At 41.4% G+C, this 57,671-nt stretch carries 40 protein-coding genes; 14 read left to right on the top strand and 26 right to left on the bottom strand.

Annotated elements, in window-relative coordinates; all coding sequences use genetic code 11:
- Positions 1-59 precede the first annotated feature (59 nt).
- The 10 genes from QTN47_RS25465 to QTN47_RS25420 all read right to left on the bottom strand — a co-directional run bounded on the left by QTN47_RS25465 (position 60) and on the right by QTN47_RS25420 (position 15,607).
- Positions 60-938, bottom strand: coding sequence for a ChaN family lipoprotein (locus QTN47_RS25465; protein WP_369332274.1), 879 nt, complete (start codon positions 936-938; stop codon positions 60-62).
- 338 nt (positions 939-1,276) lie between these two features.
- The gene (locus QTN47_RS25460) at positions 1,277-2,365 is read right to left on the bottom strand and encodes a sialidase family protein (protein ID WP_369332273.1); all 1,089 of its coding nucleotides are present in this window, start codon (positions 2,363-2,365) and stop codon (positions 1,277-1,279) included.
- Positions 2,366-3,084: 719 nt separating this feature from the next.
- Positions 3,085-4,017 (bottom strand): dihydrodipicolinate synthase family protein, encoded by a 933-nt coding sequence (locus QTN47_RS25455; protein ID WP_369332272.1) that lies wholly within the window; start codon positions 4,015-4,017, stop codon positions 3,085-3,087.
- A 772-nt stretch (positions 4,018-4,789) separates the two neighbouring features.
- Positions 4,790-6,361 carry a sodium:solute symporter family protein gene (locus tag QTN47_RS25450; protein WP_369332271.1) on the bottom strand — a complete coding sequence of 524 codons (1,572 nt, stop codon included), beginning with the start codon at positions 6,359-6,361 and terminating at the stop codon, positions 4,790-4,792.
- 152 nt (positions 6,362-6,513) lie between these two features.
- Positions 6,514-7,398 carry an AraC family transcriptional regulator gene (locus QTN47_RS25445; protein ID WP_369332270.1) on the bottom strand — a complete coding sequence of 295 codons (885 nt, stop codon included), beginning with the start codon at positions 7,396-7,398 and terminating at the stop codon, positions 6,514-6,516.
- A 735-nt stretch (positions 7,399-8,133) separates the two neighbouring features.
- Positions 8,134-8,571 carry a VOC family protein gene (locus QTN47_RS25440; protein ID WP_369332269.1) on the bottom strand — a complete coding sequence of 146 codons (438 nt, stop codon included), beginning with the start codon at positions 8,569-8,571 and terminating at the stop codon, positions 8,134-8,136.
- Positions 8,572-8,756: 185 nt separating this feature from the next.
- The gene (locus tag QTN47_RS25435) at positions 8,757-9,965 is read right to left on the bottom strand and encodes a TolB family protein (RefSeq protein ID WP_369332268.1); all 1,209 of its coding nucleotides are present in this window, start codon (positions 9,963-9,965) and stop codon (positions 8,757-8,759) included.
- 192 nt (positions 9,966-10,157) lie between these two features.
- Entirely contained in the window at positions 10,158-11,240 is a 1,083-nt protein-coding gene (locus QTN47_RS25430) for a YncE family protein (protein ID WP_369332267.1), read from the bottom strand.
- Between the two features lie 307 nt (positions 11,241-11,547).
- Positions 11,548-13,938 (bottom strand): ABC transporter permease, encoded by a 2,391-nt coding sequence (locus QTN47_RS25425; protein WP_369332266.1) that lies wholly within the window; start codon positions 13,936-13,938, stop codon positions 11,548-11,550.
- Positions 13,939-14,329: 391 nt separating this feature from the next.
- Positions 14,330-15,607 (bottom strand): M20 metallopeptidase family protein, encoded by a 1,278-nt coding sequence (locus tag QTN47_RS25420; protein ID WP_369332265.1) that lies wholly within the window; start codon positions 15,605-15,607, stop codon positions 14,330-14,332.
- Positions 15,608-16,398: 791 nt separating this feature from the next.
- Here QTN47_RS25420 and QTN47_RS25415 point away from each other — a divergent pair.
- Complete coding sequence (locus QTN47_RS25415) at positions 16,399-16,671, top strand: hypothetical protein (protein ID WP_369332264.1); 273 nt, start codon at positions 16,399-16,401, stop codon at positions 16,669-16,671.
- A 143-nt stretch (positions 16,672-16,814) separates the two neighbouring features.
- On the opposite strand, the gene QTN47_RS25410 is transcribed toward QTN47_RS25415, so the two are convergent.
- Positions 16,815-17,711 carry an NmrA family NAD(P)-binding protein gene (locus tag QTN47_RS25410; RefSeq protein ID WP_369332263.1) on the bottom strand — a complete coding sequence of 299 codons (897 nt, stop codon included), beginning with the start codon at positions 17,709-17,711 and terminating at the stop codon, positions 16,815-16,817.
- Positions 17,712-17,792: 81 nt separating this feature from the next.
- Here QTN47_RS25410 and QTN47_RS25405 point away from each other — a divergent pair, with 81 nt between their 5' ends.
- Entirely contained in the window at positions 17,793-18,191 is a 399-nt protein-coding gene (locus QTN47_RS25405; protein ID WP_369332262.1) for a winged helix-turn-helix transcriptional regulator, read from the top strand.
- A gap of 78 nt (positions 18,192-18,269) precedes the next feature.
- On the opposite strand, the gene QTN47_RS25400 is transcribed toward QTN47_RS25405, so the two are convergent.
- Entirely contained in the window at positions 18,270-19,289 is a 1,020-nt protein-coding gene (locus QTN47_RS25400) for an amidohydrolase family protein (RefSeq protein WP_369332261.1), read from the bottom strand.
- Between the two features lie 124 nt (positions 19,290-19,413).
- Between QTN47_RS25400 and QTN47_RS25395 the strand changes: the two genes are divergently transcribed.
- Positions 19,414-19,935 (top strand): GNAT family N-acetyltransferase, encoded by a 522-nt coding sequence (locus QTN47_RS25395; protein ID WP_369332260.1) that lies wholly within the window; start codon positions 19,414-19,416, stop codon positions 19,933-19,935.
- Positions 19,936-20,053: 118 nt separating this feature from the next.
- Here the strand turns inward: QTN47_RS25395 and QTN47_RS25390 are convergent, their stop codons facing one another.
- The 4 genes from QTN47_RS25390 to ppsA all read right to left on the bottom strand — a co-directional run bounded on the left by QTN47_RS25390 (position 20,054) and on the right by ppsA (position 28,325).
- Positions 20,054-21,238, bottom strand: a complete 1,185-nt coding sequence (locus QTN47_RS25390) for an MFS transporter (protein ID WP_369332259.1) — start codon at positions 21,236-21,238, stop codon at positions 20,054-20,056.
- 171 nt (positions 21,239-21,409) lie between these two features.
- The gene (locus QTN47_RS25385) at positions 21,410-23,890 is read right to left on the bottom strand and encodes a heavy metal translocating P-type ATPase (protein ID WP_369332258.1); all 2,481 of its coding nucleotides are present in this window, start codon (positions 23,888-23,890) and stop codon (positions 21,410-21,412) included.
- Positions 23,891-24,735: 845 nt separating this feature from the next.
- Positions 24,736-25,086, bottom strand: a complete 351-nt coding sequence (locus QTN47_RS25380) for a hypothetical protein (RefSeq protein WP_369332257.1) — start codon at positions 25,084-25,086, stop codon at positions 24,736-24,738.
- A 605-nt stretch (positions 25,087-25,691) separates the two neighbouring features.
- Complete coding sequence (ppsA, locus tag QTN47_RS25375) at positions 25,692-28,325, bottom strand: phosphoenolpyruvate synthase (RefSeq protein ID WP_369332256.1); 2,634 nt, start codon at positions 28,323-28,325, stop codon at positions 25,692-25,694.
- Positions 28,326-28,793: 468 nt separating this feature from the next.
- Here ppsA and QTN47_RS25370 point away from each other — a divergent pair, with 468 nt between their 5' ends.
- Positions 28,794-29,978, top strand: a complete 1,185-nt coding sequence (locus QTN47_RS25370) for a lactate 2-monooxygenase (RefSeq protein ID WP_369332255.1) — start codon at positions 28,794-28,796, stop codon at positions 29,976-29,978.
- Positions 29,979-30,339: 361 nt separating this feature from the next.
- On the opposite strand, the gene QTN47_RS25365 is transcribed toward QTN47_RS25370, so the two are convergent.
- Positions 30,340-31,125, bottom strand: a complete 786-nt coding sequence (locus tag QTN47_RS25365) for an AraC family transcriptional regulator (protein ID WP_369332254.1) — start codon at positions 31,123-31,125, stop codon at positions 30,340-30,342.
- Positions 31,126-31,280: 155 nt separating this feature from the next.
- Between QTN47_RS25365 and QTN47_RS25360 the strand changes: the two genes are divergently transcribed.
- The 4 genes from QTN47_RS25360 to QTN47_RS25345 all read left to right on the top strand — a co-directional run bounded on the left by QTN47_RS25360 (position 31,281) and on the right by QTN47_RS25345 (position 36,593).
- A complete protein-coding gene (locus QTN47_RS25360; RefSeq protein ID WP_369332253.1) occupies positions 31,281-32,621 on the top strand; it encodes a TolC family protein in 1,341 nt (446 codons plus the stop codon).
- Entirely contained in the window at positions 32,618-33,682 is a 1,065-nt protein-coding gene (locus QTN47_RS25355) for an HlyD family secretion protein (protein WP_369332252.1), read from the top strand. The genes QTN47_RS25360 and QTN47_RS25355 overlap by 4 nt, the downstream gene beginning before the upstream one ends.
- Entirely contained in the window at positions 33,675-35,264 is a 1,590-nt protein-coding gene (locus tag QTN47_RS25350) for an efflux MFS transporter permease (RefSeq protein WP_369332251.1), read from the top strand. The genes QTN47_RS25355 and QTN47_RS25350 overlap by 8 nt, the downstream gene beginning before the upstream one ends.
- A 105-nt stretch (positions 35,265-35,369) precedes the next feature.
- Positions 35,370-36,593, top strand: a complete 1,224-nt coding sequence (locus QTN47_RS25345; RefSeq protein WP_369332250.1) for a trans-sulfuration enzyme family protein — start codon at positions 35,370-35,372, stop codon at positions 36,591-36,593.
- Positions 36,594-36,754: 161 nt separating this feature from the next.
- Here QTN47_RS25345 and QTN47_RS25340 read toward each other — a convergent pair whose 3' ends face one another.
- The 9 genes from QTN47_RS25340 to QTN47_RS25300 all read right to left on the bottom strand — a co-directional run bounded on the left by QTN47_RS25340 (position 36,755) and on the right by QTN47_RS25300 (position 45,032).
- The gene (locus QTN47_RS25340; protein ID WP_369332249.1) at positions 36,755-37,723 is read right to left on the bottom strand and encodes an STING domain-containing protein; all 969 of its coding nucleotides are present in this window, start codon (positions 37,721-37,723) and stop codon (positions 36,755-36,757) included.
- A gap of 53 nt (positions 37,724-37,776) precedes the next feature.
- Positions 37,777-38,256: a hypothetical protein gene (locus tag QTN47_RS25335; RefSeq protein ID WP_369332248.1), complete on the bottom strand. Its 480-nt coding sequence runs from the start codon at positions 38,254-38,256 to the stop codon at positions 37,777-37,779.
- A gap of 104 nt (positions 38,257-38,360) precedes the next feature.
- A complete protein-coding gene (locus tag QTN47_RS25330) occupies positions 38,361-39,680 on the bottom strand; it encodes a serine hydrolase domain-containing protein (RefSeq protein ID WP_369332247.1) in 1,320 nt (439 codons plus the stop codon).
- A 64-nt stretch (positions 39,681-39,744) separates the two neighbouring features.
- On the bottom strand, positions 39,745-40,197 hold the full coding sequence (locus tag QTN47_RS25325; protein WP_369332246.1) for a nuclear transport factor 2 family protein: 453 nt from the start codon (positions 40,195-40,197) through the stop codon (positions 39,745-39,747).
- Positions 40,198-40,237: 40 nt separating this feature from the next.
- Positions 40,238-41,923, bottom strand: coding sequence for a tetratricopeptide repeat protein (locus QTN47_RS25320; protein ID WP_369332245.1), 1,686 nt, complete (start codon positions 41,921-41,923; stop codon positions 40,238-40,240).
- Between the two features lie 814 nt (positions 41,924-42,737).
- Positions 42,738-43,121, bottom strand: a complete 384-nt coding sequence (locus QTN47_RS25315) for a VOC family protein (RefSeq protein WP_369332244.1) — start codon at positions 43,119-43,121, stop codon at positions 42,738-42,740.
- A gap of 161 nt (positions 43,122-43,282) precedes the next feature.
- Complete coding sequence (locus QTN47_RS25310; protein WP_369332243.1) at positions 43,283-43,825, bottom strand: hypothetical protein; 543 nt, start codon at positions 43,823-43,825, stop codon at positions 43,283-43,285.
- A 58-nt stretch (positions 43,826-43,883) separates the two neighbouring features.
- Entirely contained in the window at positions 43,884-44,441 is a 558-nt protein-coding gene (locus tag QTN47_RS25305; protein ID WP_369332242.1) for a hypothetical protein, read from the bottom strand.
- Between the two features lie 39 nt (positions 44,442-44,480).
- The gene (locus QTN47_RS25300; protein WP_369332241.1) at positions 44,481-45,032 is read right to left on the bottom strand and encodes a dihydrofolate reductase family protein; all 552 of its coding nucleotides are present in this window, start codon (positions 45,030-45,032) and stop codon (positions 44,481-44,483) included.
- A gap of 1,500 nt (positions 45,033-46,532) precedes the next feature.
- Here QTN47_RS25300 and QTN47_RS25295 point away from each other — a divergent pair.
- The 6 genes from QTN47_RS25295 to QTN47_RS25270 all read left to right on the top strand — a co-directional run bounded on the left by QTN47_RS25295 (position 46,533) and on the right by QTN47_RS25270 (position 57,408).
- Positions 46,533-48,920 (top strand): ABC transporter permease, encoded by a 2,388-nt coding sequence (locus tag QTN47_RS25295; protein WP_369332240.1) that lies wholly within the window; start codon positions 46,533-46,535, stop codon positions 48,918-48,920.
- Between the two features lie 468 nt (positions 48,921-49,388).
- Positions 49,389-50,117: a DUF4386 domain-containing protein gene (locus QTN47_RS25290; RefSeq protein ID WP_369332239.1), complete on the top strand. Its 729-nt coding sequence runs from the start codon at positions 49,389-49,391 to the stop codon at positions 50,115-50,117.
- Positions 50,118-50,675: 558 nt separating this feature from the next.
- Positions 50,676-51,857 (top strand): hypothetical protein, encoded by a 1,182-nt coding sequence (locus QTN47_RS25285; protein ID WP_369332238.1) that lies wholly within the window; start codon positions 50,676-50,678, stop codon positions 51,855-51,857.
- A gap of 334 nt (positions 51,858-52,191) precedes the next feature.
- Positions 52,192-53,235 (top strand): SMP-30/gluconolactonase/LRE family protein, encoded by a 1,044-nt coding sequence (locus QTN47_RS25280; RefSeq protein WP_369332237.1) that lies wholly within the window; start codon positions 52,192-52,194, stop codon positions 53,233-53,235.
- A 147-nt stretch (positions 53,236-53,382) separates the two neighbouring features.
- Positions 53,383-54,834, top strand: a complete 1,452-nt coding sequence (locus tag QTN47_RS25275; RefSeq protein ID WP_369332236.1) for a PQQ-dependent sugar dehydrogenase — start codon at positions 53,383-53,385, stop codon at positions 54,832-54,834.
- A 984-nt stretch (positions 54,835-55,818) separates the two neighbouring features.
- Complete coding sequence (locus QTN47_RS25270; protein WP_369332235.1) at positions 55,819-57,408, top strand: Na+/H+ antiporter; 1,590 nt, start codon at positions 55,819-55,821, stop codon at positions 57,406-57,408.
- Positions 57,409-57,671 lie beyond the last annotated feature (263 nt).

Here is a 57,671-nt window from a genome sequence, read left to right as displayed (position 1 = left end):
CCGGCATGTGCTGCGCTAACATGTGCCCAGCATACATTTTACTTCGACAATTAATTGATTTAAAAAGTTCTTTTAAGAGTTCGATCAGTAACTATTATAAAGTCAGCCAGGTTTTTATACTCGTTCCAGTTCGGTTTTTTAAAAGTATCATCATAAAGGCAACTAATAGTCAAAAATTTTATGTTTCCCAGCCTTTTGATTTGCTCAATAGTTCCCATTCTCTCATCCACATGAAAACTACCAATGATTTGAAAAATCTTGTAAGTTGGATGACTTTTCCAGAATTTATAAATGTTGTACGCAATTGTTGCATCATAAAGGCAATGAGACTGGAAAAGACTGTCAGACATATAAACATGAAATTTCATTGCCTCGGCAAATTTTTCATAATATTTTCCTTTCGATATATAATAAGGTAATGGTGGAAGAAATGATTTTGCTTCTACATCAAGGCTATCCAAAACTTCCATACCTCTCTCGCTAACGAGGCTCACATAGCGTTTTGGCACATTTGCTGCAATAACAGGCAACTTATGTAGTTTGGAAATTTTTATTAATGGTTTATAGCTATGATAATACGGCATCCAAACATTTGCAAGCCTTTCGAAATCTTGCTCCGATAAAAAGTCTTCCAAATACTCATTTAAAATTGTTTGGTAATCATCAGAAAGAGCCTCAAGTGACAAAACGATATTTTTATATGCTTTTATTAACCTGTCGAGCAAAGCAGCTTCTAAAATATGAGCAACGCTGTCATTATGTATTTCTCCAAAAAATAAAACATCTGCACTGTTCATTTTACCGGCAATCTCATTGATAGTAATTTCTTTGCTGTTTTTGGTATCGTATATTTTGAAATAATTATCAGTACTTTGACTTCTTGCCTGATTAAACGACAGCATCAAAGAAAATAAGAATAAATAGTTGAAAAACTTCATAGTCTAACTTTTCAATTGTGATTCTCTGGCATACAATTTCCATATTTAATTTAATTAAAGCAATTCTTAGAAAGTGTTCAACGCGGCATTATCGCCTGAGGCTACTTAGCAAAGCCCGCTATGAACGGGTTTGCTATTGATTGGCAGGTTTAAAATCCTTTCTTATCTCCAGATCGGACAAGCAGTGCTCTAACATGTCGCCGAGCATGGTATACAGAAAAGAAAAAGCCCGCAAACGATTGGTTTACGAGCTCTTCTATTTTGCTTCTGTATCAAGTGGTATCAAAAAAATTAGGAGAAAAGCTATGAGACTTTTGAGGATTCAAATTCTCTCATTATTAGCTTTCCCGCAAGATCACATACTTGATGTTTTTTCTATCATACGTATACGTGATGTGAATGCGTCCGTCAGCCGATTGGATCACCGCAGGATAGCTAAATTCTTCTTTTGTTCCATTTTCTAACTCAGCGATATCCTGCCAGTCGGTGCCGTTAGAAGATATTGCTACACGGAGTTTTGCCCTGCCATTAAACCACTCCTTACCCGGTTTAGTGGGGTTATAGACGATCAATTGTCTGCCATCCTTTAATGTAACGGCATCTGTGCCTGAGTTTGGATTTAACAGAGCGGTTCTGGATAACTTAGACCATGTCTTTCCGTTGTCGGAAGACCAGGATTGTATTACATTGCCTTGCTTACTTCTGCAAAGTATTTGTAATTTATTCCCGCCGTAAGAAACAATGCTGGGTTGAATTACATCAAATGAAGCACTTGTGTCAACAGGAACAGATGTCCACTCACTTAACTTTTTGTCAGTCTTTTCAATAAATACCTTCCATCGTCCGTCGGCCTGCTCAAAACTTGAAGGGCACAGGATAAAACTATTATCAAACATTACCGGTTTATTTTTTATAGGTCCAAGTATTCCCTTAGGAAGATGAACCGGGCCGGACCAGGTGTTCCCATTGTCCTTCGACGTTTTATACATTCCCCACCACTCACGCGGATTAGGTCCCACTTTGTAAAACAACACCAGTTCGCCGTCTTGTTTGTTAAACAGCACCGGATTCCAACAGGGGTACCTTGTAGTATCATTTAAGATGCCGTTAGCTACTTCTATTGGTACAACTTTTTTATCGGTTCCAATCTTGCCATAATAAATCGATACATCTTTTTCGCCTTCGTCTGTGCCGCCAAAACAGGCTACAGAAAATTGGCCATCTGTTCCCTCCACAATGGTTGAAGCATGACAGCTTCTAAATGGGGGATTTGAAAATAAAATTTCCGCATGCTCTTTTTTCCAGGTCTTTTGTCCAAAAGACATAGCAGTCATCATTATTGAGGAAAGTAGCAGGATGCTTTTTTTAATTAACGGTAAACGCTTTTTCAATGTCCGGAAATAAAAGGGAAATAATTGCTTTTCCATTCTCGTGTTCTTTATAACTATAGAAAATTAATTTGCTCTTGAATCGTTTATTTATTAAATCAATTTTTGCAAGCTACACCAACATCGCCTCGACTATTAGATCTGGTTAACCACAATCAAAAATAACATGAAAGATAGATTCAAACTGCCGGAGGCCATTGATTTTAATTCATTGCCGTCTGCTTCAGCTGACGGATAGTAATTGATCTTTTAATAAGGGCTTTAGCCCCAGGCGCAATTTGTGGCTAAAGCCATACTCATAGATTTTGAACCTACCGTTCGCTAAAGCGGAACGGCAATGAAAAAAACACTATTATCTTTAAATCGCTCATCGGCACAACAGGAAAGGTTTCTCGAATATAAACCCGCTGAATGTTGAGAGATGCCTCCAGTCGTTCCAATGACAGATTTCATCGCAGTAACAACTTTTCCCGTAGGGAATTAAGCTTAATAGAAATGTGCGAATTGAGGACATATTAGTCCGTTAGGACTTTAACCAAAAAGGGTTAATGTCCTAACGGACAATAAGGACCTTACATATTAGGACTTCTATTGAACTTAAAGTCCTACGGACTATCGATGAAAAGTATTACCGTCATCTCTGTTTAATCGTGGTTAACCAAATTCCCAATCGAAATGACGATTCTAACTCATCAACATAACCAAGTCAAACGCAAAAGCGAGAGCTCCGCCTTATTAGATTTATTATGCAATGTTTATTATACAACAGCACACAGCATAAGTTCTTCTTCCAATTTGTAATACGCCGCTAACAAATTAGCTAATTTGTTACGGTCCTCTGCTGTCATCGGATTGGCCTGAATGCGTGAAAACGAACTTATATTTAAACCGCGCTGACGAAGAACCTCTTTCGCAGTTGTCGGATAAAATCTGTGCATAATATCCATATGGTCCCTAAAAAAGGCTTGAACATTCTCAACCTTTTCGCGCAGATCCGGATTGTCGTAGTTGGCGCACAACCATACAATAAGCTCGGGAAAATAATTTCCCTGTATGCACGAGAGGCCGGCAGATCCTGCAGACAGGGATTCTACCGCGTGTACCATGTATGCGTCAAACAATCCAAAATTATAAGATGCACCAACCTTCAATTTTTCACGAACTAAATTTATATCCAATGAGGTGTCCTTAAAGTAACTTACCCTGTTGGAACTCAGCAAATGCTTAAGCAGATCAGCAGAAACGACACGTTTATAAGGCACCGGACATTCATAAAACCCAAAAGTTATATCATCCGTTTTATTCAAAATAGTTTCAAATCTTTGTTGAAACACGTCATCACCTTCGCTTTCATCTGCAAGCATACAGCTTGACAATATCACACTCTTTATACCCGTATCGTAAATCGTTTTTATGAATTCACTCATTTGTGAGATATCCCTGTCGAAACTACCGGTAGCTACCACCGGTACCCTTCCATTTGCAATCCTGACTACATGTTTTGTAATGGCAATACGTTCCGCAGGAGTTAACATATACATTTCACTGGATAAGCAGTTTGCAAACAGTCCCCTGGCCCCTGCTGCGATATAATATTCGGTCAGGTTAGTCAAACCATCAAAATCAATATTTCCCGCTTCATCATACGGGGTGATCATCACTGGCACAAATTTTTTTTCTGCGTTTATCATGGTTTCGTCGTGGTTTTGGTTCAATACAAACTTAATTTGTTCTCTTATGCTTCTGTTCCAAAAAGCTTTCCATGTTTTGTATAATATTATCCTGTAAGAAGAATTTAAATTGGCAGCGTTTATGAGTGAATAGTCAATAGTCAATAGTGAAGGATTTCAGGCAGCGCGCTTGTTAATTTCACTTATTAAAATATTTAAAAATTGTGATTTTCCAGGCTTGATGAATAGCCACCAGTGAAGGATTTTTGGCGACATGCTATTTGAATACCAGGTTATTAAAATATTCAAAAATTGTGTTTCTCTAAACACTGTGAATAGTCAAGCATTATTTTCCGGCTGAAAATTTGCAAAAGCATTTTATTAGACGTAGTCGTGTCAACCCGGCTTAGTTTTATTGAGAAGATCAGGCAGTATTTATATAATCCCTTCGGGCAATGTCATTAAGTTAAGAACTGTCATATCAAACGCTCGTCAAATATCACCATCAGCTCTATATTCGGGGGACCTCTCCTGTCGTCGAGGGGACGATGCAGTTGCAAACCTGCTCATTATCATATACTAGTTATCGATGCTGTTGATTACTTTTTCTGATAAGCCAGGATCGTCATATCGACGAGGGAATTTGGTTAACCACAATTAAAAAGAGATGGCGATGTACCTTTCTTTAATAGTTCGTAGGACTTTAAGCTCAATAGAAAACTAAACAAACAAGACCTTCTTTGTCCGTAGGACATTAACAAAAACAATTTTTGTGAATCAGTTATGATCAGTATTACGCTGTTTGTTTTTTAAGAGACTTCTGCCTGAATTGTGTAATTAATACGCCACTTAGGAAAATGGACAGTGTGCCCACAACAATGATCATATTCTTGTGAAACGGACTTCGTAAAAATTCAAATTTATCAGGGATTAAAGACGGGAAGGTCATCCAGATTATGACACATATCCCTATGATAGTAGCAGTTATAGCTTCTGTATTTTTACTCGCTTTAGATATCATCCCCAGCAGGAACAGACCTAACATGCCGCCTGCAAAAATTCCCGACAACTCCCACCAGATATCGAGGATGCTTTTGACTCCGATCATTGCAAGGCCTGTCGTCATTCCTAATAAACCAAAAGCAACTGTTGCAATATAAAGTAAACGCATACTCTTTGCATCTGTAATTTTATTATTGTAGTAGCGCTTGTATATATCCTCTACAAATATTGTGGCAGTTGAATTCATGCTCGAACTGATTGTGCTCATCGCCGCTGATAGTATAGCGGAAATAATAAGACCCAACACGCCTGTCGGGATCTCCCTTACCATGAAATGAGGCATGATCTTATCACCATAATCGGCGGGCGTCAACGATTGTGCTACCTGGTTAACAGCGCCATGCGCGGAACCACTTGTTATCCGTTCAAGAGCAACACTATTCGTAACTTCATTGAGCATTTGCGGATGAACCTGATAATAGGCGTATAAAGAAGTACCGATAAAAAAGAAGAGCAGTGAAGCAGGAACATATATGTATACACATAGCCAGATTGACTTTGCTGCACTTTTATCAGAAGGTGCCGCATGATATCTCTGCACATAATTCTGGTCCATCCCAAAATTGTTCAGGTTAATGAAAAAACCATAGAGCAGTACCACCCAGAAACTGGATTCAGTAAAGTTGACATGAAAACTTCCAAGTGAAAATTTATTGTCCGCTGTCCCTACCCTCACAACATCTTTCAGGCCATGTGGCAAATTACTAATGATAAGATATAAGATGATGACAGCTCCTACTGTCTTTATAATACCTTGTACAACTTCTGTCCATATTACTGCTTCAATTCCTCCCAGCACAGTATAAATGATGATACATATTCCAGTGACAATCATTATTGTTGGCATCGGAAAATGTGTGAGGGCCTGTAGGCTGATGGCAATACCAAAGAAAACGGAACCCATACGGGCCAGCTGAGTAAGTAAAAAGCAGGCAACCGCGTAGGTTCTTGCCCATAATCCAAACCGCTGTTCCAGGTTTGTATAAGCACTAATAGCGCCGTTGTTGCGATAATATCGTACAAAATATTTTGAGGCCACCCAGGCGGCAAAGGGCATTGAAAGACTAAACATAAAAGCGTTCCAATTGGATGCAAAGGCTTTTCCCGGCACGCCCAAAAATGTATTACTGCTTAGAAAAGTTGCATAAATTGAAAGACCAAGCGCCCATCCAGGAATTTTACCTGATGCTTTGGTAAATTGAGAGGCTGTTTTGTTCTTTTTTGAAAAATAAAATCCGACCGCCACCATTATGAATAAGTAGGCAATAATGATAACTATGTCTGTCAAACGAAGATTTCCCACTGCAGTTTATTATTTTTTAAGTTTACCTATGAATCAAACTTATTTCAATTTAGAAGAAAATAGTTATTTGTTCTTAGCGTGGTTTTATAGGATATTATCAGATAGATTTGCGTTTCTGTGCTTTCCTTAATTTCAAGTTCGCCTGATAGTTGTTACCTGCTAAGCTTTTCCTTGTGATAGCTCTTTTTGAATTCGGCAGGGGTCATATTCTTTATTCTGACAAAAAACCGGTAAAAATTAGAGACGTTTCCAAATCCACATTCAAAACATATACCTTTTATTGACATACGGTCCTCAATCAGCAACCGGCATGCATTGCTAATTCTGACTTCCATGAGAAATTCATGAAATGATTTGTTTGTCATCATTTTAAAATACCTGCAGAAAGAAGTTACGCTCAGGTTGGCAACCTTAGCCATTTGACCCAGGTTTATCGGCTCCCTGAAATTAGCCATTGTATAGGCGTAAATCTGGTTCAACCGTACGAGCTGAGCTTCGTCAGATTTATAAAAATCTGTAACCGATGAGATATATGACAGATCTTTACTTTGACTTAATTCAGTCAAAATTTCCAACAATGTGATTAGACGTTTCATGCCGCCTGCATTAATTGCCTTCAGCATCAGCTTATGTACAACCGACTTTGTTTTGCCATTGATCAGCAGCCCTTTTTTCGCTTTTTCAAAAAGTGTTTTAATGGCGACCGCCTCAGGAATGGAGAGAAACTGATGCCCCAGGAAGCCGGGTAAAAATTGTATAACAATAGCGGCAGTATTATCCTTTTTACCCTCTTCAAAGTCAGGATGTTCCTTGCAGCGCCAGGTATGCGGCAGGTTTTCACCAAGTAATACCATCTCCGTTTCTTCAAAATTGCTGATGTTATCCCCAATAAATCTCACACCGTTACCCTTAATAATGTAATGTAACTCCAACTCAGGATGGTAGTGCAGGGCCCAGCCAAAATCGGGTTGAATTCTTAAGCTGGCACTAAATGAGCTTTCGTCGTCCGCAGTTATCTTGTAAAAATGAGGCTTCATAATGGTCTCCCGGAAATTGAGTCAATCGTTACAGTAATTAAAATAAAGCAGCAATAATAGCAATATAATTAAGTTATACAAAATTGCCCCAAAGGAGTGATTGTTCTCTTAATTTACACGTTGTTGATTGTGATAAGATTGTATAATACCCGGGCAAAAAGTAATAATTCAAATTCACTTTATCCGTAGTTTTGTTGGTAAGACCGGCAGGTTTATCACAATCAATGTTAAACACATAGGAATTGATTTTATTTGAGAGTCAGCTCTGATACAGGAACGCATTAGTGGCTGGATAAAGGGACTTTATAATTGCTTTTTCTCCAAATCATCAATATAACACCTTGTTGCCCGGTTTCCCGTTCTGGCACAGCGTGATCTCTATTAATTGCACGAGTACCGGATTGGTCTTTCATGGATCTGGTATTCCAGTCCACTGGGGAATCCTCCGAAAGAGCCCTTGCAAAACCGGGAGGATAATTGCCATCGGTCTTCTCCGGCCATCCGCCAGCATTAAAGTCACTGAAGAGCTGTGAGGCGTTTTTACTATAATCCCTGCCAACGAACATCCAAACCCAGTTCAGCGAACGGGGTGTTTTACTGCCCAACGTGTACTGGGCAAAACAAATCCTACACACTGGTAGTGCGTCAGCAGGATTAAAATCCTTCTTATCTCCTGCTTAATATACGCAGCACTAACGTGACGAACAGCGTGAAAGACGATCATTTTTATTTCTGCTATTGCGGCCTTTTCATAACGTTGAACATCCAGCGAATACCGAACCTGTCCTTACAGGTGCCCCAGTAGCCCCAGAATTCATTGTGCGGAGCCACACTGTCCGTTCCACCTTCCGATAGTCCCTTAAATAATTTATCCGCTTCCTCTGTAGTATCCGGGTTCAAACTTATAGTAACATTATTACCTTCAATAAGCTTGTGGCCCATACTTTCCAACACATCCGTGGCCATTATTTCCAACCCGCCTAATATAGGTAATGCCACATGCATTACTTTGTTTTGTTCCTCTTCTGGTAGCGGTGGTACGCCCTCTCTTGGAGGAGCATCCTTCATACGCATTAGCGGATTAGAGAATTCAGTTCCGAAAACCTTCTTATAGTGGTTGAATGCTTCTTCAGCATTACCTGCGAAGTTTAAATAAATAGATACATTTCCCATTGTTCTTGTTTTTATAGGTATGCTTTCAAAGATGTAAAATATCAAAAAAAGAATTTAAAAGCAATATAGACACGGTGATTCTCCACCCATACCGCAAGGCCCTTTCCCATCATCACTGCGCAATATTATGGTGGTCTGCCCTAATCATTTATATGCTGACTAAATTTCTAAATGCTAAATCGCCATTATCTAATGCGCAACATTTTTTTAACTACCATTCCATCGGGTGTTTTAAGTTGACATAAGTAAATTCCGCTCGCAAGATTTTGGCCTTGTTTTGTTCTACCATCCCATTGTAACTGGTAAGAGCCTGCTTTGTATTCAGCATCTGTAAGCGTATTTATTTTTTGTCCTGTTAAACTGTAAATATTTATTGTTACGTGTGAAGGCTGAGCAACCGTAAAACTAATAGTAGTTTCGTCGGCAAAAGGATTAGGATAATTCTGCACTAACAATGATTTACTTTGAAGCGAAAGTTTTGTTGTAGCGGCTTCCCTGGAAGATTCATTTAATAAAGAAGCGGGATCAGTATAACTTGACCATGCTATATACTGGCCGTCATTGGAGTACGTGGGATCATAATCGCCTTTATCAAAACCACCGATCCTTCCTGCAATCTTTTTTGCAACACCACCTGTGACCGGAATTGAATAAAGATTGGGATCGCCATCAGGCCAGTCTATAAACACCAGCTCTTTGCTATTGTTTTTCCATGTTGGTCCATAACCTGAAGTAGTTAATTGTATTGGTGCTGCAACAGGATTACCGGCAGTGTCTATTTTAACGATCCATACACCACCTCCTGCCCATCCCCAGCCATCGAACGCAATATATTGACCATTGGGGGACCATGCGGGACGATCACCGTAATAGGTTACAAAAGTTTCTTGTCCGGTGTTGACATCTTTCGATCCTATGTAACCATAGTTGTCATCAAATGCTATTTTTGTGCCTTGCGGATTCCAGCTTGCGTGATGACTATTATAACGCAAAAGTGTTCTTGAACCTCCGCTCGCAGGAACAGAATAAATATTTCGCGGATACTCGCTATAGTCATCAAATGCAATTACTTTCCCATCAGGTGACCATGCAGCATCATTGCCACCTTCTGCCCCCGCCAGGGGAACACTCACACCGGTTTCTACGTCCGTTACAAAAATTGATTGAACATACGGAGAAGCAATTGGTCCTACCACATCATGTGCAATCTTTTTTCCGTTGTTGCTCCAGGTAACATTATATTCACCTGCGCCGGGAATTTTCGTTAGCTGTTTTGTTGTACCGGTTTTTACGTTAAATACATAAATGTCGTAGTTGGATTGTGCTTTTATTCTATTTACTGCGATCAATAAAAAAATAGCCGTCATGCAAATGCCGGGTAATGATTGTTTCATAAAGCCTCCTTTACTTAGGTTAAAAAATTTTCAGACCATTTCAGAAAGAAAACAACTCTTTCGCAGCAAGGAGAAAGAAAATGAAGCCACATAATTCCCTTATTTTCCAGAATAAGGACACATAATATTTTTTGCATTTGTTGGCATGCAGAAAGGGATGTCACTAGACTATGACCGTTTCACATCTCTCCATCAGTTACTCAACCACTTTAAAATAGAGATCGTTTCCGGATTGAATGACCATTTTTTTATTATCATCTGACAGTACAAAACGTCAAATGGCAAACCTCCACCTTCTCCGAAAGGGAGCTCTGCTATTGTTTTTTCCGCGTTGGTATCAATGTCATACAATAAGATGTTTAGTGCGTTTCCGTTTAAAACACCACCGCTGTAATAAAGCTTCGTTCCATCTGATGAAACGCGGAAGTCATCCAACCCAACATAATTTGTCTGATATTGCCGGAGGACCTGACCGGTATTAAAATTTTTAATTGTGATGTTACCGGTTACATCTACCGCAAAAGAGTTCAAGACATCGCTATTGTAAAACAATCCCGAAAAAAAAGAAGATGTATTATTCAGGTCCGATGAATCAATAATAGTTCTGCTGGCAATATCAAATACATACATCCGGCTTTCCAGCTGGCTGAATAAAATCGCCCTGGAACCGTCCGTTGAAAAAAGCCCAAACTGTTTGTTTTCCAGATCAGTTCTTTCTCGTGTCTGCTTGTCTAAATGGTAAAATATTGCAGGCACAGAAGGCCCGGGCAACGGCCAACAAAAACCATTACAGGGAGGATTGGGTGGAGAAACCGGAGACAGGTAATAAAAAATATCATTACCTGCAATATTTATACGTGTGCCCTGGTTATTTGGAACTTCAATTATTTTTTCGGTGCTGTTGCTACTGAAATTAAACAGATAATACCCACGTTGGCTATTTATTGTTCCTAAAAATATGATCGCGCTATTTTCATTTGTTTTGCCCGTAACCAGGCCAACGGATTTTTCAACTGCGTCAATCCTTTTAGCAGCAATATCTATCTGCAGAATTTCAGTGGATGCCGTAATAAAAAGTTCGTCTGAATTTCTGCCCCAAAACGGTGTGGACCTGCTGTGTCCATGATCGCCGAGATAAATCAGTTTGCCGAGTTGCAGGCTCAATGGGCCATCTTGCAGCAGTGGCTGTTCAGCTGTGGAAGTAGTGGGATTATCTTTTTTGCAGGAGGCCAGGGCAAATACAATGAAGGCAGACAAAATAATTTTCATCTTCATAAAATAATTTTTAAGTCCCTTCGAGTATAGCAAGGCACAAGAGAGCGGAATATTGCTGAAAGTAAACTGGGGTATGTTGTCTAAACCAGAGCCATAACAAACCTACAAAAAGGAAAGGCAAAATGCAAGTCCCAGAGTAAGCGCAGCAGTTATTGGAAGGAATAATGCAGCCGCTGGTTGCTAGAAAGTGCGAAGAGACGTTTGGTAGCAGTTATTTTATAGCTGAGTATTTTTTTGCACCCGTGTTAGGTAACGGCACTTAAACTTTGCTGGTAGCTGTTTTTTTGCCAGGGAAGAAATACTTATATTATTCCGTCCTCAAACTCTTCACGGGATTTGCTATTGCGGCTTTAATGGCCTGAAAGCTGACTGTTATTAATGTTATTATCAATGCAGCAAGCCCCGAAAGAATAAAGATCCAGAATGATATAGACGTTCTGTAATCATATTGCTGCAACCAGTTGTTTAAATAATACCATGCCACAGGGATGGCAACAAAACAGGAAATGACTACCAGCAATGCAAATTCTTTTGAAAGCATTTGCCAGAGATCATACACGGATGCACCTAATACTTTACGCACACCTATTTCCTTTTTTCGCTGCTCCGCAACAAATGATACAAGACCAAACAAGCCAAGGCAGGAAATAAAAATTGCCAAAATGGTGAAGAAAGTCGCAAGATTACCTACGCGTTGTTCATCAGAGAATTTCTTGGCATAGTCTTCATCGATGAACGTGTAACTTAAGGGTTCGCCGGGGTTATATTTTTTAAATACCGATTCTATTTTACTTAACGCATCATTTATTGGATGGCCAGGCTTTATCCCTACTATCACTTGATTTACAAAATTAGGATCATAAAAGAAAATAGTCGGCCTCACTGGTTTGTAAGGCGATTCCATTATCATATCCTTTATTACGCCAATTACTGTATAATTTTTATGTTTGAATTGTATACTTTGCCCTACAATATTCTTTTTTATACCCATCAGGTCTGCAGCAGATTCATTTAATACCACACTCAAACTATCTGTTGCAAAATCCTTGGAAAAATCTCTGCCTTCCACAATTTTCCAGTCAATGGTTCTCCCCAAATCCCGGGATACCCTTAGCGTACCGAATGTGGGAACATAGTTGGGGTTTTTCCCCTGCCAGTTAAATCCGGTCTCGGTTCCCCATACTTCAGTAATCGGTCCTGACGACGTAGCCATGTTTTCTACAGCACCCGTTGCAAGCAGGTCTTGCTTTATAGCATCGAATGGCCGTTCCGCTCCGGGATTAGTGAAAGTTATGGCAATCAATCCTTCACTTTTATAATTTACAGGACGGCTTTTAGCAAATTGAATTTGTTGAAAAACAATGATTGTTCCAATTATCAAAGCAATGGAAAAAGTAAACTGAACAACTACTAATGCTTTGCGTGGCAACGATGCGAACCTGCCTGTACTAAATGTTCCCTTTAAAACTTTTACAGGTTTGAATTTGGATAGGTAAAGCGCGGGATAACTGCCGGAAACTATTCCGGTAAGAACAGTAAATGTTATTGCAACAAACCAGAACCCCGGATTATCCGTAGGTAACCCGATGCTTTTACCGGAAAGCTTATTAAACAGCGGAAGTAATAAAACGGAGATTATTAGTGAACATATGAAGGCAGCAAATGCCACTAGAATGGACTCGCTTAAAAACTGGCCGATCAACTGGCTTCGGGCAGAACCAACAGATTTCCGGATACCAACTTCTTTTGCTCTTTTCGCGCTCCTTGCAGTGGAAAGATTCATAAAGTTTATACAGGCAAGCAGTAGAACAAACACGCCAATTAGCGAAAATAGCCATATAAATTGTATGCGGCCACCGCTTGGCTTACCGTTTTTAAACTCACTATACAGCCGCCATTTGTCCATTGGAAATACGTATGCCTGTTCTTTTTCATCAGCTGCAGCATTCTTATGTGCCATTACTACATTTTTTATCTTTTCCGTTTCCTTCTGCATATCTATATTATCTGCAACTTGCACAAACGCCTGAAAAGAAGAGAAATTCCAATTTGTCGTAGCATGCTCAAATCTGGGCCACTTTTCAATTACAAATTTTTTCCATGGCAACAATAATTTTGCCTCATAAAATGATGAGTTACCGGGAAGATCACCATACACGCCAGCTACACTAAAGTTATCTTCATCATCAACCTTTATTACTTTATTTATCGCACTTTCATTTCCAAATAATGTTTTTGCCAACGAAGCGCTTAACAATACAGCTGAGGGATCATCCAATGCATCAATATTTCCATCTACCATTTTTAAGGAAAACATGGATAAAAAATTTGGCTCAACCCACATGCCTCTCCCCATAATTTTTTTATTTCCAACGGCTAATACATGGCTGAAATTATAGGATGCCATGGATACATTTTTAAATTCGCTCCCATATTTATTCCGCAGCTCATCCCCTATCGGCGCACACACATCGAATGCCGTTTCCATTTTATTATCCTGATCTATAAAAGTGGTCATAACCTGCGCGAGCCGCTCATGGTTCGTATGGTATTTATTATAGCTGACTTCATCTGAAATCCACAAGCCAATAAGCATAACTACGGCCATGCCGGTTGCAAGACCAAGAATATTGATAATGGAGTAAATCTTGTTGTTAACGAGAACACGCCATGCGGTTTTGAAATAGTTTTTAAACATAGGGGAAGGTTTTTGATAGTTGAGTTATTGATACCAGATCAGCGCTCTCTCCTTTTCAATTTTTTATTCAGACTCAATCTTTTCACCGGAATTTGCAACGGCTGTTTTTATTGCCTGGTAACTTAGTCTAATTCCTGTTGCACCTAACTTCTGAATGCAGCTTCAAATAATTTTTAAAAATAAACAGCTGTATGAAGTTTAATAAGTACCATTGAAATGCCAGTTTACTATTTATTGACTGTTAATTAATTGTACCAATCGAAGCAATTGAAGTGCACGCTTTTGATACAATAGTGTGCGGTTTTGGTAGTCCCCATTTTTAAAAACTACTGTTGTCTATAGACACTTATCCGAGAACTACATTTTGATGGATCACGCTGTTACCCCTTACTCAAAGACCAGATAAGAAATCAATAACAAGAGCCGATACTGTTTTTATTCCAACTTCGATCGAATCATCATCTCCCATGAAAGTCCCGGTGTGAAGGCCACCGGAAATAGTGCCGGGTCTGGTTGTTCCCAGGCTGAAAAAAAAGCTGGGGCACCGCTCTGCAAAATAAGCGTAATCATCGGCCGCCATCCACGGGTGAATTGCCTGAACATTTCGCTTGCCTGCAATGCGCTCCATGGTTGGAAGCATTTTTAATTGAAGTGCGCTGTCGTTCATGTTAACCGGAGCGCCTCTCCGGTAATCAAACCTGTAGGATCCGCCGGCGGCACGTGTTGTTCCTTCCAGGATCTCACGGAATCGTTTTTGTACTTCGTCCTGCAAGCGTGGATTCAGCAGCCTAACGGTACCACTTAATACAACCTCTGATGGGATGATGTTATCCCGGATACCACCGTGAATTTGTGCAACGGTAATTACGCTGGGTTCAAAAGGTTCAAAGTTTCTGGATCGAATGGTTTGCAAAGCCAACACTACTTGTGCGGAAACAACGACTGGATCAACCGAAAGTTCAGGCGATGCTGCATGCGCCGACTTTCCGATAATGGTAAAAGTAAAGGTGCTGCTGGAGGCATTGGCGGCACCGAGGGAGTACCCAATTTGGCCAACCTGTAATGCAGGATTGGAGTGTATGCCAAAAATCGCATCCGGGTGAAATTTATCAAAAAGACCTTCTTTAAGCATCAACTTAGCGCCCGCTTCTTCACCTGCCGGCAGATTTTCTTCAGCAGGTTGGAAAATAAAGAGGACTGTTCCGGAAATTTTGTCTTTCATAGAAGTCAGAACTTTTGCAACGCCCAGCATCACACTGGTGTGAATATCATGTCCACAAGCATGCATTACACCAGTATTTTTACCGTTGTATACTGCTGTGTCTGTTGACTTGAAAGAATAATTTGTCTGCTCAGTCACCGGAAGCGCATCCATGTCTGCCCGCAGTGCAATTGTTTTACCGGGTTTTGTTCCCTTCATTATTCCCACTACACCGGTACGGGCAACGCCCGTTGTAATTTCTATGCCAAGCGACTGAAGATAATCTGCCACCAATCCGGACGTTTTAAACTCACAGTTCGAGAGCTCCGGGTGTTGATGGATTTTGTGACGTATTTCAATGATCCCGGGTATGGTTCCTTTTACGATGGCTGATAGCTCAGCATCATATTTTTGAGCACCAGCGGTTACAAAAATTAATAGCTGGATTGTGATAAAAATAAACTTCATGTCTTTTCTTTTTTTAAACTAAACGCATTCGCTAAGGAAAAAAAGTACAAATAATCATGGTTCCAAAATGTAACCACGTTGTGTTTATACACAACTAATAAATACAGGATTTCATATCCTTGAAGCCTTGCGAAAATTTTTCTTGTTAGCTTATTTACAGCGCTATATTGCAATTGCAGCTATATTAAAATTTGCGATACAGGTTTCGCAAATACAAGTTCTGAATGATGGCTATTTTTTGTGAGTCATAGTTATCCGATGCTCCGCCATCTCACTCACATGACCTGGGGCAAGCATTAAACAATGCATTTTATAAAGTATAAAAAAAGAACGATTACTCAAAGTATATTTAGTGAAGGGTTACAATAAACTACGGTTGTTGTCAATTTCGGGGTTTCAAACTGAAATTGGCATTCAAAACGCAAAGACAGTCTTTTGCGGTCATTTGCTTATTTTTTGATCTTGTTTAGTATATATGAACCTGATGCTTCTTCTAAACAATTAAGTCTCTCTGAATCAAAATGTCTTATTGGCCCAGGGAACAATTAACAAAAAGGCTTTTTAGTAAAGGTTTTTCAGCTATTGCAGTACCTGAAAAATATAATTGAAACAAGTATTGAAGCACAGTGGGGCATATCACCTGTACAATATAGCTATTATCAACATTTCAATGTCAACGTTTTAATATTACCTGGGGGCAGCCTGTCTACGCTAGCCTTCTTTTTTTAAAAAATCTGCGTCTTGAACATTGTATGATGCTAAGTTTGTAATATTGCGTTTTTATTTATCACATGAGAGCTTTTTTTTCGATTAAAGTGCAGACCGACAAGAAACAATTAGCATTTAATGTAAGTGCAAGTCCCACAAAAGACTTCAAGCAATATAATTTCAGGATAGAAGATGTAGCTGAGACAGATAAACACTTTGCAAATGGTGCTTCCATAAGGTATTTAACGGCAAACGATCATTTTGAATGGATCCGGGACAATGAATCGGATAAAATATTGACCGCTATCTCAAATGAAATCCGACGCCAAAAACTAAAGTGGCGGCAACATGTATAATACCACAATAATATAAATGCTGATTTACCGGAAGAGATGAAACATCACCCCTTCCGGTAACAATTACCGCAGAATACATGAGCATATTTGCGCGATTCCGCCGGCGTACAAACACTTTCAAAAGCTCGTAAATAATCGACATTTTAATTGCTGTATTGATAAGCTATGGCGAATTCCACCGAAAAATCCTGCAAAGTAGTACCGCCAACAGATTGCGACTTTTTTTCATTATAATCTTCAACAAAGCTCCCATCTCTTAATGCTGCACCAATTTCAACCATGTAAACTTTTGCCATTTGCTCTGAAAGACCATTTTGCATTAAAGCGCCCAAAAGCTGATCATCCGAAAACTCGACCCAGCTAATACCCGATTTACCGACCGCATTACCTAATGTCTGCGTAATTTCAAAGCCATTTTTCTCATCACTGACAATGTACTGAATTTGCTTTCCATAAAAAGACAGACCGTTTAATGCATTAAAAGCTACTTCAGCAATATCTTTCGGATGCGTAAGCGGCAAATTAACTGATCCTGGGAAATTGTTGCCCAACATACCCTGGTGCTTAATCATGGGGATTGCACCATAAAAATTTGTCAGGAACATGCCCGGGCGCAAATGCAATACATTCAAATCTTCCAATTCGTTTAACTTTTGCTCCACATAATAATTTGAACCTGTTGGGCCTGATCCATTTTCAAGATGAGCGCCTATGCTGCTTAAATTAACCGCATACTTAACACCGGTTTCTTTTAGCGCATTGGCATATTGCTCACCAACAGTCTTGATGTACTGTTTTAAATCTGCGGTTTGGAAATTCGGTGGAATCATTAAATAAACCGCATCACTTCCGGCAAATGCATTCTTTACAAACCTGTAGTCTTCGATTGAGCCGACCAATGGAATTGCTTGTAATTGCACTATTTCCTTTGCTCTTTCTGCATTAGAAGTGATTACATTCACCTCATGTCCGCCTGACACCAGTTTTTCAATGAGAATCCGGCTGATATTTCCCAAAGAACCTGTTACTGTTACTTTCATTTTATTTATTTTAGATTTGTTCCACAAAACTAAAGTCGCACTTACTTTTGTACAAGTACTTACCCTATAGTATGTATACATATGACAGCGATTAAACAAACTTCGGTGATACAGGAAAACAAGAGCAACGCTTTCGCAGCTTGCCCTGTAACCTTTGTAATGGAAAGAATTGGCGGATACTGGAAGCCCATAATTTTGTTCAATCTGTTAACAGGAACAAAGCGATACAGTGAGTTAAAAAAATCTATTCCGGCTATTACAGAAAAAGTATTGATACAGCATTTAAAGCAATTGGAATCCGACGGCCTTATTTCAAGAAAATCCAAACCTGTTGTACCGCCTTATGTAACCTATGAGCTTTCTAAAAAAGGAAAAGCATTAAGGCCTGTTTTGCATGCAATGGCTACATGGGCCGTAAATAATGGTGGCAAACAATCCAAACAGTTTTTAAAACAAATGGAAGATTTTCCGGAAGAATGAGATAGACCGAAGTTGAAAAACTGATAATACCTGACAAAGAAATCGAACGGTTAAAGGAATCAAAAATGCAGGTAACTGCTATTGCATAGATTTTATTTCCTCTTCAGTAAGTCGTAAAAATCCCGCCGCATTGTTAAACAGGATATCCCGCTTTTGAGTAGCATTGAGAAAAGGCGCTTTATTAATCGCATCTATTCCCACTGCAATGGCGCCCGGCCATACCATATTGTCGGAACCAAACATAATCCGTTTGCCAAATCCTGCATTTACCAAACGCTCAAGGTAGAAATAAAACTCTTTTTGGGGGATCATAAAACAAATAGCAGCCAGGTCCACATAAAGCTGCGGATGCGTGTACAGCATTGCCAGCATATCATCCAGCATTGGCCAGCCAGCATGCATAGCATACACCCTTAGTTTTGGGTGACGGAGTAAAGCTTCTTCCAATCCGAAGGGACTGTGAAGCCTTGCCCTGTATTTAGGAGAGCTAATATAAGGCGCGCCGGGAGGGCCGGGTCCAACATGAATACCGACCGGAATATCCAGTCGCTCGGCCATCGCTAAATAGGGCTCAAAAGCTGAATCGCCGGGTGAAATTCCTTCGTACTGAATAGTAATTTCACCAAACACTTTGAATGCTCCCGATTTAAAAATCCTTTCCAGCGAATCAGGCGTTAGCCCTTCTTTAGCAGCCAATCCGAAATCCCAGTCGAGAGCAGGAATAATGCGGTTGGGCTCAACCTTTTTCCAATCCAGTACTCTATCCTTTTCACCGCTGGTTACTGCATAAACATTGTATTGTTTGAGTGCTGCAATTGTCAATAGCCTCATTGAGTCATCGGTCGATGGTGAAGTAAGATAATGATCGGCCCAGGCATTTGTCTTTAATGCGTTCGTAAAAGTTTTCCGGAAATCGTCTTTCGGATCGTTCAGTCCTAAGTCCCTGAATGGTGCGCCTATATGAATAGATTCAGGTCCCTGGTCCTTGGCACCATAGGCATGAAGGTGCATGTCAATCACCGGCAATGGATATTTTTGGGCAATGAGCAACCTCGCAATCAACAGGAAGATCAGACAAAAGATTACCCTTTTAAGCATTTTTAGTTGATTCGTTTTAGTAAGACGGTAAGAAAGAAATTTTCCATCGACACATGCAAATTATGAATGAAATATCCGATTAACAACACATAATACACGAATTTCGTATCGACAACATTTGAAAATGAAAGAAATAAAAATCAGAAGAGTATCGGTAGACGATGTTAACGAACTTCAGGAAATCAGTCGCAAAACATTCTCTGAAACATTCTCCGGGCACAATACACAAGAGAATATGGCGAAATATTTAGAGGAAGGACTTTCCGTCGAAAGACTGACCGGAGAATTAAGCAACGAACATTCTGCATTTTATTTTGCTTTAGATAACAACAATGCTATTGGTTATCTTAAATTAAATTTTGGGGCATCTCAAACAGAATTGCGAGATAACAACGCAGTTGAAATTGAACGGATCTACGTATTACAGGCATACCAGGGTAAAAAGGTTGGACAATTACTGTATGAAAAAGCTATCGAGGTTGCAAAGCAAAAAAATGTTCGTTACGTATGGCTAGGTGTTTGGGAAGAAAATCTAAAAGCCATTAACTTTTATAAAAAGAATGGCTTCATTGAATTTGATGAACATATATTCAAATTGGGTGATGATGAGCAGACAGATATCATGATGAAAAAGACACTGGTGTGAAAGGAATAGGTGTGAGGTATCAGGTATCAGGTATTTGTTTTCACGCCAGAAAAGGTCTTATCTTACTATCTTACGATCTTACGGTCTTACGGTCTTACTATCTTACTATCTTACTGTCTTACGATCTTACGGTCTTCCGATCTTCCTCTATCATCAACATGAAATAAATTACTACCGCTAACGCGATGATAGCTGTTGATAAAAACGCCGGCGTTGCACCGAATTTCAACCAGATCCAACCGGTAAGCATACTGGAAAGCATTGTGCAGATACTTTGAAAACCTGTATACGTTCCAATAGCGGTGGCAGTGTCTGATTGCTTTGTTATATTTGTGATCCAGGCTTTGGACACACCTTCGGTGGCCGCAGCGTATAAACCGTAAAGAAAGAATAAAAGGTAAAAGAAATACAGGTTATGAGAGAAGGCCATCCCCGTGTAGACAGCAACAAAAAGCACCAGTCCTGTAACAAACATTTTCTTCAATCCAATTTTATCGGCGGCTATACCAAGCGGAAGAGCAGCAAGCGCATAAATGATATTGTAAAAGATATAGACACCTATTGTTGAAGTATCGTTCAGGCCAGCCTGTTTTATCTTCAACAATAAAAAAACATCCGAACTATTGCATAGCGTAAATACCAGTAATCCCACAACCAACCTTCTGTATGCAGAAGGGCTCTGCTTCCAATAATGTAAAAAAGAAAAAAAAGATAATCCGGTCGCATTTTCTTTAACAGCTGTATGCTTGTCTTTTAGTATGGCCGATAATACAATCGCTAACAATCCGGGAATAAAAGCGATTAAAAACAACATCCTGTAGTTACCTGGAAAATAAAGCAGGTATACTAACGCAAAAGAAGGGCCAGCCACAGCCCCCACTGTGTCCATAGAACGATGAAATCCGAAAACCCGTCCTTTTGTTGCCGGAGTAGCTTCATCTGACAGCAAGGCATCGCGCGCGCCTGTACGGATGCCTTTACCTAAGCGATCAATAGTGCGTGACAGAAACACCCACAATGGATAAATAAATGCAGCCATCATTGGTTTGGATATGGCACTTAACGCATAGCCTAACTGAACAAATGGTACGCGCCTGCCTGTACGATCAGATAATGCTCCAAAATATCCCTTACTCAATCCTGCAGTAGCTTCCGCAATTCCTTCCAAAATGCCAATCAGCAAAACGGAAAAGCCAATACTTTTTAGATAAATAGGCATAATGGGGTACAGCATTTCACTTGCCGTATCAGTAAGCAGGCTGATGAAAGACAATATCCAGATTGTGCGGGTCAGGTATTTCATAACATTGGCAATTCAAGGTCGTTTAGTTAAGCGTTCTCAATAGTGAGATCTGAAGCCCTTCTCTATGGAGCTCTGTGTATTCTCCGTGTGTCTCTGCGTGACTGTATTTTACCCACATAGAGGATGCTTACATGCAAATCTGTTACCGGCACAACATTGCGTTGGCAATTGTTACCTTTTATACGCTAATAATCGCAGTGCGTTAAATACTACCACTACTGTAGAACCCTCATGACCAATTACGGCCGGACCAATGTGCGCGATACCCAAAATGGTAAGTGGTATCAGAATGCCCACCATGCCCAGACTAATCACCAGGTTTTGACGAATAATTGCATGGGCTTTTCTACTCAGGCCGATCGTAAACGGCAGGTTATCCAGCCGGTCGGCCATCAACGCTATATCTGCGGTTTCGAGTGCCACGTCTGAACCTGCTGCCCCCATTGCAATGCCCACATTACTTTTTGCCATTGCAGGCGCATCGTTTACGCCATCCCCAACCATTGCCACAAGTTTTTCGCTCCCCTTTAATTTTTCAATAGCCGCCACCTTTTGTTCGGGTAAAAGATCGCCCCAGGCTTCTGTAATGCCTGTTTCTTTTGCAACGGCTTCAGCCACCTGCTGATTGTCACCTGTAAGCATGATCATTTTGCGAATCCCTTCCGCCTTTAGCTTTACAAGTGTTTCTTTTGCTTCCGCTCTCGCTACGTCCCGCAATGCGATGATCCCTGCAATTTTACCGTTCTGTTCCACCAGCATGGTTGTATTACCTTGTTTTTCCAACTCCTCCACTCTTTGTTTAGTCTCCTGCGGTAATGAACCGTTTTTTTCGGCCAGCATTTCTTTATTGCCGATCTGCACTTGTTTTCCCCGGTATTCTGCAATAACGCCCCTGCCAGTAACAGCCTTTAGATCATTTGCCGCAGGAACATCCTTCTGCAATTTTTCAGTGCCACCTTTTACAATTGCCGCAGCAAGCGGATGGTCGCTTAGTTGCTCAACTGCTACTACCATCATTAATAACTCTTCCTCGGATACTCCGTTTAGTGGGTATACACCTGTAAGCTTTGGTTTGCCCTCCGTAAGTGTACCTGTCTTGTCAAATGCGATAGCAGTCAGCGCACCCAATTCTTCCAAAGGCTTGCCTCCTTTGATCAATACTCCGCTCCTTGCTGCTCTTGCTACTCCGCTAAGCACCGCACTTGGAGTAGCAATAGCCAGAGCGCACGGGCTTGCGGCTACCAGCACAGCCATGGCGCGATAAAAGCTTTGGCTGAATGTTTCATTAATGACAAGGAATGCAAAAAGTAAGAGTCCCACAAGTATGAGCACTGCCGGAACATAATATTTTTCCAGCTTGTCGGTAAAATTCTGCGTAGGAGATTTTTGTGTCTGTGCCTCATTCACCAGTTTTATCAGCCTTGCAATAGTTGAATCCGCCGCGAGTTTACTCACTTTTATTTCCAGGTTGCCACTGCCATTAACAGAACCTGCAAATACGCGGTATTGGGCTTCAATCCTGTCTGTTTTTGTAATATCGAAGCTGCTGTCCTTCATTGCTACTTTCTCTACAGGAATACTTTCACCGGTTATTGGCGCCTGGTTTACACTGCTGCTGCCTTTCACTACCACACCATCGGCAGGTATTTTGGAATTGGGTTTTACAACGATAACATCTCCCGGTTGTAACGTTTCAATGTCAACTTCCGTTATCTCCTCTCCCTTTTTAAGCAATGCAGATTTTGGTGACAGCCCAGCCAGTTCGGCAATGGATTTTCTTGCCTTTTCCATTGCATAATGTTCCAGCGAGTGTCCCAGGCTAAACAGAAATAACAGCAATGCCCCCTCGGCCCATTGGCCAAGACAGGCCGCACCGATAGCAGCAACCAGCATTAGAAAATCAATTTCAAACCTTCCTTTGGCAATGCTCTCAAAGGCTTCTTTGGATGTATAAAATCCGCCAAAAAAATAAGCACCAGCGTAAAAAGCGATAGGGATATACACCGTATTCGTGATAAAAGAAAGACTAAAACCTATACCCAGCAAAGCGCCCGAAATGATACTGAACACCAGTTCGGTTTTCACCCCAAATATGCCACCATGGGTATGTTCATGACCACCCTCCTCATGTTTATGCCCGTCATGTGCATGTGCATGTTTCTCATGTACATGACCTTCATGCACCGCATGCGCATGAAAATTTTCCACGTGCTTAACTGACAGGCCGTTTTTTTTAATCAGTCTGAGAAATGCATCTTCAGACAAAACCGACTTGTCATATTCTGCCTGTATAAAGCCCGTACCAGCAACAGATACATTCAATACCCCGGCTTCTGCACCAAGCCTTTCTTCAATACTCCTGGCATGTCGCGCATGCCGGATGCCAGCAGTTTCCACCAACAGATGGCCGTAACGTTCCGTGAGTTCTGCGCCGGCTTGCTTTGCTAACCTTTCAACTTCGTTTACTGAAATCGTTTCGGGGTTGTAATGAAAACATAGCTTAGCCTGAACGCCTTCTTTTGCAGGTATGACGTGCACCTTGTCAATTCCCTTTTTACCTTGCAACATACCGATGATACGTTCAACACATGCATCCCGTTCATCAGGCACTTCGGGTAATATTATGTCGAGGTTGATTTGTGTTTTGTCCATAGTAATTAGCTTTCAGCTTTCAGCTATCAGCTATCAGCTATGGGCTGATGGCGAGAGCGTAGTGCCGGCTGAATAAATATTTTGGAGGTGTCGGGTGTCGGGTGTCAGGTTTCAGGTGTCAGGTATCAGGTATCAGGTATCAGGAATACAACTCCCGCCTCTATACCTCACGCTTTATACCTTACACCTTATACCTTACACTTTATACCTCACACCTTATGCCTTCCACCTGGAACCATTTTTAATCTTTCGACAAGCCTTGTTCTGCAGAAAAACATACAGCAACAAGGTTGCCAACAATATAATATTAGCAAATAAACCGCATTAAGATAGCTGATTCTCCTCTATACAACCAGTGAATAGTCAATGGTGAAGGTCCGGGCTGGTTAAGTAAATATATCGTCGTTTAAGTGCTATAATTATCCCCGGCAAAGCTCTTATTTGTTCTTATTTTCTTAAATGGTTAAAAAAATTTCGCTTCAGTCAGCTTTAGGCTAATGTCATTTAGTAAAGGACATTTAAAGCTCCAGCGGAGCTTCCTGTTTGTAGAAAATCAGGATTTCATCAAATTATCATGGGGCTCCATCGGAGCCTCCTGTAAAGCGTGACCGGTAGCTCCTAACGGAGCCTGGGCGATCCATTTTTTTCTTTCTACAAACAGGCTGCTCCTATGGAGCAATACCGGCAATGCATCCTTACCCGAATGACATTAAGCTGAAGCAGATGGCAATGCATGAAGGCTTTCCTCCCGTTAATATTATGCAGTTTACCATTGACCCGACAAAGACATCTCTCAAAATGGATGAGGCACTGTTTAGCCAAACCATATTAAATCCACGCTGTGGCTATTGGCGGCTTGCAACGTTTGCAAATTCTTTCCTGAATATATAGCGGTAAACCACTACCCCATTTTCGCTTGAATCTGAAAACGCATTAACCAATTTCCATTGCAGCTTGCCCAGATAATTGAGCGCATCTATGACAGTATTGAACTTAACCGGTTTTCCATCATCATCTTTAAGCCTTGTATCTGCCCAGAATTTTTTCTCCTGCCCATAATCAATATCAATCGTAACCTTATTACTCATAAACCTGTTTCGAGCCTGCAATTCGCAGTACTGTTCAATTTTAGTCGAATCCTGGGCTAAGCTTTGTATGCAAGCAATCACCGGGACGATAGCTAGTATTTTCCGCATGACATTCAATTTCGTTAAAGGGGATGATTTAAAATCTCTTACTAAGATAGCTGATTCATTTATATACAACTAGTGAATAGTCAATGGTCAGTGGTGAAGGCCCGGGTTGGTTAATTAAATATATCGTCGTTTAAGTGCTATTATCATCCCGGGAAAAAGCTCTTATTTGTTCTTATATTTCTCTTATACAACTAGTGAATAGTCAATGGTCAATGGTGAAGGCCCGAGCTGGTTAAGTAAATATATCGTCGTTTAAGTGCAATAATTATCCCCGGCAAAGCTCTTATTTGCTCTTATATTTCTTCTATACAACCAGTGAATAGTCAATGGTCAATGGTGAAGGTGAAGGTTCGAGCTGGCTAAGTAAATGTAAAGTCATTTAAGTGCAATTATTATCGCAGGTAAAATTCTTATGTGCTCTTATATGCCTTCTATACAACTAGTGAATAGTCAATGGTCAATGGTGAAGATTCGAGCTGGTTAAGTAAATGTAAAGTCATTTAAGTGCAATTATTATCGCAGGCAAAATTCTTATGTGCTCTTATATGCCTTATATGGTTTAAAAAACTTCGCTTCGGTCAGCTTTAGGCTTTCGGCTTTAAGCTTTATATCATTTCCACATACCCATCCGTCCCATTCACCCGAATTCTTTGCCCATCTTTAATCAGCCTGGTAGCATTTTCCACACCAACAACTGCAGGCAGGCCATACTCACGTGCTATGACTGCACCGTGTGTCATTAATCCGCCAACTTCAGTAACGAGCCCTTTTATGGATACAAACAATGGTGTCCAGCTGGGATCAGTAAACGAAGTGACCAATATATCTCCCTCTTCCAGATCAGCATCTTCCATATTTAAGATGACGCGTGCCCGTCCTTCTACAAGCCCGGAAGATACCGGCAGACCGGCCATCGCATCAGCCGGAATATTTTCTTTTTTATGAGCACCTGTGATGATCTCCCCATCAGACGTGATTACGCGTGGAGGAGTTAATTTTCTGTATAAGTCGTACGCATCTTTCCGTTTACTAATGACCGAGTAATCCAGTTTATTTGTAAGCATTGTTTCGCGAAGCTCTTCAAAACTGAGATAATAGATATCTTTCTTTTCAAGGATAATACCGGCTTCTACCAGTCCTTCAGCTTCTTCCAGCAACGCCTGCTTATAGATAAAGTAGCGACTAACAATACTGTATTTGGGATATTCACGATAGCCAATCAGGTTTCGCACAAGGCCGATCATTCGCTTTGTCTCCGTGGCTTTTTGCTCACCATCAGGCAATTGCTTCAATCGATCCAACAACTCCTGTTCTTTTTTCAAAGCCTGTTCCCGGCCCAGTTCAAATTTTTGCCTGCTGGCACCCGCCTCAAAGTTCCTGATATTACCGAGAATAACAGGGATAAGTGCCGTTGGTTTTTCGCTCCAACGGTCTTTTGTAATGTCAATTTCTCCCGCACACCGCATCCCGTATTTCTCAAGAAAAGTACTAATGGCATCTCTGCTTTCTTTTCCACCTTTTAACCTGGTCAAATTATTTAAGAAGCGATCGTCTTTTACCTGTTGCAAATAACTAATTACTTCAGGATATGGGCGAATCACATCTGCAACATCCATTAAGGCCAGTCCCATTTCCGCAGTTATATTATTGGGCGCAGATTGAGAAAGCGTATAGGCTGCATTTTTTTCACCTAACCAGTCAAGCATTTTCTCATTGAGCCATAAGGAAGCATTCATTGCCGTCATAATTACGCCAAAACTTTGGGGATCGGACAATCCACCTTTTAGTTTCTGAGTGTCTTCTAAAATAAAATCGATCAGATCAGTTCCCGACTTACCCTGGATGTTCCGTTTTAATTCGTTGATAGATGCCTGGCTACGGTTGATCAGATCAGCAACAATTACCGGATCGTAATCTTTTAGTGTTTGATAATCCGGAAGCGATTTACTTTCATTATTTTGACCAGTTGGCTCTACTTTATTGTCATCCGGTACTGATTGAATAAAGTTCCGCTCTATTATGGTTATAAGCGCATCTTTTATCAGCAAATCGGACTTACTGACAGCATTCAATATCATTTTCCTTCCTGCAGCTGAAGCCAGGTGTTGTGCAACATCAGCAAACAGTCTTCCGCCGGCTATATACATAGGACCTGCAGTCTGTTGAAATAAAGACAATCCCAATGGCTTCATCGCATCGGTCATCATTTGATTGTGACCGACAGAAATAAAAACATGCTTTTCCTGATCATTTGCTTCAGAACCATCCTGCATCTTTCGCGTGGGGATTGGGTATAAAGTGGTGATTGGCCGGCTCTGGACAATATAAATTGTTTGACCTACCAGGCACCATTCAATGTCCTGAGGATGGCCGAAATGTTTTTCAATTTTTCTTCCCACAAGCTCAAGCTGCAATATTTGCGCATCCGTCAGTGCCTGCAAATTCTGCTGTTCCCGGTTAATTTGTTGTTTTTGTGTGCCTCCACCATTCAAAGCATAAACGGCCAGTTCCTTCGCAGCTATTTTCTTGTCTATGATGTTGCTCTCCGCTACTTTATAAACATCCGCATTCACCCATCCTGAAACCAGCGCTTCACCAAGTCCAAAGCTGGCATCAATGGACAGTATCTTCCGGTTCGATGTGACCGGATCTGCAGTAAACATAATGCCTGCAGTGTCTGCAAAAATCATTTTCTGGATTACAACACTTAAACTAACCTTTCTATGATCAAACCCGTTTTGCATACGGTAGATTACCGCCCTGTCTGTATACAGCGATGCAAAACATTTACCGATATGGCGTAGGATTGCATCCTTACCAATAACGTTCAAATATGTATCCTGCTGCCCTGCAAAAGACGCTGCCGGCAGATCTTCTGCAGTTGCGCTGGATCGCACGGCAAAGGCTGTTTGTTCACCAAGCTTCGTGACGTAGTCTTCTATGCCGTTAGATACATTCTTAGGAATGGACAAACTTTCAATGGTTGCACGGAGCATTTCGCATATTGCGCCAATGCCTTTTCTATCATTTGCTTGCAGGTTGTTCAATTGATCCAGCAGTGAATTAAATTCCTCGCTATTGCCAACAATTTCTTTATACACTTCTGTAGTAATACAAAAGCCTTCGGGAACGTGAATGCCATCAATCCTGGTTAGTTCAGCCAGGTTGGCGGCTTTGCCTCCCACCAGTGAAAGCTTTGTTTTATCTATTTCCCGGAAGCCAAGTATGCAAGTACTCATATTTTTCTTTTGTTTTCTTGTTTGCAAATTATTTGGAGCTGAGTTTATTTATTGTCTCATCCGTTATTGCAATTGCCTTTGAAAAACAGGTTTCGTTGTTTTTGAACCACAAAGCCACAAAGGGAACCAAGCGGTACAAAGAACTAAAATGGAAAGATCGAAAGTATAAATACTTTGAGGTATGTTAACAACAAAAAAGAAATGCCGTGGTATCTATACGAAAGCCGGGCATAAAAGCGTTATCCGGTTAACCTTCTCCGGCTAAGTCATTATAAGCGATTCTATGGTTGGCATTTTTTAAAAAAATTGCTTCCTTTTTTAATCAAGAAAACCTGACGACTACACAAAACTGCCATCAAAAATTTACATCCAATTTGCAAAACAATATTGCACTTCGAAAAAAAAATTACGACTTTTATCCCGTATTCCCTTCACACATGAGATTCGTTAGCCATAAACACTACACCCATGAATTCAACAACAGCAACTCAGTTATCCCACGGTATGCAATACCAGTTGCAAATTTATTTTGCGGGCATGCAGCAAATAAAGCCACAACTTCCCGTAGCGTACGAAGCACTGGAACAAAAGGCCCGTGGAGTAATGAAGCCGGAAGCCTTTGCCTACATTGCCGGCGGCGCTGGCGCCGAAACGACCATGCAGAATAACATTGCAGCTTTCAACAAGTGGCAGATCATACCTCGCATGCTTGGCGATGTAACAGGGCGAAGCATGGATGTTGAATTGTTTGGAACAAAGTTGCCCTCTCCCGTTTTGCTTGGTCCTGTCGGCGTTTTATCAATAGCGCATCCCGAAGCGGAAATAGCAGTGGCCCGTGCAGCCAGGACGTTGCACGTACCGCAGGTAGTGAGTACTGTATCTTCTAAAACGATTGAGGAAATAGCGGAGGCACATGGCGATCATCCGCATTGGTTCCAACTTTATTGGGGAAGCGATAACGACTTTACCCGAAGTGTTATCAACCGCGCGGAGAAGGCGGGTTATGGCGCAATTGTAGTAACACTGGATACAAGAATATTTGCATGGCGCGAACGCGACATACAAAATGCATACTTACCTTTTTTGTTTGGTGAAGGTTTGGGCAATTATTTTTCAGATCCCGTTTTTTTGAAAGCTGTTGGCGATCCGGCGAAGGACAAAATGAAAACGATGATGCATTTTGCACATTGCTTTTCCAATGCCGGGTCTACATGGGAAGATCTTGCTGTCATCCGGGATAGCACCAGGCTTCCAATTATCTTAAAAGGAATCCAGCATCCTGATGATGCAAAAAAAGCGATTGATCATGGTGCCGACGGGATTATTGTGTCTAATCACGGTGGCAGGCAACTGGATGGCGCCGTGGCTTCATTGGATACGCTTGACAGCATAGCAACGGCTGTTGGCGATAAAACAACTATTTTGTTTGACAGTGGCATCCGCCGTGGAGCCGATGTATTTAAAGCGATGGCATTGGGCGCGAAAGCGGTTTTGATTGCCCGCCCCTATGCTTACGGACTGGCCCTTGCCGGAGAGCAGGGTGTGAAAGAGGTCGTAGGCAATTTACTTGCAGATACAGATCTAACGCTGGGACTGGCCGGATGCAATTCGTGGGCGGAAGTGACGAAGGAGCGACTGATAAGGGTTAATTGAAAATTGACAGTTGACAATTGAAAATGCTGTTTCACGCGGCGAACGCAAAGAGGCGGCGACGCAACGGACATGTCAACTAATAAATAAAAATGTTTCACTGAGAATTGAAAATTGACAGTTGACAATTGAAAATGGGTTTCACGCGGCGAACGCAAAAGATGCAGCGACGCAACGGACATGTTAACTGTTTCTTGCAATAAATATGAGAATTGAAAATTGACAGTTGACAATTGAAAATGCTGTTTCACGCGGCGAACGCAAAGAGGCGGCGACGCAATCAACAACCTCTGTGCTCTCTGTGTCTTCTCCTGCTGTTTCTCTGTGTAACCATAATTCATGCTAAGAAGACAATCCTCACCAACTATCGTTTTCTAAAATCCGTTGGCCTGGCATGCGTAAACTCAAAGAAAGCATTACTAAACGATCCAGGGTTCTTATAGCCGGTATCATAAGAAATTTCTTCGATGGATTTATTGGTTTTGATGATCATTTCTATCGCCTTGATCATGCGAAGCGTTTTCAAATATTGAAGAAATGAGATCTTTAACTTAGTTTGAAAAAACCGGGATAACGAACGTTCACTCATGTTAAATTTCTTGCTGACGCTCGCTAAAGAAAGCGTTTCTGATTTGTGCCTGTCGAGGTAACGAGTGATCTTATTCATCATCTCATCATCCGTAACCGGAAGCACAATAGGCAATGCCTCATTGTTTAATTCGGGAAGCAGTTTCTTCAGTGCAATGAGAAATTCAAAATTATTGTCCTGTGTAGTAACATGTCTCCCATCCCATCTTTCTGTATAATTGATCATTTGAATCAGCAATTCACTCGCCGGATAAATACCCAACTGCCTGTAAAATGGGGATTCGTTATCATTATGTGTATAGAAATACAATGAACGAAGAACAGTTGCAAACAACCCGATCCGCAACGTATGTTCAAGTCCGGCAGGGATCCAGAAATAATGCCTGGCGGGCACTACATATGTCCTCTCTTCTGCAGTTATATAGGCTATTCCTCCTTCCACATAACTCAATTGCCCCTTGCTGTGCACGTGTGATGGGATGAGCTTTTCCGACTTTTCATGCATCACAAAAACCGATGCCGGCTTTTTATTTATGTCCGGTAAAGATGCGATAAGGCTCATACTTTGCTTGTTGTAACTTACAATTCAATGATACTTTCCTTCAAAAGCGAAGATATTAAAGATTGGCTGGTTTAAATAAATAATTGTCTATTTAGGTAAAATTACTTTTATGCATCCTTGATAATTTTGTGGCGTAAAACAAGTACAGAATATACATGCAACCTTTCAGAAGGGCACTATTGATTACATTGCTGGCTGCAAGTAAAGGCACCGCGATCAATGCCCAGGTAACTACGAATGACACCCTCCGCTTAACGCTCACGGATGCCTGGCACAGAGCGGATACAGCAAGCAGAACAATCAGGATCAGGCGACACAACACAATGATCGCCTCGAGCGAAGTAAAAGATCTGAAGATGGAACGCTTTCCGGAAGTTGGTATTGCCGGAAGCTTAGAGAAAGCAACCAATATACCTGTATATGACAAAGGCCTGCTGAAGCCTCCATCTCAACACGAAGTGATTCACACGCTTTACAGGTTAGGTACAGATTTTAATCTCAATATTTATAACGGTAATAAATTGAATCTTTCTATTGCCTCTGCCGGCGTTGAGAAAGATATTGCAGATATACAGGAAGATGAGAGCATCTCTACTGCTTACAAAGATGTTGCTGCGTTATATCTTGAGTTGCAGAAAAGTTTTGAATATCGCAAACTCGTTCAGGATGCCATTGCTGAGCGAAAAGAACAACTCAGGGAAATAAATGATTTTTTTACGCATGGTATCAAATTGAAGAATGATGTACTGCGTGTTGAGCTGGAAGTTTCACGGCAGGAACAACTGTTACTGGAGATCAACAATGATATCACACTGCTTTCGCAAAGGATGAATATCCTGATCGGTTTGCCGGACGATTACCCGCTAAAACCTGCATCGGACAATCTTTATGAAATGCCTTCCATACCGGTGTACGAAGATTGCCTTGCACAGGCTGCGCAACATGCTTTCCCGCTGCTTATTTCGGCAAAAGAAACAACGTTGAGCGAACTCAATCTGAAGAAAGTAAAAGCAAACACCAGCGTCAGATTAAATATGTACGGCGAATTTTACTACGCCAATCCGCAGATCTTTCTATATCCCTACAATCCTTATTGGTACTCGCTGGGCATTGCAGGTGTAAAGGCAAGTCTTCCGCTCTCTGCATTTTATCACAACATCAACAAGGTCAGCAAGGCCAAAATAGAGCTGGAAAAGGAAGAAGAAAAACACAGAGATACGGAGGACCGTTTGCGCACAGATGTGAAGGAAGGTTACCTGCGTTATAAAGAAGCTGTACAGCGTTTGGATGTAACAGAAGTGAATGTTGCGCGGGCTGAAGAAAACGCACGGATTGTCCGCAACAGTTATTTCAGCCAAACCGTGCTTATTACCGAATTGCTTGATGCAGAACTGCAACTGTTGCAGGCAAAATTTGATAAAGTAGCAGCGGCAGTGACAGCTAAAAACAAATATTATCAACTGGAAAACAGCATGGGCATATTAACAGAGCTATGAAAAAGAAGTACACCATAACAGACAAAACAATCACCATTATTACAGGATGGATAGCGGTGTTTACCGTGATAGCGCTGGCCGCGTGGGGCGTGTGGACATTGCATGAATATTATGTAAATGAACAGACAAATGATGCACAGGTGCAGCAGTATGTAAACCCGGTTATTTCCCGTGCCGGCGGTTTTATCGTCGCCGTGAAATATGAAGAGAACCAGGACGTGAAAAAAGGTGATACACTTTTATTAATTGACAACCGGGAATATGTTACGCAGGCTGATCAAACCATTGCTGCCATACAAAAAACCGAGGCCCAGCTTGCTGCGCTTGAAAGCAACATACATACACTGGACAAATCGGCAACCGCAGCACGTTATGCATCTGCTGCAGACAAATCAAAGCTTTGGCAGAAAGAGCTTGATTACAACCGTTATTCAAAACTGTACCAGGCTAATTCGGCTACGCAGCAACAGCTGGAACATGAAAAGGCAGGACTTGAAGTTTCAAAAGCCGATTATGATGCAAGTGAAAGTAACTTCCAGGCATCCTCTTCGAGAGTGCAGGACGCTGTTATGGAAAAAGCCGTACTGGCTGCGGAAATCAAACGGCTTAAATCGCTCCTGGCAAGGCAGGAATTGGATGTAAGCTATACTGTTATCCGCGCACCATATAATGGCCGCATTGGACGGAGAACAGTGGAAAAAGGGCAAATGATAGATGCCGGGCAGGTGCTGGCCTATATTGTGAATGAAGAAACAGATAAATGGGTTGTTGCAAATTATAAAGAAACACAGGTGGCAAACATGCACCTGGGCGACACAGCTTTCTTTACCGCGGATGCCTTTCCAGGTAAAACATTTAGCGGAACAATCATTTCTTTTTCTCCCGCAACAGGATCCAGTTTTTCATTGTTGCCTCCGGACAATTCAACCGGCAACTACGTAAAGATCGTTCAGCGTATTCCTGTGCGTATAAAGGTTGATGGTCCGAATGGAGAGCTGGCTTTACTCAGAGCAGGCATGAATGTGAATGTATCCATCCCCAAAAAAGATCACCGTGAGTAGTTCATTTCCGATTTTTAAAAGCTGGGTGCCTGACTGGCTTGTTAAAATTGTACTGTTTAGTACTATTCTTCCAAGCATGGTGCTTTTCTTTCTGCCACTGGCTAACATAAATGCGGCCGCGGGTCATTATGGCGGAGAGCCTGCCGATATTCAATTTGCGGTGGCACTCTTCTATGCAGGTTATGCAGGCTTTTACGCCCTGGAACGGCGGTTCTTCAGCTACCTGGCTACAAAGGAATACTTTGTCATTTTTACCGTGTTGCAGATCTTGCTGTCAACAGCCTGTTATTTTACCAGCCAGCTCTATGTGTTTTTTCCACTACGGTTTATACAAGGTATGCTGTTCGCCAGCACAGTGAATCTTTCCCTGGCGTTGATGTTTACAAGATTGAAGAGTGAGCGCGCACGCGAGGTAAGTTTTTCTGTATTTTTTTGCATGTTGCTGCTGGCAATGCCGTTCAATAACCTCATAACGGCTGATGTTATCGACTCGTTCAACTTTAATATCGTTTATAAATGCACGGTATTTTCTTACCTGCCCGGGCTTTTGCTGGTACTTACAGCAATGAACAATATCCGTTTAAATGTGCGCTTCCCATTATACAAACTGGATTGGCAAAGCTTCGTGTTGCTGAGCCTGTTGCTGGTGGCTTTTGGTTATTGCATGATTTACGGACAGGAGTATTACTGGCTTACCGACCGGCGGATTTTATCTGTTTGTATTGCCTGCGCATTTATGCTCCTTGTTTTTATCCTTCGTCAGCGCAGCATGAAACGTCCTTATACAGACCTGCGTGTATTCAGTAGCCGCAACTTCAAGGTAGGCTTGTTGTTGTTGCTGATACTGTATATATGCCGTTTTGCATCGGGCATTACCAACAACTTTTTTACAATTGCATTGAAGTTTGACCCGATGCACGTTTCATACATTAATACATTCAATATAGCCGGGCTTATAGCAGGCGTAATTCTTTCATGTTGTTTAATCCTGCAGAAAAAGAAGATCAGGCTGATCTGGTTGCCGGGCTTTGCATTGTTGTTTGTATTTCATTTTATTATGCTTTTTCTTTTCAACCCTGAAGCTAACCCTGACGTATTTTTTCTGCCACTTTTTTTACAGGGCCTTGGCGTTGGAATGTTGCTCGTTCCGATTATTGTGTTTAGCATATCGTCTGTATCGGTAGTGCTTGGCTCGTCAGCATCAGCCTTCCTGCTGATCATGCGGTATGTCGGCTTCTGCCTGAGTATAGCGCTGATCAATTATTACGAATTGTATGGCAGGAGTAAACATTACAATACTTTCCAGGAGAATCTTACATCAGCAGACATTCCAGTCAAAAAGCAACTGGCAATGGGCGCCGGACGTTTAGCGGCGCGTGGTTTGCTAAAGACAGAAGCATACACCGGAACACCAAAGCTGATGATCAATGCAATTAATACACAAACGCATCTCCATTTTGCGATGGACTATTACGAACGTATGTGCTGGTTGCTATTGACGACAATACTATTGATCGCGCTATTTCCTTACCTGAACAGGACGATGGTCAACTTGAGATCAAAACAATTATCTCCGGCGTAATATGCTATCGTAAGGAACAAAAGACGAACTTCATAGCCCGCATAACGGACACGGGTTTATGCAAAAACAATACGGGCATTTTCAAAACGAGCAACTACTATAGCTATGGAAAAATATTCTTCGCCAGATTCAATGCAATCTTTTGCTTTACACGGAGACGGACACAGTCATCCCGAATATGCACACCTGATGCCTATTTTTGCGACTTCCACATTTACTTTCGAAAGTGCAGAACAGGGCACGGCGCGGTTTTCAGGAGAAGAACCGGGGTTTGTCTACTCGCGCTTTGGCAACCCAACATTAAGCGCCGCAGAAGAGATGCTGGCCGGGATGGAAGGATTTGGCCTGTCTGATGAAAAAGGAAAACCACTTCAGTTACATGCCCGTTTACATGCTAGCGGACAAGGCGCATTGGCTACACTACTGTTGTCTGTGCTTCGCCCCGGAGACACGGTTCTCTCCCACTCATCAGTTTATGGCGGCACGTTTGAAATGATTTTTCAGTTTTTACCCAACTTCGGCATTAATGCTATAGCTACGGATTTTGATGATGCAGATAAGCTGAAACAACTTATTGCAACGACAAAGAATGTTAAGCTCATCCATCTTGAAACGCCGGCCAATCCTTTGCTTTCATGTATTGACCTGGAAGTTGTTTGTGCCATTGCTGCGGAACATGGAATTAAAGTGAGCGTGGACAATACTTTCGCCACTCCTTATCTGCAGCAACCGTTCCGGTTTGGGGCTGATTTTGTTTTTCATTCAACCACAAAATTCCTGAATGGGCATGGAAACGCCATTGGTGGTGTGCTGATTGGTAAAGATGCAAACTGGATGAAACAACAGGCTTACCAGGCTTATAAGTTGTTAGGGGCTTGCCCCAGCGCATTTGATGCTTTCCTGGTGATGAACGGCGCAAAAACACTGCCTTTGCGAATGGAAAAGCACTGCGAAAATGCGGAAAAGGTAGCCGCTTTTTTAGCGGATCATCCCAAAGTGGAGAAAGTACATTACAATGGCCTTTCTTCTCATCCGGGCTACGCCATCACGCAGAAGCAAATGCGCCGCCCCGGCGCTGTGCTTTCATTTGAACTGGATGGAGGCATGACTGCGGCGATTAATTTTATCAACCGGCTGCAACTGTGTACACGGGCAGTTTCTCTGGGAACGGTGGATACGCTTCTATCCCACCCTGCTTCTATGTCTCATAGTGGTGTGAGCAAAGCCGATCGGGAGAAGGCTGGAATTACAGATGGGCTTATCCGGATGAGTGTGGGACTTGAATGTGTGGAAGATATTATAAATGATTTGCAACAAGCACTGGGTTAGTTTTGAACCACGGAGGCAGCGCGACAGGGAGAAACACGAAGAGTTTAACCACGGCACGAAGAAATAAAGGAAAGCGCTAAGGCGCATAAGTTTGAAAAGCTTTCTCTGTGTAGCTCCGTGTCTTCTCGGTGCCCTCCGTGTAACTAATTGTTAATGGCATTCTATAGCGGGACGATTGCAACTTCTTCTATTCTGTCAATTAAATGTTGCTTCCGGCTGTTTATCTTTTCAATTACTTTTTGCTTTTCATTCTTATTCTTTTCACCGATATTGTCGCCAATGAGTTTCAGAACTCTATATTCATCTTCATTAATGATGTTCCGGATTAATTGATCAATGGTAATCATGTTGATCAATTCTTTATAAGGTTGCTTTTTCATTCCTGCCGACAATGAGGAAATTATATATTCCAAGGCTTCTTTAAAGATGGGTGCAAAATTCCGGCAATCATTCACAACCTTTTGAAACTGCGTTTTGGATTTTTTGTCCAGGTCGTCAAATGCATCATTATGATTTACATTGCAACAGCTTTCCTGATACAATTTCATGGCGCGCATTGTTGTGGGTGGCGTGTCAATCAATAACAGAGACTTCCTTCCCCCTTTATTTATCTCCAACCCTTTCATTACTTTCTTCCTGATGGGAAAAACAGTGTTTTTTGATGGTGTAATAATTACATCTTCAAAAATATTAGAGATCAATTCCGCAAGCCTGTAATCCGCGTATAAGTCTCTTGGGACGATGATCAGCATTCTAATTTGCTCCGTTGAATACTCCAGTTGTAAATCAACTTCACTAACTTCCTTTTTTTCTGATGCAGCAGTCTTTAATCTTTTTGATCCCAATTGAATATTTGCATCCTCTTCAATAATTAATTCCGACAATTCATAAATAAAATTATAGAAGTATCCCCAGGCAAAGCCTTCAATTCTGGCCTTGTTCCTGGTAGCTTTTCTACTTATAAAAAGTGTAAGAACAGAAATAACTACAATTGCAGAAAGATAGACAAGTTGCTCCGTTCGTGTTTTGGCATCGTCGCTCAGCTTAAAAAATACAGCGAAGTAAGGTATAGCAGCCACCAGGATCGTGTTTATTGCTGCGATCAATACAACTTTGTCAGCGTATTTCATGCTTATGATTTAGGTACTTATTGTAAGTTATTTTCTATCTTCTGCGAATAACATTATTGTGCCGACCAAACAGTCTGTCCATTCGTTTCAAAAACCACAATCCTTGCTTTTGTAAAAAATGAGTTCCTGAATTTTTCTGTGTTTGAAAAGTCCTTCAATTCAGCCGTCAGCTTATCCAACAATTGTTGCCGATCCAGGCCTACATAATATGTTTCCTGCAATTTGAAATACATGTTTCTCGGCCTATATTCAATGCGGGTCACCGAACGGTTTTTGCCTTCATCATATGTATTTACTCCTGCTAAAACTATTGTGTAGTCATTCGCTGATTCAAAAAGCTCAAACTTAAATTTAATAATCGATTTCTTTGGCTTGTTCGAATTACAAATGTCAAGCAGCCAATCCTGCAACGTTTTAAATTTTGAAACCAAATTTGGTGGTGGTGGCTTAATATCGTCCTCAATATCTTTAAACTGCAAGTATTGTATCCGGATTTTTCCCGGGCTATTTTCTGATTGCTGTTCAGGGGACATAAAAGAAGGAATTGATGATGAAGTTAAAATTACGATTATTATAACATGATGTATGTCTTCTAAAATCGGGCAAAATATTGCTATCCTACACAGACACTAATAAACTATTGTTTTGTGAAAACTATGGTTTGCGGCCCCTGTTTCATTACCATTTGGCTTGCTGATGGAATAAACTCCAGTGTAACTTCTGTTTTTACATGAAGAAATTTATTCTTGTCCGTGGCTTCCATAGTATAAATCCTTTGCCCGCGCGGTTGAGCCAATAAAAAATTATTCTTACTTGAAATATCAATGATTAAAGGGCTGGTTTGGCTTTTATAGGTACCCAAATATTGCTGCAGCTCACCGGCCGTAACGGCATATCGGTCAATTTTAGGCAGATTGACTGGCTTATTAAAAATGATTGAGAGCATTGAGTTATTCACCGTTTCTAAATTGTAATTTTCTGCATTGGAAAGCAGCACATAAATTGTTTCATCCTGTGGAAAATAATAGAAATACGAATTGAAACCATCAATTGCTCCGTCATGCGTGTAAGCATTTTTTTCAAGAATATTTTTTTCAAAAAGACCCAACCCAAACCCATCTGATTGCGCTTCCATTTTATCAAGCATTTCCCTGGATATAATTTTACTATGAAATATTGCATCCAACACTTTAGCCAAATCTTCGCCAGAAGATAAAATGGCACCAGCGCCCATGGGAATGGAGAGATCTGTTTCTGTAAAAACGTTCCACCCCGCCTCGAAATAATAAGAAAGGGTTTTGTTTTTTGGGTCGATCAGCTTGTCACCAAATTGAAAATGTTTCAGATGAAATGGTTTGATGATCTTATCATTTAAAATTTCACCATACGATTGATGATAAATATCTTCAAGAATAAAGGATAGCAGTACATAATTAGAGTTGCTGTAGGCTGCTTTGCTGCCGGGAGGAAAATCATTTCCGCCTTTGGCAATACTGTCAACCAAATCGTGCCTGTTTTTCGGCTGAGCGTTCCAGCTTAGAAAGTTGCCACCCGTAAAATTATGAATACCGCTATGGTGATTGAGCAATTGATTTATTGTAATTTGATCCGCATGTTCAATTGAAGGAAAGAAAGTCGCTATTTTATCCGAAAAATTAATTTTTCCTTCCTCTATGGCTTTTAGTATCAGAGTGGCTGTAATTGTCTTGGAAATAGAACCAATCCGGTACATAGTTTGGTCGTCAGACTTCGCTCCCGATTCAATGTTAGAAAACCCCAGGCCGTTGGAGTAGACTTTTTTACCATGCTGGTACACCAATACGGTTCCCATAAATCTGTCATTAGCTTTCATTAGCTTAACATACTCATTCAATTTTCCGTTATCCAGGGCTTGCGAAAAGCATTCTGCAACAAATAAAACAGCTACTAACGACAGAAATATTTTATTACAGCGCATGGTTATGATTTATATTTATACAAGGTAAAAATTATTGACACTTGTTTGCCGAAAATTCCATCAATCAATGCAAACTAATAACTTTGGCAATGGTCCATTTGTCGTTGTTATTCCGCCATATAATAACAAACTTGCTGGCATGGGGAGTATCATTTTTTTCCTGGTTATTATGAAACATATGTTGCCCCAGCTCTACGGCTCCGTAACCAGGTATTGGAGAAACTTCAATGCTGCCTTTCACTAACTCCCTGGTCACCTTGCCACAAATATATTTTTGGGTAGAGGCTAAGATTTTCTTCCTGGAAGTTTCCAGACCGCTCTTGTCATGAAAAAATTCAATGCTGTCAGAATAGAATTGTTCCTGCGTTGCCAGGTCGCAGTTATTATAGGCGTGAAAGAAAGTGCTGTCTAATTTTACTACTGTTTCATATAGGCCTGGAGATGTTGACTGAGCGTACATCTTTGAACAGGAAAATAAAATAAGAAGCAGAAGCAGTGTTTTTTTTAGGTTCATCATGCAAAAGAGTTTTTTGATATTTAAAATTTGAAAAAATGCTCTAATCCTTCTTAAAAAAAGATCGTGCAATACCAATTTCAGGCCTGTTAGAATTCGCAGTATCGGCAATCGTCAGCAACTGTTTGAAGTTGGAAACCGCTTTTTGCTTATCACCAAGTTTTTCTGCAGCGATGCCTGCACTGTAAAGACTATTAAACCGATTGGGACTTTTTACCAGGACTGCTTCATATGCAGCCAATGCGTTTTTATATTGTTTTGCTTCCATCAGCATATCCCCCTGCAATTCTCTTGCCGGCAACACTTCGCCCGGCGTTACCGGATGTTTTTCAATACTGTCTTCCATGGCTGCTGCAAGTTGCATTTGATTCAGCGCATTTTCTTGATTGCCCCGCTCAAATTGCAGCCAGGCCTCTCCTGCTTTTATTTGTATGGCAACTTCTTTTTCTTTGTAGCTGTCCTTTAGCTTATTTAGTGTATCCTTAAGCTGATTAAGCTTCGCTAACTCAGTGTCTGCTACATTAAAATCGCCGGTATGTGCTGCGCCCAACAACCTGGCAAAATGAACAATAGCTTCCTGCCACGGAAATACACTCCATGAGAAGTTTGCCTGCGGAAGCTGCAATGCTGCAGCTCCTTTCCAGTCTTTATTCTCCAACACATAACGTGCAGGAATAGCGGCAAAGGCATAGGCAATTTTAAAATTGACAGGATAAACAGACTTAATGCTGCTTACATATTTCACCTGTTCCTGTGCAAGTTTGTTATTGCCTTTTTGCAGGTAAGCATATACAACATAATCCAAACCATGCAGTTCTTCATCCCAATGCCCGGAAATACCGGCCTGCTTCGCATAACATTGTGCAGCAGCCACGGATTGAAGGTTTGAATGAATGTCTTCATCCCAAAAACCCAGCCTCGTAAAGATGTGTGACGGCATGTGCAAAGCATGCGCAGATGAAGGCGCGACCTGCGCATATCTTCTCGCGGCAGGTAAAGCAACCGATGCAAGTCCCGGGTAATCATATGTATGAATAATGTAGTGAATAATACCGGGATGCTCGAATTCTTTTGGGTAAAGTGCATTCAATATATCGCCCGCTTTTTTCTGATTCGCGTACGTTTTATCGGTGGGACTTGCCGATGCATCTAAAGCAAGCGCGTAGAAAATGGCGGCCTCATTATCATCGGGATATTTTCTATGCAATTGTTCCATGGCCTTTTCAAAGTCAACGCATCGTGTTTGATGATCTTTTTTATCCCAATCTTTATAAAATAACCCTATAGCATTTATGTAACCACTTTCCCTGTCGCTTTTTGCTCGTATGCTGTTGGCAATGGCTATTGCTTTGGCCCCTTTTTGAAGTTCTGCTTCCGTCGGCGGATTCCATAGCGGATGGAAGTTACTCATAGCCACACCCCAGTAAGCCATTGCACAATCCGGCGATTGATCAATCACTTTGGCAAAAACTTTTTCTGCCTCATCGTATTCGAAAGAGTGTAACAATTCAATAGCCAGGTTAAAATCTTTCTTTGTTGACGCATTGCAAGTCATGTCAAAATCAACCGTACCGAATTGCCCGTCAGATTGACCGCAGGAAATAACATTGCCCCTTTTTAAATTGAGCTGGCTGATAGTTTCTTTGGTTGGCGAGGAATGATTGCCTTTGCATGAAAGCAGTATAAATGATAATAAAAAGAAGCGTAATATCTTTTGTAAATCTTCCATTTGTCAAAAGATTATACATAAAGTTAGGAACTAATGCAGAAAGCTTAATGCCAAACCCGGAGTTCAGCTCATATAAGTAAAGTGTCGGCCGCTCCAACGTTTCCTGGTAAACAACTGATAAAGCTTAAAGCCCCAAGCTGACCGAAGCGAGTTTTTTTAAACCATATAAGGCATATAAGAAAATATAAGACCTTTTCTCAGGATAATAATAACACTTAAACGACACTGCATTTTCTTAACCAGCTCGAACCTTCACCATTGACCGTTCACTATTCACTAGCTGTATAGAAGTAAGGTGTCGGCTTCGCCGACGTTTCTTTGTAAACAACTGGCAAAGCGTAAAGCGTAAAGCTTAAAGCCCAAAGCTGACCGAAGCGAAGTTTTTTAAACCATATTAGGCATATAAGAGCACATAAGAATTTTGCCTGCGATAATAATCGCACCTAAATGACTTTACATTTACTTAGCCAGCTCGGACCTTCACCATTGACCATTCACTATTCACTAGTTGTATAGAAGTAAGGTGTTGGCCTGCGCCAACGTTTCTTTGTAAACAACTGGCAAAGCGTAAAGCGTAAAGCTTAAAGCCCAAAGCCTAAAGCTGACCGAAGCGAAGTTTTTTAAACCATATAAGGCATATAAGAGCACATAAGAATTTTGCCTGCGATAATAATTGCACTTAAATGACTTTACATTTACTTAGCCAGCTCGAACCTTCACCATTGACCATTCACTATTCACTGGTCGTATAAAAGTATATAACCTGTTTGTACTTTGTAATGCTTCTGCTATTTTCTAATAGACCAACTCTGTTCTACTCACTGTCGCCTGGCTCCCAGAGTTCAATCTTATTGCCTTCAAGGTCAACTATATGGACAAACTTTCCATATTCAAAAGTTTCGATATTGTCCAGAATAGTTACTCCTTCATTTTTAAGTTGCGCTACAAGTGCTTCCAAATTCTCCACTCTATAGTTGATCATAAAGTCCTTTGTGGAAGGCTCGAAATATTTTGATGTTTCTGCAAATGGGCTCCATTGAGTAGATCCTTTTTTTGTTGAGTCATCACTTTCGCGCCACTCAAAATTTGCTCCATATTCATTTGTTTCAAGACCCAGATGTGTCTTGTACCATTCTCTCACTTTACTGGCGTCTTTGCATTTAAAAAAGATGCCGCCAATTCCGGTTACTTTTTTCATTTGCAGTTAATTGTTTTGTTTAACGATTATTGTTTTGAAAGAAAAATTACTGATATGCTGTTTCACCCGGAGAATTGATAGTGAATTTATTAATTAATGTTGATGATTTATACTTTTTCTAGCATTGCTTACCAGGGCTGAATTATTGGAATGATTCCAGTTTACTTTTTTTCGCTCACTTGTTCTTTTTTATTTTGCCTGCTCTCGATAAACTTTACTATTCGCTCCCGTTCTCCGATTAATAAAAATCCTATAATGATCTTAACACCGGCAATAATTGCATACGAAAATTCAGGCGTTGTTGTTCCGCGGGAAAGGCGCTTTTCCTGGAAATATGTAAAAACCTGCCGGCATAAATTTGGTATTTCATTTGTCAGAATAATGCCACCGGTTACAATTAAGGCAATTGTCAAAACCAATGAAGCCGGAATAGTAAAAGAAAATTCCTCCTGGCTAAATCCCTTGTCAAGTTCCAGTTTATCAAGAAGGTAATTCGTCTTGAAAAGAAGTTGAAAAACAATAAAAGCGTAAAATGCAAGAATAAGCGCTGTAATAAAAAAAGTCCAAACCCCGTCTCCGGCACTGCCGATCCTGGTGAAATACAAGGAGGACGATATTAATTGAAGAACAATATTCACAATTTCTTTCAAAAAGAAAAGTCCAAAAATTTTAAGAATGATGTTAAAGAAACTTCTTGGTGTCATGCTAAAGGGTTTATTTGGATTTATAAAGAATGCTGATATTATCTTCCATTTAGTGCCATCAAAACGGAAGATCAAAATAATAACTTTTTGGATTCTGTAAGTCAATGTAGAGGTCAATTCCTTTTTGGCAATCAATGTATCCTTTCAGAACGTCGGCATTTTGCGTTGATGCCTGACTGACAAATTTGTACGTCTTGCCGTAATATTGTTTGTAATAAACAATATAAGTTTGTTGGATCTCTTCTGTCTTGTAGTTACGATTACCATCATATAAAGCATCCAGCATCTCAATCCTGGATGGTAAGCTTTCCATGATGATTTCCTGTTGATAACTCCTGGTCATGACTTCGGCATTATCAAGTGTCACTCTTACCTTGCTGCCTGTGCGTTTAAGATAATCAATCTCAGCTGATCGACTTGTATTGCCGGCGTCGCGCTGGTTGTATAATTGTAGCAGTTTGCATTTAGCAAGGATATACGCGCCCACAATAATTGTAAAAATGCTTAATACAAACCAAAGCTCCTTTATGGGAATCGCCTTGCCTTCATAGTTAGTAATGAAAAAAAGAGCAAGTAATCCAACTCCGGTTAGACTATATCCTGGAAGTTTGTTCATTTGAATGGTTGGGTACGTTCAACGTAGTTTCAGTTATCATTATCTTACCGGCTCATAGTAAAAAAGCACCGCTCCACAACCAAACGTCTTCGTCTTCAAGAGCTTAAGATTAACCCTTTCGGTTATGTTCTTGAATAATGGCAAGCCTTTTCCTACTATAGTTGGATGGACAGCGAGTTGGTATTCATCAACTAAATTAAGTTTTGTTGCTTCTACAATTAAGCTCGGGCTACCAACTAAAATGTCTTTACCAGGTTGTTGCTTTAGGGCTAAAATTTCTTCTTTGAAACCTTGCTTTGCTACTCTTGCACTTTCCCATTCAACACTTTTCAGCGTATGGGAAAAAACAATTTTAGCAATATTATCTATTGCAACGGCAAAGTCATCAAGTGATTTATGACCGCTTGGATTTTTTACCAGCGCTGGCCAATAACTTTCCATCAGTTGATAGGTTGTCCTTCCATATATAAGGGTGTCTGCGCTACGTAGCAATGCGGTATAATGATCGTGTATTTCATCATCTGCACTCATTGCCGTATGATCGCAAAACCCGTCAAGCGTCATATTCATTGCTGCAATTAGCTTTCTCATAACTAAATTGTTTAAAGCGCAGTATAAATGTCGCTTAAGTTACAAAGTTCATTTCTATCCGTTGAAAAAAGAAGCCTTCCATGCAGCCTGCCATCTCCCAACAACTCCGCCACCTCACTTACAGCCATGCAGGCAAGGATTGAATAACAATTGCTTAAAAATCAAGAAAAAAATGGATTATCCGAATTAAAATTATCTGATCGTACAATGACCTTTATGAGATGAAAGTTGCTGGAAACCGGACAGCAAATCTGCAACACATTGTGTAACGGAGAATCTGTTAACTGAACAAACGCGGAGATATAAATTGCAAAAGGTGAATAGTGTTTTTTCTTTGTACTTCTTTGTGCGCTTCGTCGTTTAACGACCTTTGTGCTTCTTTTATCCTTCCTGTCCTTGTGGTTTACAGACCAGACCTTCGTGCCTCTTTGTGTCCTCTGAGTCTCCTATGTTTTCAAAAACCTTTGTGCTTCTTTACGCCTTTGAGTCTTCGTGGCAGAAGCCCTCCTTATAAAAAAAATGGCCTTCTGTAGAAACAGACGACCTCTAACGATTGCTTGCCATATGAAAAAAAGTTCGAAATAATCTTGGTAGTTAGAAAGTTCCACTTATCTTTAACGCCACCTTTAACGATTTGCCCCCGATGGTTGCTTGCTTTTGAAAATGTTTCTCTTGAACTTTCTGATGTAAAATTACTCCAAAGCATATTCGCTTCACAAACAACTTAGGTCTGTTTTTATAACGGCTAAAATATACTTTAGCATTAAAACCATTGCCAGCATTGGATTTGATGGAATTTTCATGATGATGTCCAACGTGTTTTTGATGAAGAAAAAAAAGGATTTATTGCCACAGAAGCACTGAAACGCAGAATTTTATTTTACCACGGAGGGCGCGGAGTTTTTTTCACAGGATTTCACAGCGTTTTATTTCATCAGGATGATTCCTGGTCGAATTTTCTCCGTGTTGATGAAATGCGAAACGCTCGCAATCTTCTGAATTAACAGTGCTCTCTGTGCAAAAACTCTTTTACCTCTGTGGTAAAATTCTCTGTCTTAGCGCGTCGTGGCTATAAATGATGGTCAGATCTCAACGCTCCATTACGCTCGTTCCTGTAATAAAACCGGACAGCCTTGCATCAAAAACGAACACTTAACAAAACAATTAAATATTTAAACATTTAATCACCTGCACATTAGCATTCGGCGCCGTTTTTAATATTAAAAGACGATGCATTTTTTTTTTGAACAAGCAGAGGATTGAAGCGTGAAGGGCGATAACAGGAAACCGTTTGTGCGAACCGGCGAATATTGCCTAAGCGGTGACTGAAGTGTAACAAAAACCGGCGGTATCCGTTTATCCTGTTGGTGGAGTTCCAAAATCAGCCGGCTGTTGCGAAAAATGAAAAACATCAAAACCAGGTACTTCGTACCGCCTGATGCGTACTCAGGGAAAATTGATTTATAAACGAACCAACTATAGAATCAGAAACCAACTTTTATGCTTAAAAACTATTTCAAACTCGCATGGCGCAACCTCGTTAAGAGCAAGGTCTATTCTCTTATCAATGTTCTTGGCCTGGCAACAGGTATGGCAGTGGCAATGCTGATTGCACTATGGATCTGGGACGAACTTACGTTCGACAGGTATCACACCAATCACAAGCAACTTGCACAGGTGATGACCACTTTTATTGATAACGATAATAAAATGGGTACAGGCCGGGCTGTTTGTATGCCTATTGGCAATGAGTTGCGCACCAAGTATGGAAGTGATTTTAAGAATGTGGCAATGGCTTCCTGGAATTTTGGCCATGTGCTGGTGGTTGGTGAAAAGAAAATTTCAAATACCGGCATGTGGGTTGAAGCAAATTTCCCTTCCATGTTCTCACTAAAAATGCAGAAGGGAAATATCAATGCGCTGGATGATCCCTCCTCAATCCTGATCAACGCAACCATGGCAAAAACGTTGTTTGGTAATGTTGACCCAATGAACAAAACGGTCAGGATCGATAATAAAGACGATTACAAGGTTGCCGGCGTATTTGAAGACTTCCCCCGTAACACAACTTTATACGACTCCAGGTTTTTTCTTCCCTGGAAAAAATATATTACTACCGAACAGTGGCTGAAAGATGCTGCAACACAATGGAACAACCACTCCTGGCAGGCTTACGTTCAGGTTGCAGATAACATTGATATGGACAAGGAAACGCAGAAAATTAAAGATATAGTGATGGTGCATAAAGTTGCTGCGACCGACGGAAAGGAACAGGCAGTTTTGTTCCCGATGGATAAATGGCGACTTTTCAGTGAGTTTAAAGATGGCAAGGCAACCGGCGGCCGTATTCAGTTCATCTGGTTGTTTTCTGTGATTGGCGTTTTTGTTTTGATGCTGGCATGTATCAATTTCATGAACCTTTCAACCGCACGCAGCGAGAAGAGAGCTAAAGAAGTGGGTATCCGGAAAACAGTGGGCTCTGTACGCGGCCAACTGATCGGACAGTTTCTGATGGAGTCTGTGTTAGTGGCATTTGTATCGTTTATCTTTTCAATAATATTGGTGATCGTGTTGATGCCGTTGTTCAACAAGCTTGCTGACAAAAGCATTGGAATACCATGGAGCAATCCAATTTTCTGGGGGCTGACATTATTATTTACATTTCTCACAGGCTTAATATCCGGCAGCTATCCGGCGTTTTATCTTTCCAAGTTTGAACCGATCAAAGTATTAAAGGGCACATTCAAGGTTGGCAGGTTTGCCTCATTACCGCGCAAGGTGCTTGTAGTAATTCAATTTACTTTTTCCATTGCGCTGATCATCGGAACCATCATTGTTTTCAAACAAATTCAATTTGCGAAAAACAGGCCGGTCAATTACAGAAATGAAGGATTGATCACCATCAACATGTCCACACCCGATCTGTACGGCCACTATGATGCCTTACGCAGCGATTTACTGGCGACAAATGTGGTAGATAACATGGCTGAATCATCCAGCCCAACGACAGGTGTCTGGTCAAACCAGATCGGTTTTGACTGGCAGGGAAAAGATCCCAACACATTGCCTTCATTCGGCACTATCGCAGTTACTGAAGATTTTGGCAGAACAATTGGCTGGAAAATAAAAGAAGGAAGAGATTTCTCCAAAGAGTTTGCAACAGACAGTTTGGGAATGATCCTGAATGAAGCAGCCGTAAAACAGGTTGCCATGAAGCGTGATATTGTTGGGGAAATCATCAAATTCAACGATAAAAAATACACCGTTCTTGGCGTTGTCAAAGATATGATCATGGAGTCGCCATACAGCCCGGTTCAACCAATTGTCTTCTTTTATGATCGCAACTGGGCGAATGTGATCACCGTTGCCATCAAACAAGGCGCACCAATACGGGAATCGCTGGCGAAGATTGAAACTGTATTTAAAAAGTATAATCCCTCTGCACCGTTTACCTATACATTTAACGACGAAGATTACATGCAAAAATTTGCCGACGAGCAAAGAGTAGGAAAGCTCGCGACATTCTTTACCATATTGGCCATCTTCATTTCTTGCCTCGGCTTATTTGGTCTGGCATCCTTTGTTGCAGAACAACGCAAAAAAGAAATCGGCGTGCGCAAGGTGCTTGGCGCATCCGTGTTCAAATTGTGGCAAATGCTGTCAAAAGAGTTCGCATTCCTGGTGCTTCTCTCCTGCTTTATTGCCATTCCGTTAGCATGGTATTATTTGAACAGCTGGCTGGGACAGTATGAATACAGGACTACCATTTCACTGTGGGTATTTATTCTTGCAGGTATCGGTGCGCTAATCGTTACATTGGTAACGGTAAGCTTCCAGGCAATAAAAGCGGCGGTTGCGAATCCGGTGAAGAGCCTGAGAACGGAATAGGGATGGTGAAAAGTGAATGGTGAATAGTGAAAGGTGCGGCCTACAAAGGTTCCAATAAGCCTTTTTAGGCGATGAAAATAAGGCTATGTCAAGTGCTTTGTGCTTCAAAAGCCTTCATTGCTAACCGGGTGAAAAGCTTAAGGACGGAATAAGAATAGTGAAAAGTGAATAGTGAAAGATGCAGCTTACATCATTTGCACTGCCACAGCCTAAGGCGAACTATTCAGATTGTATCCAGTTTTGTTTATCACCCTTTATCCAGAGATAAGTCGATACTAACGGATTCGAAGTCTGCAAAAAACAGAGCGAGTCTGCAACTAAGTACTTCGTACCCGTCCGAATGCGCATTCGGCGCGGGCGGGCTTCGTAACTCGTACTTATGAATGGCTTGATGTTCCGAAAGGGCACTCGTGCATTCCCTCATTTTCCTTAATTATCGGCTTATTTTTTTTGATTAAATTAGATGATATGAATAATCATATCACAACAACTTCTCCTAACAGATATGCACGAATAGGCGGTGTTACATATTTGATTATAATTGCAGCCGGCCTGTTTGGCGAGATGTTTGTGAGAAACGCAATCATTGTACCGGGCAACGCAGCCGAATCAGCAAATAATATTATGGCGTCACCTTTGTTGTGGCGAATAGGTATTGCGGGTGACCTCATCATGCACATAGGCGATGTTGTTTTAATGCTTATGTTGTATGTGCTGCTGAAACCTGTACACAAACGTCTTGCTTTGCTTGTCGTCCTGCTTAATTTGATCCAGACGGCGGTGTTGGTAGCCAATAAATTAAATCTTCTTCTCCCCTTGTTCCTCTTGCAGGATCCTGATTATTTAAAGGTATTTAGTCCGGAGCAGCTTCAGGCATTGGCATATATCGCAGTACGGACACATAGCTATGGTTTTGGCATCGGCCTTATATTTTTTGGCGCGGTTTGTCTTGTTGAAGGATACCTGATCTATGCTTCAGGCTTCTTACCAAAAGCAATTGGTATTATGATGCAAATAGCGGGTGCATGTTATCTTATAAATAGTTTCGCGCTTATTCTCGCTCCAAAAGTTGCATCAATACTGTTTCCTGTAATTATGATCCCCCCGTTCATCGGAGAACTATCGCTGTGTTTATGGCTTATTATAAAGGGCGTTAATGTAGAAAAGTGGAAAGAAAGAGCACTCGCTATGAAATGACAGGGCGGCAATCGCACTTTATTTGCAAGCGTGTGCCTTAGCATCATATCGTGCACGCCACATGATTTGCTCAAGGGAACGATGCAGGCGCAGGCCTGTTAACTACTCCGGTATTTATTTTCCCTGATCTCATTCCATCTATTTTTAACACTTGCATTACCACTTGTTTAATTTCATAATCACTGATTCAAACTCACCATCATATCGACGATTAATTTGGTTAACCACAATCAAAAAGAGATGACATTGCACTTTTTGTCGATAGCCCGTAGGGCTTATAGCTTAATAGAAAATCCTAACATACAAGGTCCTTGTTGTCCGTAGGACATTAACCCCGTTAATTGGTTAAAGCCCTAACGGGCTAGAGGTTCTCGATTCCATCATTCTATTGAGCTTAATTCCCTACGGGAAAAATGGCAACTGTTATAAAATCTGTCATTGGTACCAGCAACAAGTTTTATAAACCATTACCAAACTTGATATGTCAAATTCATTCGTTCGTCGAAAAAACTTTCATCCTTCCTGTAACCGCAATAGTTTGATAAAAAAATTGCCAACATGAAAAATTCCCCCCTCCTTCAAAACTATATTTCGCGAAAAAAACTATTGCTCTTTTATTGCATACTTACCTCCTGCGCATGCTTTGCACAGAAAATAACAATCCCCATGACCGCAGCATCCTGGGAATACGACAGCTCTAAAATTGAATTCGTAAAACAAAACTCGACGGATGTTATGAAAGGTAAGAACGGCGCGTATTACCAGGCTTTCTTAAAAAATCATCAATTCGCAAACGGTACAATTGAGTTTGATGTCGCACTGACCGGAATGGGATTTCCGGGTATCAATTTCCGCATGTCTGATGACAGGAAAAATGGTGAGAACTTTTATATCAGGTCGTTTGGGCCGGTAACATCTTTGGTTAGAACTACCCTTCAATATGCTGCAATCATTGACGGTATGAGCATCTGGGACTTGAGTGATGAGTACCAGGCCGGAGCTACCATACAGCAAACCGGGTGGAACCATGTAAAGCTTGTGGTGTCCGGCAATCAGATGAAAGCTTATGTAAATGATATGTCAAAACCGGCCCTGATGGTGCCGCAGTTGGAAGGCAGACAAAAAAGCGGAGGAATTTCACTCAGTGGTAATGTTATTTACGCCAACCTCACCATAACGCCGGATGCTACAGAGGCTCTGGCTCCCGAATCCGGATACACCGGCATTTACAACGACAGCCGCTATTTAAAGAACTGGCAGGTAAGCCCACCAAAAGATTTTCCGTTCGGCAAAGATCTTGTGATGCAGTTGCCCAGTATGTATGGCAAACTAACGCAGTCCGAATTGCCCGACAGCACTACACAATGGACACCCGTTCAAGCAGAAAACCGCGGCATAGTGAACCTTACCAGGATTTATGGCTCGCGGCCAAATGACCAACGCCGGATGGCCTGGGTGAAGACTACTGTTTATTCAGATAAAGCACAGGAAAGAACATTGAGCTTTGGTTTCAGTGATGAGGTTTGGTTCTTTTTAAATGGTCAGCTCCTGTATGTCGATAAAAATTATTTTGGCACGCCGCAACAAAAGAACGACGGCCGCTGCACAATAGAAAATGCGCAGATAAAATTATCGCTCAAAGAAGGAAAAAACGAGATCCTGATCGGGCTGGCAAACTATTTTTATGGATGGGGAATTGTTGCGAGGATGGATAGAATGGATGGGATGAAGGTCGAGTGAATGGCGAAAAATGATCAATGCAAGTGAATGGTGAATAGTCAATAGTGAAAGGTGATGAGAACAAGTGAATGGTGAATAGCCAATAGTGAAAGGTGAAACAGGTAGCGTTAATTGCATCCCTTAACCTGGCGCGGAATTTTTTAAATTCCTCATGTAGAACAGTCTCTGTGCAACTCTGTGTCTCCTTTGTGTAACTCCGTGTAACGTTTTTATTTATTACACAGAGATACAGCCGGAGAAGTGACAGGAGTTGCACAGAGTTTTTTATTTGCCGCCCATTTATTATATTACGATTGATTGCTCATTTAATACACCTTTCTGAACCACTGCCATCATGAAAAAAATTCTTGCCATTGCCTCCTTACACTTTATGATATATTGCTCCTGCGGAGAAAATAATAACAACAATAAACAGGCTGAACAATCTGCAGACAGTGCTATCGGAAAGATCCTTATTTATGATGCCACAGCTTCAAATGCAATCGACAGCAGTGCAACTATTGACATAATTGCAAAAGGCTATACATGGAGTGAAGGGCCTGTTTGGATTGCAGATAAACAAATGCTGTTATTCTCTGACGTGCCGGAAAATAAGGTTTACCAATGGACAGAAAATGATTCCGCAAAGCTATACTTAACACCCTCCGGCTACACCGGATCAGTTAAACGCATTGGCGGCGAAGATGGTGCTAACGGCCTTACATTAGATAGAAAAGGCCAGCTCTTGTTGTGCCAGTCCGGCAACAGGCAAATAGCAAGAATGAACGCCAACCTTTCTTCTCCTCAACCTTCATTTACAGTGCTTGCAGCAAATTACAATGGCAAAAAATTTAATAGTCCGAATGATCTTGTAACCGACAGCAAAAACAATATTTATTTCACTGATCCTATTTACGGACTTCCCCAGCGCGAGAAAGATTCAACAAGAGAACTGGCGATTGAAGGCGTTTATAAAATTGATACCGGCGGAAAATTATCATTACTGATCGATTCAATACAAAGACCAAACGGCATTGCACTCTCTAACGATGAAAAGACATTATACGTTGCAAGCAGCGCCGATAAAAATCCCAAATGGTATGCTTACAACCTTGATGACAAAGGCAACATAAAAAGTGGGGGGGTATTGCTGGACGGAACAGATCTCATGTCACGGGCCACAGTAAAACAAGGTGGTGATGGGTTTAAGATTGATCAGTATGGAAATATCTTTGCTGCGGGGCCAGACGGCGTTAACATAATTTCGCCTGCGGGTAAGTTGATCGGGCTGATTAAAGTATTCAACAGAAAAACTTCCAACTGCGCATTTAATGAAAATAAAAGCGTCCTGTTTATTACTGCAGATGATGTCGTGCTAAGGATTAAACTGCACAAATAACGATGCATCGGAGCCTTGCAATGTATCCTGCACTTTGAAAGTGTAGGACACATTATAAACATTGGCTAATCCGAAAAAAAATAACCCTCATTTCCACAATTTGGCATTAGCTTGGCAAAAGTTTAGCGAGATCAACCAACATCTTTTATGAAAAAAATACTGTTAGCGGTAACAATACTCACCGTACTGCTCATTTCAGGTTTTTATCATCCCGCCGATCGTGCGGAAGGCACACTCGTTGTTGTGGATACCCTTGCCAGCAGCCTGATCGTTCCGTGGGATATTTGCTTCCTGCCGTCGGGCGATATGCTTTTTACAGAGCGCAATGGTAAGGTCAGAAAATATGCTGACGGCAGATTGGATCCCAAACCTGTGCTGCAGGTGCCGGATATAGAAGTTGAGGGAAAGCGCGGTCTGCTCGGTCTTTGCCTGCATCCCGACTTTGCAAGGAACCACTTCCTTTACCTGGCCTATAATCACCGGGATGATGATAAATCTTTATTGCGTGTCGCAAGATATGAGTATGTCGATGATTCGCTGATCAATCCCAAAACAATTATTGAAGGTATTCCCGCATCACACAACCATACAGGATGCCGCCTGAAGTTTGGGCCGGATAAAAAACTATATATCACTACCGGAGATGCGGACATGCCGATGCTTTCGCAGGATCTGAAAGCATTTAATGGAAAAATCCTGCGACTGAATGATGATGGTAGTATTCCTGCTGATAATCCATTCATGTCAAACGACACTGCACGGCACGAGATCTGGACTTACGGACATCGCAATTCACAGGGAATTGCCTTTCAGCCGGGAACCAATTTGCTGTTCAATACTGAACATGGCCCAACGGGCGGCGATGAAGTAAACCTCATCAGTAAAGGCAAAAATTACGGTTGGCCGGTTATTCATCACAGAGACGTCAAGCCGGGAATGACCAAATCATTAATGGAATTCAGTCCGTCAATCGGGCCAGCCGAAGCCTTGTTTTATTCCGGCAAAGCCTTCCCCGCATTGAAAGGACATTTACTAGCAGGAAACATGCGCGGAGAAGCAATTTTAAATGTCACGCTGAAAAATCAGCAGATCACAGCCTATAATTTTCTTTTCAAAAATATGTTTGGCCGCATTCGCGCGCTGGCAGAAGGTCCGGATGGTACATTATACATTTCAACCTCCATGATCGATCCGCCTGAGACAAATATGACTGTGGGCGAGAAAGGTTACGATCTGCTATTGCACATCAGGCCGGCCAAACCGGGAGAAAGAGACAGGGCGATCAACCTGGAGACCAGCGGCACAATGATACAGGCGATCAATAACACGGCACCGAAGCCGCCGGGCAATTCAGAAAGGAAACCAGAAGTACTATATGCCCAGCTTTGCGCGAGTTGCCATGGTGCATCATTGGAAGGAAAGGATAAAGTACCTAGTCTTGTTGACGACAACTGGGTGCATGGCGGTCAAAAGAGTGATATAATCCGTTCAATAAGAGACGGGATCATCTCCAAAGGAATGCCTGCATGGAGAGGCGTTCTCACAAAAGATGAAATTGATAAAATAGCTGGTTATATTTTGAACAAAGGAAGGAAATAACGCTGGCTAAAAAAAACAGGAAGCTGAATTGAATTGTCATCAAACCTTGAAGGGGCGAAAGCAAAGATGAAACCAGCAATGTGATTTTAATTGATAAAGATAATAGCCGGCTAAGCCGGCCTGTTTTTTAAACCATATAAGACATGTAAGGACATTTAAGAGATGCTTCGCATTGAGAACGCCGCAACTCAATCATAAAAGTGATCATCATGTAGACCGACGCTGAAGGCGTCGAAGCATTAGCATGGGGCAACGCCCTATGAACAAAGAGCACAAGGGACATCAAGACTGACCTGGCCTGATCTGGGGCTGATCTGGCGCGAGTGTTCTGATCTGGCGCGAGTGTTCCGAAGGATCACTCGTGTCTACTAATTCCAAGCCGATTGCATCGGCGTTAAAGAAACAGCACATCATTAAAGGCAAAAATTATTGCAACTATGGCCCGCTCCATAGAAGCATCCTGTTTGTTGCTCTGGCGCGAGTGTTCCGAAGGACCATTCTTGTCTAATTCCAAGCCGATTGCATCGGCGATAAAGAAACAGCACATCATTAAAGGCTAAAGTTATTGCAACCAGGGTGTTTTTACTCCTAACAAACCTTTTCTTCACTATCCCCGATGCAATCGGGGAGAATTTAATAGACACGAGTGGCCGGCGGAGCCGAACACTCGCGCCAGAGCCGCTTGCCCATAATAGATAATTTTGCTCCGTTAGGAGCTTCCTGTAAAAAGCTTTACCGGAGAATCCGCTGGAGTCGGATGCCGATTTCAAATCTGGTGTTTCTACAAACAGGAGGCTTCGCTGAAGCCATACGTCATGTTTGCAAATGTGATGTTTTGAAATTGATGCGTACAATTTAAATGTCACAACAAGCTTACGCATATACTGCCAGGTCGCTTCCCGGTACTATAATTGGCGCTCACCTTCACTTCAGTTTTTCTATTTTGGAGTATCTTACATTAAACCGAACTACAAATAAATATCAATGCACACAATCCTGCCGTTTCTGCTCGCAATGATTGCCGCTGTTGTTTTACTGGAGATGTTGGCGGCCAGGCTAAAAATTGCTTATCCCATTCTGCTGGTGGTGGCAGGGCTGCTCATTAGTTTTATTCCCGGCTTACCCATATTACGAGTTGACCCCGATCTTATATTTTTCATCTTCCTTCCGCCATTGCTGTTCGAGGCTTGCTGGAGTATTTCGTTTAAAGAGATGAAAAAATGGTGGCGGATCATTACCAGTTTTGCCTTTCTGGTGGTCTTCTTTACAGCATTATCAGTCGCACTGTTCACCAGCCATTATATACCGGGATTCACACTTGCACTGGGTTTTGTTCTCGGCGGAATTGTCGCGCCGCCTGACGCCGTTAGCGCGGGTGCCATCACAAAGTTTGTCAAGATCCCCCGGTCCACTTCTGCCATTCTTGAAGGTGAGAGTCTGCTCAACGACGCATCTTCTTTGATTATTTTCCGTTTTGCGTTAGCTGCTGTTGGTACCGGCCGGTTTGTATGGCAACACGCGGCTGTCAATTTTTTGTGGATGGTATTTGGCGGCGTCGGTATTGGTTTGGCACTCGGCTGGATCTTTGTCCAGGTGCAAAAGCGACTTCCTACGGAGCCTTCGTCAGACATAGCGCTCACACTTATTGAGCCATATTTCATGTATTGGGTAGCAGAACAGGCAGGTTCTTCAGGGGTGCTTGCAGTGGTGAGCGGTGGTCTGTATATGTCCTCTAAAAGACTTTTTTTCCTGAATAGTGCCAGCCGCATCCAGGGATTTAATGTTTGGGAGAGTTTTGTGTTTATACTGAATGGAATTGTATTTCTGATCATTGGCCTGGAGCTCCCTGAAATTGTTGGCGGTCTGCGTGCGAAAGGCATTGACCTGCATACGGCCATTGGCTATGGCGTGATGGTTACAGGTGTACTCATCGGCGCCAGGATCATCAGCTCATACGTGGCTATGCTCGCGACAATGATCTTCCGCCCGGGCGTTTTGCCAAGAGCCGGCTCCCGTCTCAGAAGATTGCTGCTACCACTTGTTTTAGGCTGGTCGGGCATGCGCGGCGTGGTATCACTTGCTGCGGCACTGTCCATACCCATCTTATTAAATGATGGCACCGGCCCGGCCTTTCCACACCGCAACCTGATCCTGTTTATCACGTTCATTGTGATTTTACTCACGCTTGTGGTGCAGGGACTAACACTGCCCTGGCTCATCCGTCGCTGGCGCGTGTTTGACGGCACGATCATGGAAGAATCGGCGGAACAAACCAGGCGGCAATTGAAAGATGGTTTAAAGCATCATGTTCACGAGTATTTAAAAAAGAGATATGAAAACGATCCTGACCCCAACGAAGGCGTAAGTAAATTGCTGGAAACATGGGAGAAAAAGACCAAAGCTTCAGACGACAGCTGGATGAATAAAAAAACAAAAGCTGTGTTTATTGAAATGCTTAATGTGCAGCGGCAGTACCTTGAAGAATTGAATAAAGATCCTAAGATTGACGAGGGAATTATCCGTGCGCAAATGTACCAGATAGACCTGGAGGAGGAAAGATTGAGGAGGTTGTAGGCACAGGAAAAAGCTTAAAGCCCAAAGCTTAAAGCCTAAAGCTGACTTAAGCGAATTTTTTTTGAACCATATGAGGCATATAAGGGAGTATAACAACTCTCGCCCAAAGGATAGTAATAACCAGCGCTGCATTGCATTACTTAACCGGCTTGCGCCTTTCACTATTCACCATTCACCATTCACTCGTATTATAGAAGGACATTTAAGCGATGCTTCGCATTTGGACCTCGACGATCTTCAATCATAGAACTAATTATCATCTC

It is taken from the genome of Danxiaibacter flavus, from assembly GCF_041060425.1.
Classification (GTDB): Bacteria; Bacteroidota; Bacteroidia; order Chitinophagales; family Chitinophagaceae; genus Danxiaibacter; species Danxiaibacter flavus.
This window is presented reverse-complemented; position numbering and strand designations above follow the sequence as displayed.

Excerpts from the sequence above, each read along its gene's own strand:
- QTN47_RS25380 (WP_369332257.1), bottom strand. The coding sequence starts at position 25,086 with ATGCGGAAAATACTAGCTATCGTCCCGGTGATTGCTTGCATACAAAGC.
- QTN47_RS25355 (WP_369332252.1), top strand. The coding sequence starts at position 32,618 with ATGAAAAAGAAGTACACCATAACAGACAAAACAATCACCATTATTACA.
- QTN47_RS25320 (WP_369332245.1), bottom strand. The coding sequence starts at position 41,923 with ATGGAAGATTTACAAAAGATATTACGCTTCTTTTTATTATCATTTATA.
- QTN47_RS25460 (WP_369332273.1), bottom strand. The coding sequence starts at position 2,365 with ATGGAAAAGCAATTATTTCCCTTTTATTTCCGGACATTGAAAAAGCGT.
- QTN47_RS25270 (WP_369332235.1), top strand. The coding sequence starts at position 55,819 with ATGCACACAATCCTGCCGTTTCTGCTCGCAATGATTGCCGCTGTTGTT.
- QTN47_RS25390 (WP_369332259.1), bottom strand. The coding sequence starts at position 21,238 with ATGAAATACCTGACCCGCACAATCTGGATATTGTCTTTCATCAGCCTG.
- QTN47_RS25325 (WP_369332246.1), bottom strand. The coding sequence starts at position 40,197 with ATGATGAACCTAAAAAAAACACTGCTTCTGCTTCTTATTTTATTTTCC.
- QTN47_RS25445 (WP_369332270.1), bottom strand. The coding sequence starts at position 7,398 with ATGAAGCCTCATTTTTACAAGATAACTGCGGACGACGAAAGCTCATTT.
- QTN47_RS25295 (WP_369332240.1), top strand. The coding sequence starts at position 46,533 with ATGCTTAAAAACTATTTCAAACTCGCATGGCGCAACCTCGTTAAGAGC.
- QTN47_RS25395 (WP_369332260.1), top strand. The coding sequence starts at position 19,414 with ATGAAAGAAATAAAAATCAGAAGAGTATCGGTAGACGATGTTAACGAA.
- QTN47_RS25465 (WP_369332274.1), bottom strand. The coding sequence starts at position 938 with ATGAAGTTTTTCAACTATTTATTCTTATTTTCTTTGATGCTGTCGTTT.
- QTN47_RS25310 (WP_369332243.1), bottom strand. The coding sequence starts at position 43,825 with ATGACACCAAGAAGTTTCTTTAACATCATTCTTAAAATTTTTGGACTT.
- QTN47_RS25430 (WP_369332267.1), bottom strand. The coding sequence starts at position 11,240 with ATGAAGATGAAAATTATTTTGTCTGCCTTCATTGTATTTGCCCTGGCC.
- QTN47_RS25415 (WP_369332264.1), top strand. The coding sequence starts at position 16,399 with ATGAGAGCTTTTTTTTCGATTAAAGTGCAGACCGACAAGAAACAATTA.
- QTN47_RS25405 (WP_369332262.1), top strand. The coding sequence starts at position 17,793 with ATGACAGCGATTAAACAAACTTCGGTGATACAGGAAAACAAGAGCAAC.
- QTN47_RS25435 (WP_369332268.1), bottom strand. The coding sequence starts at position 9,965 with ATGAAACAATCATTACCCGGCATTTGCATGACGGCTATTTTTTTATTG.
- QTN47_RS25335 (WP_369332248.1), bottom strand. The coding sequence starts at position 38,256 with ATGTCCCCTGAACAGCAATCAGAAAATAGCCCGGGAAAAATCCGGATA.
- QTN47_RS25340 (WP_369332249.1), bottom strand. The coding sequence starts at position 37,723 with ATGAAATACGCTGACAAAGTTGTATTGATCGCAGCAATAAACACGATC.
- QTN47_RS25275 (WP_369332236.1), top strand. The coding sequence starts at position 53,383 with ATGAAAAAAATACTGTTAGCGGTAACAATACTCACCGTACTGCTCATT.
- QTN47_RS25360 (WP_369332253.1), top strand. The coding sequence starts at position 31,281 with ATGCAACCTTTCAGAAGGGCACTATTGATTACATTGCTGGCTGCAAGT.
- QTN47_RS25305 (WP_369332242.1), bottom strand. The coding sequence starts at position 44,441 with ATGAACAAACTTCCAGGATATAGTCTAACCGGAGTTGGATTACTTGCT.
- QTN47_RS25365 (WP_369332254.1), bottom strand. The coding sequence starts at position 31,125 with ATGAGCCTTATCGCATCTTTACCGGACATAAATAAAAAGCCGGCATCG.
- QTN47_RS25455 (WP_369332272.1), bottom strand. The coding sequence starts at position 4,017 with ATGATAAACGCAGAAAAAAAATTTGTGCCAGTGATGATCACCCCGTAT.
- QTN47_RS25330 (WP_369332247.1), bottom strand. The coding sequence starts at position 39,680 with ATGCGCTGTAATAAAATATTTCTGTCGTTAGTAGCTGTTTTATTTGTT.
- QTN47_RS25385 (WP_369332258.1), bottom strand. The coding sequence starts at position 23,890 with ATGGACAAAACACAAATCAACCTCGACATAATATTACCCGAAGTGCCT.
- QTN47_RS25370 (WP_369332255.1), top strand. The coding sequence starts at position 28,794 with ATGAATTCAACAACAGCAACTCAGTTATCCCACGGTATGCAATACCAG.
- QTN47_RS25345 (WP_369332250.1), top strand. The coding sequence starts at position 35,370 with ATGGAAAAATATTCTTCGCCAGATTCAATGCAATCTTTTGCTTTACAC.
- QTN47_RS25440 (WP_369332269.1), bottom strand. The coding sequence starts at position 8,571 with ATGGGAAATGTATCTATTTATTTAAACTTCGCAGGTAATGCTGAAGAA.
- QTN47_RS25420 (WP_369332265.1), bottom strand. The coding sequence starts at position 15,607 with ATGAAGTTTATTTTTATCACAATCCAGCTATTAATTTTTGTAACCGCT.
- QTN47_RS25285 (WP_369332238.1), top strand. The coding sequence starts at position 50,676 with ATGAAAAATTCCCCCCTCCTTCAAAACTATATTTCGCGAAAAAAACTA.
- ppsA (WP_369332256.1), bottom strand. The coding sequence starts at position 28,325 with ATGAGTACTTGCATACTTGGCTTCCGGGAAATAGATAAAACAAAGCTT.
- QTN47_RS25290 (WP_369332239.1), top strand. The coding sequence starts at position 49,389 with ATGAATAATCATATCACAACAACTTCTCCTAACAGATATGCACGAATA.
- QTN47_RS25425 (WP_369332266.1), bottom strand. The coding sequence starts at position 13,938 with ATGTTTAAAAACTATTTCAAAACCGCATGGCGTGTTCTCGTTAACAAC.
- QTN47_RS25300 (WP_369332241.1), bottom strand. The coding sequence starts at position 45,032 with ATGAGAAAGCTAATTGCAGCAATGAATATGACGCTTGACGGGTTTTGC.
- QTN47_RS25400 (WP_369332261.1), bottom strand. The coding sequence starts at position 19,289 with ATGCTTAAAAGGGTAATCTTTTGTCTGATCTTCCTGTTGATTGCGAGG.
- QTN47_RS25315 (WP_369332244.1), bottom strand. The coding sequence starts at position 43,121 with ATGAAAAAAGTAACCGGAATTGGCGGCATCTTTTTTAAATGCAAAGAC.
- QTN47_RS25410 (WP_369332263.1), bottom strand. The coding sequence starts at position 17,711 with ATGAAAGTAACAGTAACAGGTTCTTTGGGAAATATCAGCCGGATTCTC.
- QTN47_RS25280 (WP_369332237.1), top strand. The coding sequence starts at position 52,192 with ATGAAAAAAATTCTTGCCATTGCCTCCTTACACTTTATGATATATTGC.